The sequence below is a fragment of the Myxococcus llanfairpwllgwyngyllgogerychwyrndrobwllllantysiliogogogochensis genome, from assembly GCF_006636215.1.
Classification (GTDB): domain Bacteria; phylum Myxococcota; class Myxococcia; order Myxococcales; family Myxococcaceae; genus Myxococcus; species Myxococcus llanfairpwllgwyngyllgogerychwyrndrobwllllantysiliogogogochensis.
On sequence record NZ_VIFM01000042.1, the window covers coordinates 1 to 57,671 of the forward strand.

43 protein-coding genes and 3 pseudogenes (1 of these 46 running past the window's edge) are annotated in these 57,671 nt (G+C 67.4%); 31 read left to right on the plus strand and 15 right to left on the minus strand.

Annotated features, from left to right (window positions below; translation table 11 throughout):
* Positions 1-421: 421 nt before the first annotated feature.
* The 8 genes from FJV41_RS13160 (at position 422) to FJV41_RS53615 (ending at position 12,062) form a co-directional block, all read left to right on the plus strand.
* Positions 422-1,840: a TolC family protein gene (locus FJV41_RS13160; RefSeq protein WP_246137185.1), complete on the plus strand. Its 1,419-nt coding sequence runs from the start codon at positions 422-424 to the stop codon at positions 1,838-1,840.
* A gap of 13 nt (positions 1,841-1,853) precedes the next feature.
* Positions 1,854-3,269, plus strand: a complete 1,416-nt coding sequence (locus FJV41_RS13165; protein ID WP_141642813.1) for an efflux RND transporter periplasmic adaptor subunit — start codon at positions 1,854-1,856, stop codon at positions 3,267-3,269.
* A gap of 3 nt (positions 3,270-3,272) precedes the next feature.
* A complete protein-coding gene (locus tag FJV41_RS13170) occupies positions 3,273-6,575 on the plus strand; it encodes an efflux RND transporter permease subunit (RefSeq protein WP_141642814.1) in 3,303 nt (1,100 codons plus the stop codon).
* Positions 6,576-6,733: 158 nt separating this feature from the next.
* Complete coding sequence (locus FJV41_RS13175; protein ID WP_141642815.1) at positions 6,734-8,161, plus strand: sensor histidine kinase; 1,428 nt, start codon at positions 6,734-6,736, stop codon at positions 8,159-8,161.
* Positions 8,158-9,558, plus strand: a complete 1,401-nt coding sequence (locus tag FJV41_RS13180) for a sigma-54-dependent transcriptional regulator (RefSeq protein WP_141642816.1) — start codon at positions 8,158-8,160, stop codon at positions 9,556-9,558. The genes FJV41_RS13175 and FJV41_RS13180 overlap by 4 nt, the downstream gene beginning before the upstream one ends.
* A gap of 258 nt (positions 9,559-9,816) precedes the next feature.
* Positions 9,817-10,743 (plus strand): YncE family protein, encoded by a 927-nt coding sequence (locus FJV41_RS13185; protein WP_246137180.1) that lies wholly within the window; start codon positions 9,817-9,819, stop codon positions 10,741-10,743.
* Between the two features lie 206 nt (positions 10,744-10,949).
* Positions 10,950-11,546: a DUF305 domain-containing protein gene (locus FJV41_RS13190; protein ID WP_246137181.1), complete on the plus strand. Its 597-nt coding sequence runs from the start codon at positions 10,950-10,952 to the stop codon at positions 11,544-11,546.
* A 135-nt stretch (positions 11,547-11,681) separates the two neighbouring features.
* Complete coding sequence (locus tag FJV41_RS53615) at positions 11,682-12,062, plus strand: hypothetical protein (RefSeq protein WP_141642818.1); 381 nt, start codon at positions 11,682-11,684, stop codon at positions 12,060-12,062.
* Between the two features lie 58 nt (positions 12,063-12,120).
* Here FJV41_RS53615 and FJV41_RS13200 read toward each other — a convergent pair whose 3' ends face one another.
* Positions 12,121-13,395 (minus strand): type II restriction enzyme NmeDI-related protein, encoded by a 1,275-nt coding sequence (locus FJV41_RS13200; protein WP_141642819.1) that lies wholly within the window; start codon positions 13,393-13,395, stop codon positions 12,121-12,123.
* Positions 13,396-13,682: 287 nt separating this feature from the next.
* Between FJV41_RS13200 and FJV41_RS13205 the strand changes: the two genes are divergently transcribed.
* From FJV41_RS13205 to FJV41_RS13215, 3 genes are read left to right on the plus strand one after another with little or no spacing between them, the layout of a single operon-like run.
* Positions 13,683-16,151 carry a heavy metal translocating P-type ATPase gene (locus FJV41_RS13205; RefSeq protein WP_141642820.1) on the plus strand — a complete coding sequence of 823 codons (2,469 nt, stop codon included), beginning with the start codon at positions 13,683-13,685 and terminating at the stop codon, positions 16,149-16,151.
* Between the two features lie 42 nt (positions 16,152-16,193).
* A complete protein-coding gene (locus FJV41_RS13210) occupies positions 16,194-16,790 on the plus strand; it encodes a c-type cytochrome (protein WP_246137186.1) in 597 nt (198 codons plus the stop codon).
* A gap of 28 nt (positions 16,791-16,818) precedes the next feature.
* Positions 16,819-17,244, plus strand: a complete 426-nt coding sequence (locus tag FJV41_RS13215) for a DUF5666 domain-containing protein (protein WP_141642822.1) — start codon at positions 16,819-16,821, stop codon at positions 17,242-17,244.
* Between the two features lie 343 nt (positions 17,245-17,587).
* Here the strand turns inward: FJV41_RS13215 and FJV41_RS13220 are convergent, their stop codons facing one another.
* The 5 genes from FJV41_RS13220 to FJV41_RS13240 form a co-directional block, all read right to left on the minus strand.
* Positions 17,588-20,734, minus strand: coding sequence for an efflux RND transporter permease subunit (locus FJV41_RS13220; protein WP_220137852.1), 3,147 nt, complete (start codon positions 20,732-20,734; stop codon positions 17,588-17,590).
* 13 nt (positions 20,735-20,747) lie between these two features.
* Positions 20,748-22,358: an efflux RND transporter periplasmic adaptor subunit gene (locus FJV41_RS13225; protein WP_141642824.1), complete on the minus strand. Its 1,611-nt coding sequence runs from the start codon at positions 22,356-22,358 to the stop codon at positions 20,748-20,750.
* Positions 22,355-23,575: a TolC family protein gene (locus FJV41_RS13230; RefSeq protein WP_181790605.1), complete on the minus strand. Its 1,221-nt coding sequence runs from the start codon at positions 23,573-23,575 to the stop codon at positions 22,355-22,357. Before FJV41_RS13230 ends, FJV41_RS13225 begins: the two co-directional genes overlap by 4 nt.
* 78 nt (positions 23,576-23,653) lie before the next feature.
* Positions 23,654-24,601 carry a M56 family metallopeptidase gene (locus FJV41_RS13235; protein ID WP_181790607.1) on the minus strand — a complete coding sequence of 316 codons (948 nt, stop codon included), beginning with the start codon at positions 24,599-24,601 and terminating at the stop codon, positions 23,654-23,656.
* 35 nt (positions 24,602-24,636) lie between these two features.
* Complete coding sequence (locus FJV41_RS13240) at positions 24,637-25,053, minus strand: BlaI/MecI/CopY family transcriptional regulator (protein ID WP_141642827.1); 417 nt, start codon at positions 25,051-25,053, stop codon at positions 24,637-24,639.
* Positions 25,054-25,115: 62 nt separating this feature from the next.
* Between FJV41_RS13240 and FJV41_RS13245 the strand changes: the two genes are divergently transcribed.
* A complete protein-coding gene (locus tag FJV41_RS13245; RefSeq protein ID WP_246137182.1) occupies positions 25,116-26,183 on the plus strand; it encodes a DMT family transporter in 1,068 nt (355 codons plus the stop codon).
* Positions 26,184-26,341: 158 nt separating this feature from the next.
* Here FJV41_RS13245 and arsN2 read toward each other — a convergent pair whose 3' ends face one another.
* From arsN2 to FJV41_RS13270, 5 genes are read right to left on the minus strand one after another with little or no spacing between them, the layout of a single operon-like run.
* Entirely contained in the window at positions 26,342-26,788 is a 447-nt protein-coding gene (arsN2, locus tag FJV41_RS13250) for an arsenic resistance N-acetyltransferase ArsN2 (protein WP_141642828.1), read from the minus strand.
* On the minus strand, positions 26,785-27,186 hold the full coding sequence (locus FJV41_RS13255) for an arsenate reductase ArsC (protein WP_141642829.1): 402 nt from the start codon (positions 27,184-27,186) through the stop codon (positions 26,785-26,787). Before FJV41_RS13255 ends, arsN2 begins: the two co-directional genes overlap by 4 nt.
* A gap of 24 nt (positions 27,187-27,210) precedes the next feature.
* The gene (locus FJV41_RS13260; RefSeq protein WP_141642830.1) at positions 27,211-27,699 is read right to left on the minus strand and encodes an arsenate reductase ArsC; all 489 of its coding nucleotides are present in this window, start codon (positions 27,697-27,699) and stop codon (positions 27,211-27,213) included.
* A gap of 47 nt (positions 27,700-27,746) precedes the next feature.
* Positions 27,747-28,880, minus strand: a complete 1,134-nt coding sequence (gene arsB / locus FJV41_RS13265) for an ACR3 family arsenite efflux transporter (RefSeq protein WP_141642831.1) — start codon at positions 28,878-28,880, stop codon at positions 27,747-27,749.
* Between the two features lie 16 nt (positions 28,881-28,896).
* Positions 28,897-29,262, minus strand: a complete 366-nt coding sequence (locus tag FJV41_RS13270) for an ArsR/SmtB family transcription factor (RefSeq protein ID WP_141642832.1) — start codon at positions 29,260-29,262, stop codon at positions 28,897-28,899.
* A 944-nt stretch (positions 29,263-30,206) separates the two neighbouring features.
* On the opposite strand from FJV41_RS13270, the gene FJV41_RS13275 reads away from it, so the two are divergent.
* From FJV41_RS13275 to FJV41_RS13355, 17 genes are all read left to right on the plus strand, one after another.
* Positions 30,207-31,433, plus strand: a complete 1,227-nt coding sequence (locus FJV41_RS13275; protein WP_181790609.1) for a TolC family protein — start codon at positions 30,207-30,209, stop codon at positions 31,431-31,433.
* Complete coding sequence (locus tag FJV41_RS13280; RefSeq protein ID WP_141642834.1) at positions 31,430-32,965, plus strand: efflux RND transporter periplasmic adaptor subunit; 1,536 nt, start codon at positions 31,430-31,432, stop codon at positions 32,963-32,965. The genes FJV41_RS13275 and FJV41_RS13280 overlap by 4 nt, the downstream gene beginning before the upstream one ends.
* Complete coding sequence (locus FJV41_RS13285) at positions 32,962-36,540, plus strand: efflux RND transporter permease subunit (protein WP_141642835.1); 3,579 nt, start codon at positions 32,962-32,964, stop codon at positions 36,538-36,540. The genes FJV41_RS13280 and FJV41_RS13285 overlap by 4 nt, the downstream gene beginning before the upstream one ends.
* Positions 36,541-36,871: 331 nt before the next feature.
* The gene (locus FJV41_RS13290; RefSeq protein WP_246137183.1) at positions 36,872-37,270 is read left to right on the plus strand and encodes a TlpA family protein disulfide reductase; all 399 of its coding nucleotides are present in this window, start codon (positions 36,872-36,874) and stop codon (positions 37,268-37,270) included.
* 55 nt (positions 37,271-37,325) lie between these two features.
* Entirely contained in the window at positions 37,326-37,607 is a 282-nt protein-coding gene (locus FJV41_RS13295) for a hypothetical protein (RefSeq protein WP_306440878.1), read from the plus strand.
* 157 nt (positions 37,608-37,764) lie between these two features.
* Complete coding sequence (locus FJV41_RS13300) at positions 37,765-38,043, plus strand: hypothetical protein (RefSeq protein ID WP_141642838.1); 279 nt, start codon at positions 37,765-37,767, stop codon at positions 38,041-38,043.
* A gap of 3 nt (positions 38,044-38,046) precedes the next feature.
* A complete protein-coding gene (locus FJV41_RS13305) occupies positions 38,047-39,612 on the plus strand; it encodes an efflux RND transporter periplasmic adaptor subunit (protein WP_141642852.1) in 1,566 nt (521 codons plus the stop codon).
* Positions 39,613-39,616: 4 nt separating this feature from the next.
* A complete protein-coding gene (locus FJV41_RS13310) occupies positions 39,617-42,754 on the plus strand; it encodes an efflux RND transporter permease subunit (RefSeq protein WP_141642839.1) in 3,138 nt (1,045 codons plus the stop codon).
* Between the two features lie 12 nt (positions 42,755-42,766).
* Positions 42,767-43,309 carry an RNA polymerase sigma factor gene (locus tag FJV41_RS13315; protein WP_141642840.1) on the plus strand — a complete coding sequence of 181 codons (543 nt, stop codon included), beginning with the start codon at positions 42,767-42,769 and terminating at the stop codon, positions 43,307-43,309.
* Between the two features lie 1,087 nt (positions 43,310-44,396).
* The gene (locus FJV41_RS13320; RefSeq protein ID WP_141642841.1) at positions 44,397-45,332 is read left to right on the plus strand and encodes a cation diffusion facilitator family transporter; all 936 of its coding nucleotides are present in this window, start codon (positions 44,397-44,399) and stop codon (positions 45,330-45,332) included.
* Positions 45,325-45,975, plus strand: a complete 651-nt coding sequence (locus tag FJV41_RS13325; RefSeq protein ID WP_141642842.1) for a cation diffusion facilitator family transporter — start codon at positions 45,325-45,327, stop codon at positions 45,973-45,975. The genes FJV41_RS13320 and FJV41_RS13325 overlap by 8 nt, the downstream gene beginning before the upstream one ends.
* A gap of 22 nt (positions 45,976-45,997) precedes the next feature.
* A complete protein-coding gene (locus FJV41_RS13330; protein WP_141642843.1) occupies positions 45,998-46,381 on the plus strand; it encodes a DUF3703 domain-containing protein in 384 nt (127 codons plus the stop codon).
* A 79-nt stretch (positions 46,382-46,460) separates the two neighbouring features.
* Positions 46,461-46,790: a hypothetical protein gene (locus FJV41_RS13335; RefSeq protein WP_223738401.1), complete on the plus strand. Its 330-nt coding sequence runs from the start codon at positions 46,461-46,463 to the stop codon at positions 46,788-46,790.
* 444 nt (positions 46,791-47,234) lie between these two features.
* On the plus strand, positions 47,235-48,371 hold the full coding sequence (locus tag FJV41_RS13340) for a TolC family protein (protein ID WP_246137184.1): 1,137 nt from the start codon (positions 47,235-47,237) through the stop codon (positions 48,369-48,371).
* The gene (locus FJV41_RS13345; RefSeq protein WP_141642844.1) at positions 48,368-49,666 is read left to right on the plus strand and encodes an efflux RND transporter periplasmic adaptor subunit; all 1,299 of its coding nucleotides are present in this window, start codon (positions 48,368-48,370) and stop codon (positions 49,664-49,666) included. Before FJV41_RS13340 ends, FJV41_RS13345 begins: the two co-directional genes overlap by 4 nt.
* Before the next feature lie 9 nt (positions 49,667-49,675).
* Complete coding sequence (locus FJV41_RS13350; RefSeq protein WP_141642845.1) at positions 49,676-52,837, plus strand: efflux RND transporter permease subunit; 3,162 nt, start codon at positions 49,676-49,678, stop codon at positions 52,835-52,837.
* A complete protein-coding gene (locus FJV41_RS13355) occupies positions 52,834-53,175 on the plus strand; it encodes a P-II family nitrogen regulator (RefSeq protein WP_141642846.1) in 342 nt (113 codons plus the stop codon). Before FJV41_RS13350 ends, FJV41_RS13355 begins: the two co-directional genes overlap by 4 nt.
* Before the next feature lie 583 nt (positions 53,176-53,758).
* On the opposite strand, the pseudogene tnpC reads toward FJV41_RS13355, so the two are convergent.
* The 4 genes and pseudogenes from tnpC to FJV41_RS13375 form a co-directional block, all read right to left on the minus strand.
* Positions 53,759-55,231 (minus strand): annotated as a pseudogene (gene tnpC, locus FJV41_RS13360) (IS66 family transposase).
* 83 nt (positions 55,232-55,314) lie between these two features.
* Positions 55,315-55,629 (minus strand): annotated as a pseudogene (tnpB, locus tag FJV41_RS53620) (IS66 family insertion sequence element accessory protein TnpB); the annotation flags it as partial.
* Positions 55,629-55,985 (minus strand): IS66 family insertion sequence element accessory protein TnpA, encoded by a 357-nt coding sequence (gene tnpA / locus FJV41_RS13370; protein ID WP_141642847.1) that lies wholly within the window; start codon positions 55,983-55,985, stop codon positions 55,629-55,631. The pseudogene tnpB and the gene tnpA, both read right to left, overlap by 1 nt.
* Before the next feature lie 91 nt (positions 55,986-56,076).
* The gene (locus FJV41_RS13375; RefSeq protein WP_141642848.1) at positions 56,077-56,466 is read right to left on the minus strand and encodes a hypothetical protein; all 390 of its coding nucleotides are present in this window, start codon (positions 56,464-56,466) and stop codon (positions 56,077-56,079) included.
* Between the two features lie 333 nt (positions 56,467-56,799).
* On the opposite strand from FJV41_RS13375, the pseudogene FJV41_RS13380 reads away from it, so the two are divergent.
* Both FJV41_RS13380 and FJV41_RS13385 read left to right on the plus strand, forming a co-directional pair.
* Positions 56,800-57,216: pseudogene (locus tag FJV41_RS13380) on the plus strand (transposase); the annotation flags it as partial.
* Positions 57,217-57,345: 129 nt separating this feature from the next.
* Positions 57,346-57,671, plus strand: a protein-coding gene (locus tag FJV41_RS13385) for an ISNCY family transposase (RefSeq protein ID WP_246137187.1) (it continues 1,281 nt past the right edge of the window). Within the gene, positions 57,346-57,671 belong to an annotated coding region that runs on past the window's edge; the region does not span the whole gene.

Consider the following 57,671-nt stretch of genomic DNA (forward strand, 5'->3'; position numbering starts at 1 on the left):
GTTCATGAAGGAGTCCATACCCCATTCATGAGTGGGGCCGATGGCGGCCAATGCAATGAGGGCCTGCCCGCCCAGCCCTCCGTCGCCCATTCCCTCTTCGGCCTACCCCTGATGCAGTAGTGCTAGGCATCCAGCCGTTCCGGGACGACGTTGCGCCGGGAGAACATGGTCTCCAGACAGCGTCCCCGCGCCGGTTCAGCACGCAGCTCGCGGTGTGATTCCCGGAGTTACACCGTGACTCCACGGGCTCCGACTTCCTCGGGCCCGCGCGCGAATCTCCCCTGGCGCTCCGTCTCACCCACGAGGGCCTACCCATGGCACAGGCCCTGCAGCCCTCTCTATCGTGCAATCAACTCTCGACATGTCCCAGCCAGCCCTCTCCCCTGTGTGGCGATGCGGCTCGATGAGGCACGTGGCTCTCATGCTGGCGCTGCTCTCTCCGGTGGCGGCGCTGGCCCAGGAGGACGCCCGCGCGCCAGCCATGCAGGCCACCTCCATGCCGGCGCTGTTGACTGACCCAACGCTTGCGCAGCTCCTCACGGAAGCCCTTGAGGCGCGCCCTGAGCTGCGTCAGGCCAAGGCACAGGTCCAGGCGGCACAGGAGCGCGTTCCCCAGGCGGGTGCCCTTCCGGACCCGGTCCTGCAACTGGGCATCCAGAACGACGGCTTTGGCGAGCTGATGATCGGCGAGATGGAGGGCAGCTACTACAGCATCATGGCCTCACAGGCCGTGCCCTTCCCTGGCAAGCGTTCGCTGCGTACCGAGGTCGCACGCCTGGGGGCCAAGGCCGCGTCAACGCAAGTCCTGCGAGCGCGGCTGTCTATCGAGGCTGAGGTGCGCCGTGGCTACCTCGACCTGGTGCTGACGCGCGAGCGGCTCAGGCTGTTGGACCGGCTTGAGGCGCTCTGGAAGCAATCCGCCGAGACAGTCCGCATCCGCTACGAAACCGGTAAGGGCGCCCAATCCGACCTGCTGCGCTCCCAACTCGAACTCAACCGGCTGCGTCAGCGCCGGGTGGCACTGAACGCCGACGAGCGCACCCGGGTGCAGACCCTGAACCGGCTGAGTGGCCGGCCTCTTGATGCGCCCCTGCCCACCACTCTGCGCGTGCGCGACCTGGGGGTGCCGGAGTTCGGTGACGCCGAATCAGCGACGAAGGACGCGCTCGCCCGCAGCCCCGAGCTAGCCCAGGCGCGCGCAACGGTGGAGCAGGCCAGCCAGCAGGTGGCGCTGGCGCGACGTGAGCGCCTGCCCGACTTCACCGTGAGCGCGGGAGTCATGCCCCGTGGCGGCGACTTCCCACCCATGTGGCAGGCCAATGTCGGCGTCACCCTGCCCATCTTCTCCGGGAGGAAGCAAAACCGCGCGGTAGCGGAGAGCCGCGCCAATGCCGAGGCCACCACTCAGGCCACGGAGGCAGTGGAGCAGGTGCTGCGGCTGCGGGTGCTGGAGCGCCTTACCGCCCTGGCCGCGCTGCGCGACACGGTGACCCTCTTCCGCAGTGGCATCTTGATGCAGTCGTCAGCGACCGCCGAGAGCACCCTGACGCAGTACCGCGTCGGACGCGCCTCGTTCGCCTCGGTGCTGGAGGCCAACACCGGCATCATCCGCGACGAGGAGGAGTACCTGCGGACGCTCGTGGATGCGCAGCGCCTCGCCATCGCCCAGGCCGAGGTGAGCCTGGAGCCCGTCGGCTCCATCGCTGCGGGCGGCCTCGGCTCGGGCGGCATGCCCGGAGCGGGCAGCACCCCGTCGGGCCCCGCCCCCGCCGCCTCGTCTGGTGGCACTGCCGGCGCCGCTCCCGCCGCCGCCTCCTCGTCTTCCATGTCCGGAATGTAGTTCTGGAGAACCCATGTCTCTTGAGAACCCTTCGCCGTCCCCCGCGCGCCGCCGCTTCGGAGCCGCCGCGCTCGCCGCCGCGGCGCTGGCCAGCGCCGTCCTGGGCGGAGGCGCCGTGCACCTGCTGTCCTACCAGGATGAGGCGCATGAAGCCCTCGCGCCGGCTCCCTCGGCCAGCTCCACCCCATCCGCCTCCGAGCCAGCCGCCACTCGCTACCAGTGCCCGATGCACCCGAGCATCGTGCAGGACCACCCGGGCAAGTGCCCCATCTGCGGCATGGATCTGGTGGCGCTTTCGCCGGCTGCTCCCGGAGGCGAGGGAGCCGCAATGGTGCAGGGGCTGGCCCCCGTCACCATCGACGCCTCGCGCCAGCAGCTCATTGGCCTGCGCACCGCTCCGGTGACGGAGGGCAAGGTCGGGGGCACCTGGCGGACCAACGGCCGCGTGGCCGTGGACGAAACCCGCGTGCGCCGCGTCAACATGAAGGTCGCCGGCTTCGTCGAGCGCGTGCACGCGGACTTCACCGGCAAGCCCGTGCGCCAGGGTGAGCCGCTCCTCTCCCTCTACAGTCCCGAGTTGCTCGCCGCGCAGGAGGAGTACCTGCTGGCCCTGCGCACCCGCCAGGCCCTGGGCGAAGCCGAGGGAATGGCCACGGACGGCGACACGCTGGTCGCGGCGGCCCGACGCAAGCTGCTGCTGTGGGACGTGCCGCCGGCCGCCCTGGAGCGGCTCGCCCGCGCGGGCGAGGCCACCCGCACCCTCACCCTGGTGTCGCCCATCTCGGGCGTCATCACCAAGAAGGATGTCGTGGAGGGAGCGCGCCTGGAGATGGGTGCCACGCCCTATGAGGTCGTCGACCTGTCGCGCGTGTGGGTCCTCGCGGACGTGTACGAGAGCGAGCTGCGCCACGTGAAGGTGGGCATGCCCGCCAATCTCCAGCTCAAGGCCTTCCCCAACCGGGTATTCGCCGGGAAGGTGGCCTTCCTGGACCCTGTGCTGGAGCCGGCCACGCGCACCGTCAAGGTGCGCCTGGAGTTCCCCAACCCTGACGGCGACCTGCGCCCCGAGATGTTCGGTGAAGTGGTGCTCCGCGGCATGACGCGGGACGCGCTGAAGATTCCGTCCGACGCCGTCGTTCCCACCGGCACCACCCAGGTCGTCTTCCTGGCGCTCGGCGACGGGCGCTTTCAGCCCCGCGAGGTCCGCCTGGGCGAGTCGGATGGAAAGAGCGTGGAGGTGACGTCGGGCCTGAAGGCCGGCGACCAGGTCGTCACCGGCGCCAACTTCCTCGTCGACTCCGAGTCGCGCCTGCGCGCGTCGCTGGCCGTGCTGGCCTCCTCTTCATCCGGCAGCGCCACGGCAGAGCCACCCCCCTCCTCGCCTCCGGCGAATGCTCCCCCGGCCCCCTCCGGCCACGAAGGTCACTGAGCCATGATTCGCGCCATCATCCGCTTCTCGGCGGAGAACAAGTACCTGGTCATCGCAGCCACCGTGGTGGCGCTCATCGGCGCTTGGTGGACCATGCGGAACATGCCGCTGGACGCGCTGCCCGACCTGTCCGACACCCAGGTCATCGTCTACGGCCGGTGGGACCGCAGCCCCGACATCATCGAGGACCAAGTCACCTACCCCATCACCACCGCGCTGCTGGGCGCCCCCAAGGTGAAGGCGGTGCGCGGCTTCAGCGACTTCGGCTTCAGCTACGTGTACGTCATCTTCGAGGACGGCACGGACATGTACTGGGCACGCACGCGGGTGCTTGAGTACCTGTCGAAGATAACGCCGCAGCTTCCGCAGGACGTGAAGGTGGAGCTGGGCCCGGACGCCACCAGCGTGGGCTGGGTGTTCCAGTACGCGCTCGTGGACAAGAGCGGCAAGCACCGGCTGGACGAGCTGCGCTCCTACCAGGACTGGTTCCTCCGGTATCAGATTCAAAGCGTACCCGGCGTCTCCGAGGTGGCCACCGTGGGCGGCCAGGTGCGCCAGTACCAGGTGACGGTCAACCCCAACACCCTTGCCAGTTACGGGCTGTCGCTAGACGCGGTGGTGCGCGCCGTCCGTCAGGGCAACAACGACGTGGGTGGACGGCTCGTGGAGGTGGCCGGGCGCGAGTACATGGTCCGGGGCCGTGGCTATGTGAAGAACGTGGAGGACATCGAGAAGCTCGTCCTCAAGGCCCAGGGCGGCACCACCGTCACCATCAAGGACGTGGCCAGCGTGGCGTTGGGCCCCGAACTGCGCCGTGGCGTGGCCGACCTGGACGGTGAGGGGGATGCGGTGGGCGGCATCGTGGTGATGCGCCAGGGAGAGAACGCCCTCAACGTCATCGAGCGCATCAAGGCGAAGCTCGAGGAGCTCAAGCCTTCGCTGCCCGAGGGCGTGGAGGTCGTCACCACCTATGACCGCTCGGACCTCATCGAGCGCGCCATCGACACGGTGACGCACAAGATGGTGGAGGAGATCATCATCGTCTCCATCATCATCCTCATCTTCCTGTGGCACGCGCCTTCGGCCCTCGTACCCATCGTCACGATTCCCGTGTCGGTAGCGCTGGCGTTCATCCCCATGTACGCGATGGGGCAGAACGCCAACCTCATGTCGCTGGCCGGCATCGCCATCTCCATCGGCGTGCTCGTGGACGGCGCCATCGTCGAGGTGGAGAACGCGTACAACAAAATCCACCACTGGATTAAGGACGGGAAAAAGGGCGACTTTCACCAGGTGCGCCTGGAAGCGCTGATGGAGGTGGGGCCGGGCGTCTTCTTCAGCCTGCTCGTCATCGCCGTGGCCTTCATGCCCATCTTCACGCTGGTGGACCAGGAGGGCCGCCTCTTCCGCCCGCTGGCGTACTCGAAGAACCTGGCCATGGCCATCGCCGCGCTGCTGGCGATTACGCTCGACCCCGCGATGCGGATGCTCTTCGCCCGCGTGGAGCCCTTCCGCTTCCGCCCGAGGCTCCTGGCGTCGGTGGCCACCACGGCCCTGGTGGGCAAGTACTACTCCGAGGAGCGGCACCCCATCAGCCGGCTGATGCACCGGCTCTACGAGGGCCCCTGCCGCTTCGTGGTGCGCCACGCCAAGGCCACCATCGCCGTGAGCGTGCTGCTGGTCGCCACCACCATCCCCGTGTACCTGCACCTGGGCAGCGAGTTCATGCCGCCGCTCAACGAGGGCACCATCCTCTACATGCCTTCGGCGGTGGAGCCCGGCATGTCCGTCGCCGAGGCGCAGCGCGTGCTGCAAGTCCAGGACAAGCTGCTCATGCGCTTCCCCGAGGTCGAGCGCGTCTTCGGTAAGGCTGGCCGCGCCAACACCTCCACCGACCCCGCGCCCTTCACCATGATGGAGACCACGGTGCTGCTGCGCCCGGAGTCCGAGTGGCGCGAGGTGCCACGCTGGTACAGCACTTGGGCTCCCGAGTGGCTGAAGAGCGTCCTGCGTCCCTTCTGGCGTGACCGCATCACCCAGGCGCAGTTGGAGTCGGAGATGAACGCCGCGCTCCAACTACCGGGCATCTCCAACGCGTGGACCATGCCCATCAAGGGCCGGCTGGACATGCTGACCACCGGCATCCGCACCCCCGTGGGCATCAAAATCATGGGCGCGGACCTGGCCACCGTGGAGCGGATTGCTCGCGAGACGGAGGCTGCGGTGGCCCGGGTGGAGGGCACCCGCAGCGCATTCGCCGAGCGCGTGGCGGGCGGCTACTTCCTGGACTTCGTCCTCAAGCGCGACGAACTCGCCCGCTACGGCCTGAGCGTGGACGACGCAAACATGATGGTGATGACCGCGGTGGGCGGTGACAACCAGTCCACCACGGTGGAAGGTCGCGAGCGCTACGGCATCAACGTGCGCTATGCCCGCGACTACCGCGAGGACCTCCAGGCGCTCAAGCGCGTGCTGCTGCCCCTTCCCGGCGGCCAGGGCCAGATTCCCATGGAGGCCATCGCGGACGTGGTGCTCGCTCACGGCCCCTCGATGATTCGTAACGAGAACGGGATGCTCACTGGCTACGTCTACGTGGACTTCGACACCTCGAAGTACGACGTGGGCGGCTTCGTGGAGCGCGCCAAGGAAGCGGTGGCTGCGGGCGTGAAGGTGCCCGCCGGCTACTCCATGACCTGGAGCGGGCAGTACGAGAACATGCTGCGCGTCCGGGAGCGGCTTCAGCTCGTCATCCCGCTCACGCTCGTGCTCATCTTCGGGCTGCTGTACATGAACACGAAGTCAGCCTTCAAGGCGGGCCTGGTGATGCTGGCGGTGCCCTTCTCGGCCATCGGCGCGGTGTGGCTGCTCTGGGCGCTCGACTACAACGTCTCCATCGCGGTGTGGGTGGGCATGATTGCCCTGATGGGACTGGACGCGGAGACCGGCGCCTTCATGCTCCTCTTCCTCGACCTCTCACATGACGAGGCGAAGAAGCGGGGCCTGCTGCGCACTGAGGGCGACCTGGTGGAGGCCATCATTCACGGGGCCGTGAAGCGCGTGCGGCCCAAGGCGATGACGGTCATGGCGGCGATGCTCGGCCTGCTGCCCATCATGTGGTCCACTGGCACGGGCGCGGACGTGATGAAGCGCATCGCAGCGCCCATGGTGGGCGGCCTCGTCACCAGCTTCCTGCTGGAGCTGCTCGTCTACCCGGCTGTCTACTTCCTCTGGAAGCGCCGCGAGGTGGTGCCGGGGCCGGCAACCCCCGAGGCCGAAGTCGCTGGCGCCGCTGCCATCCCCGCCTGACACTGTCGCCGTCACAGTGTGACGCTCTTGGTCACGCTTCACACATCCCTGCCCACAAGACCGGAGCCTGTGTCAGGAACGAATTCAGGCACTTGCTGCGGGCAGGGTGTTGGCCTGCGCATTGCTAAACTGCCACCTTCGTTCGCTGGGGGGACGCTGTGTCCGGAACCGCCCGCAGGCTCCTATACGCCTTCTCGCTCCTCGTCCTGGCCTTCGGCGCGGCGGCCTATGCCGCGCTCGAAGGCATGGCGGAGATCCACGAAGCCCTGCACAGCGTGCGGAGGCAGGAGACCGCTGTGCGCACCACGTTGTCGCTCGCGACCGCGGTGCGAGACCTCTACGCGCACCTGGCCCATACCCTCATCCTCGGCAATGCCAGCCACCTGCCGCTCTACGACGGCGCCCACCGCCGCGCGCTGGCGCTCCTTGAGCAGGTCCAGGCGCAGGCAATTACCCCCGAGGAGCGAGCCCAGGTGGACACGATGCGCCGCACCACGGCGGAACTGGACTTGCTCTTCCGGGAGGCACTCGTCCCGGCCGTTCTGAAAGGGGACCGCACCACAGCGGTCCGCGAGCACTCCCGGGCACTGGAGCTGGTCGGCGTCATCCAGGAGAGCGCGGACACCCTGGCTTCGCACTACGAGCGCGCCATTGGGAATTATGAGGAGCACGCGAGCACAGTCCAGCATGGCAGCTTCCGATGGACCGTCGTAATCCTGGCCGCCGCGGCCCTCCTCGCAGCGGGTGTGGGCCTCTATATCGGCCGTTCGGTAGCCCGTCCTGTCTCCCTATTGGAGGCCGGTGCAGCCCGTATCGCTGCGGGCGACCTCACCACCCGCATCGCGCTGAACCGCCCGGACGAGTTCGGAAGATTGGCACAGCAATTCAACCGGATGACCGCCGCGCTTCGTGAGCACCAGGAGCGTCTGGTGCAGAGCGAGCGGTTGGCGGGCATTGGCCGCTTGGCAGCGGGCGTGGCGCATGAAATCAACAACCCCCTGGGTGTCATCCTGGGCTACGTGCGCCTGCTTCAGCGCAAGGCGGAAGGCGCGCTGGCCGATGACCTGCGCATCATCGAAGAGGAGACGCTGCGCTGCCGTGACATCGTGGAGGGGCTGCTCGACCTGTCGCGACCGCTCCAGATTCCGGGTGAAACGCTGGAGCTGCGAGAGCTGGTGGAGGAGGTCGTCTCCCGGCTGCGAGAGTCCGCCCAACTCTCCGACGTCTCCTTGACGGTGGAAGGCGAAGCCCGGGTGGCCGGGCACCCGCAGCGGCTTCGCCAGGTGGTCACCAACCTGCTCAAGAACGCCGTGGAGGCCGCGGGGCCTTCGGGACAGGTGATGGTGGCCATTCACGCGCGCGAAGGTGAGGTGGCGCTCACGGTCCGCGACACCGGACCAGGCCTTGCTCCCGAAGCGCACGAGCGGCTCTTCGAGCCCTTCTTCACAACCAAGCCTCAAGGCACCGGGCTGGGGCTGGCCGTGTCACAGGCCATCGCCCAGGCCCATGGAGGCCACATCCAGCCACGCAATCTCCCCGGACATGGCGCGGAGTTCACCTTGCATCTCCCCCGGAGTACGCCGTGACGAACAGACCGAGCGTTCTCATCGTCGACGACAAAGAGAACATGCGGCACCTCTTCACCCGGATTCTGGGTGACGCCTACCAGGTGAGGACGGCTGAAGACGGCGGCCGTGCGCTCACCCTCATCCAGACCCAGGAGTTCGACCTCGTCGTGACGGACATCCGCATGCCGGGGGCAGACGGCTTCGAGGTGCTCAAGGCCGTCAAGCAGCACTCGCCGGCCACCGAGGTCATCATGATGACGGCGTATGCCTCCGTCCCCAAGGCAGTGGAGGCCATCAAGGAGGGGGCCTACGACTACCTGCCGAAGCCCTTCGACCCGGACGAGGCATCCCTGGTCGTGGCTCGCGCTCTTGAGCGCAAGCGGCTCAAGGAGCAGGCGGCCACATTGCGGCGCGAATTGGAGGGCATCTACAGCTTCCAGAACATCATTGGCAGGAGCCCACCCATGCGCACGCTCTACGGCCTGCTGGAGCGCGCCGCCGAGTTGGACATCACGGTGCTCATCACCGGAGAGACGGGAACGGGCAAGGAGTTGGTGGCCCGGGCCATCCACCACCACGGCCCGCGGAAAGACCGGCCCTTCGTCGCCGTCAACTGCGGCGCGCTGCCCTCGGAGCTCATCGAGAGCGAGCTGTTCGGTCACGCCCGGGGGGCATTCACCGGCGCGGTGGAGACCAAGCCCGGCCTTTTCGAATCCGCGTCGGGGGGGACCATTTTCCTGGACGAGATTGGCGAGCTGCCCCTGGCAGTCCAAGTGAAGCTCAACCGAACTCTCCAGGATAAAGAGGTCCGACGTGTCGGTGACTCGGTGACACGCCGCATCGACGCACGCGTCATCACCGCCACCCACCGCGACCTCAAGGCCGACGCCGCCGCAGGCCGATTCCGCGAGGACCTGTACTACCGGCTCAACGTCTTCCCAGTACATCTGCCGCCCCTGCGCGAGCGGCGCGAGGACATCCCGTTGCTGGCGATACACTTTGTGCAGAAGGCGGCGAAGACCTACCACCAGTCGGTGGACGGCTTGGAGCCGGACGCGCTACGCGCGCTGACCGGGTACAGCTGGCCCGGCAACGTGCGCCAGTTGGAGAATGCCATCGAACGCGCGGTTGCCATCGCCACGGGCTCCCGCGTGGGCCAGGGCGACCTTCCACCGGAAGTCGCGGGGGCGCCCCAGGGGGCACTGCCCGCGGGCCAGCTGGTAAAGCTGCCCTTCCGTGAGGCGGTGGACTTGGCGCGGGACCACGCGTCCCGGGACTATCTCATCGCCCTGCTGAGGGAGTTCGGGGGCAACGTGACTCGAGCCGCGGAACGGGCGGGCATGGAGCGCGAGAGCCTCCATCGACTCCTCAAGCGCTATGGACTGCGTTCCGATGACTTCAAGGAGCCAGATTGAACGTCCAGCTCACGCACGCCAAGGAACGCTTCGCCTCCAGCAACGCCACAGCAGAAATTAAATGCAACCGAGCTGCACAAACACACAAGCACGTCTATTAGGTCCCCCCTGGTCTGACTCTTCACGCGGACATTCCGAAAGGCTCGACTGATGGAACCCCTCAAGCGGTCGCTGTGGGCACTCCCTTCCCTGACGTTACTGACCATAATCGGCTGTGACGACGACTCGGACACCTTCCCCTCCGCCGAGAAGGACGTCGTGTTCGTTGTGAATGGCGGGAGCCACTCTCTCAGCGTCATCGACGTGGAGCGGTTGGAGGTGGCGAGCACCCTCCAACTGGAAGATGTGAGTTATCCGCACCACGTCAACCTGAGCCCGGATGGAACCTCGCTCGTGGTGGCCGTCCCTGGCATGGACCTGAGTGGAGGGCACGGCGGCGGCCACGCGGGCCACACCATGCCGGGCAAAGTCTTCCTCCTGGACGCGAAGACGGGCGAGACCCGGGCCATACGGCAGTTCGACGCGATGCCCCACAACGGCGCCTTCTCGCCAGATGGCACCGAAGTCTGGACGGCGTTGATGTCGGAGCCGGGCACGGTCCTCGTACTCGACAGCCGGACGCTGGAACCAAGGCAGACGGTCACCGTGGGGGACATGCCCGCGGAGGTGACGTTCTCACAGGATGGCCGATATGCCTTCGTTGCCAACGGTGACTCCAACAGCGTCACTGTCATCAACGTTGTGACCAAAGCGGTGGAGAAGACAGTGCCCGTCGGTGCCAACCCCGTGGGGGCCTGGCCGGGGAACGACGGCCTCATGTACGTGGACAACGAGGACGGGAAGAGCCTGACCGCTATCAACTCCGGGACGCTGGAGGTCGCGCGCACCTACGGATTGGGCTTCACGCCGGCCATGGCCGCCACGGCCCCCAACGGCGACCTCTGGGTGACGGACACTGACAATGGCAAGCTCATCTTCTTCGCGGCGGGAACCACGACGCGCCAGGGGGAACTCGCCACAGGTGCCGGCGCTCATGGCATCACCTTCTCCGCCGACGGTGCCACCGCCTTCGTCACCAACCAGGCAGCGGGGACGCTGAGCGTCGTGGAGGTTGCCACCCGTACCATTCGGAAGACGCTCACTGTGGGCACCAAGCCCAACGGTCTCGTCTTCCGCAAGAACTGATTTCTTCCAACAGCAGCCCTGGCCTGAAGTCGCAGTGCGCGGTGGCTCGCCAAACCGCACAAGTAAGCCTCGCGGGCCAAGCCTGTAACCTCGCCGCGCACAGCTGACAAGGAACTGCTCCGTGCTCAGTTTCTGGTCCTGCGAGCGTTCCTAGTGCCTCGGCTCGGCGAGGCGTACAGGGCGTCGAGCGTGGAGGTTGCGAACATATGAGTTCCCCTATGCTGTGCCGCGCACTGACGGTCGTATTGCTCCTGGTGGTGGCAGGCTGCGGAGACGACGAGTCGAGCTCCCATGGCATGTCCATGGGCGATGACGTCGCCCCCGAACAGCTCGTCGTGGACGGCAACTACTCCGACGAGCGGTTCATCGACATGATGGCCGCGCACCGCCAGATGGCCACCGAGATGGCCATGGTCGAGGAGCAGCGCGGGACGCGCCAGGAGCTTCGGGCACTGGCGACGAAGATGATCCAGGATCAGCGGCAGGAGATTGACGAACTGAAGGCCCTCAAGCAGGCCCATTTCGGCTCCTCGGACGTGCCGACCATGATGAGCGAGTCCGAGATGCAGAACAGCGGCATGCTGATGCCCGACGAGCTTGCGCAGAAGCCGGACGTCGACAAGGCGTTCATCGACTCGATGATGCCTCACCACGCGGGCGCCATTCAGATGGCGACTGTCGCGCTCCAGCGGAGCAGCATCGCGGAGATCCGCGCCATGTCCCGGAGAATCATCGACGCGCAGGCGGAGGAGGTCGGCCAGCTGATTGAGTGGCGTAAGGCGTGGTACGGCAGTCAGCCATAGGAGAGCCGGGCGTGCTCAGGGTTGTAGGCGGCAAGCCACCGCTTACACCGCCATCCCACTTTGGCTCGGCCAAGCCATCCTCCAGCTCCGGCAGCAGCTTTTCTTTGGGGAAGCTCGTGTCAGGGAGGAAATGCCATGAGGAATTTTGGGTACGGCCTGCTCATCACCACAGGAATGCTCTTCGGACCGCTCGCTGGAGCCCAAGGCACCAGTCAGGCGCCGAAGACGGACGCATCCGCGCAGCAGCAATCCGGCTGTCCCTGCGAAATGATGGGCGGCGGAATGATGGGTGGCGGCATGATGGGCCAGGGCATGGGCGGCGCGGGAATGAACTGCTCGATGCGCGGAAGGGCGGACGTGAAGGTGGAGCAGACGCCGACAGGGGCCATTCTGCGGCTCACCGCAAAGAACGCCGGCCAAGTCGAGGAAGTTCAGCGCATGGCGCAGGGGATGCAGCGCTGCATGAGCGGAAGCGGCACCCAGCAGCAGGGCCAACCGGCCTCGCCCGGTCAGTAGCAGCGCTGACGACAGCGTGCTGTCTCGGTCTGGAATGTAGTGTTCCTGAGAGGCACGCTCACGGATGGAGGCGGCGAGCCACCGCCTGCACGGCCTTGAGCCCCTGCCCGAAGCGGCCCATCGCCTCGCGGTGGCGCTCCAGCTCACCGTAGGGAAGATAGCGCACGTCGAGGTCCGCGACTCGGCGGAAGGCAGGGCGCGCGAGCTGCTGCCAGACATCCTCCTCGCGGCGGTCTGGCGCGACGAGGAACAGGCCCCTCGTGGCGGAGCCCGGGGCCCCCAGCGCCAAGTCTAGCAGCCGCACGATGCCGGAGTAGATGGACGTCGTGTGCTCCACCTCGAACGCCGCGGCCACCGCGGCGCGTCCCTTCTCCAGCCAGAGCACGTCGATGAGACGGACCGCTTCGCCCCCTGGTGCCGTCGCCACGACTGACGGCAGCTCCGCGAGGCACCCATCTCCGAGCAGGCCCGTGCCGCAGCGGCGTCCGCGGTCATTGGCGGCCACCCACACGTCGTAACCGAGTGCGGCGCCCAGGTCTCTCAGCCAGCCCTGGACCTCGGTGTGGGTGAGGTCCTCGGCCTCGGCAGCCTCGCGGGCCTTGCGTGCCCCCGCTGCCTCGGTCCGCACCTTGGCCAGGTCCGCCTCCCAGGCAGCTCGCGCCTCGACGTCCTCCTCCCCGGGCGGTGGCGCATACCGGCCACTGCCGATGTCGAAGAGCAGCCCGCCCACGGCGCCCAGGTCATTGGAGAGCAACTCGCGGTGGGTCGCATTGAGCCGGAGGACGCCCTCGCGCATGGCGAGGTACTCCTCCCACTTGCCCAGCTTCACCTTCGCACCGGTGAGCGCGTTGTAGCCGTTCACGATGGCCGTGTTGAACGGCGGCATCAGCGTGGGATGCAGGAAGTAGAGCAGGTTCGCCGCGGCGGGCCCGAGCCCCTTGATTTTCCGCTCATCGAGGGCGCGGATGGCCGCCACGAGCCCCTCACCGTCACCGCAGCAGGCACACGCGGACAGGAAGCGACCGAAGGCGCGCTGGTTCTCGGGGGACTCGTAGATGTCCGGGATGCGCAGCTTGGGCTTCCACAGGAAGGCGTGGTCCGCGCCCTTGAAGATCTGCCGCTGCTCGGACACCGAGCCCACCACGGTCTCCAGGGACGAGCCCTTGTACACGTTGCCGAAGGTGCCCTTCTCGATCTCCTCCACCACCGTGGCCAGGCCGCGGCGGATGGAGCGGAAGTTCTTCAGGCGCTCCTCCCAGAGGAACCAGGAGCGATAGGTTCCGCCCGGGTCTTCGCGCCACCGGGAGATGAGGGAACGGAGCGGTTCGGACATGCCCTCATGTTCCAGCGCGCCCGCGGGGTTCGCAAACCGGGTGTGACCGACCTCATCAGGGTGTAACAGCACCGGCTACGCCGCGAAAGCATACGCCTGAGCAGAATTGCGGACTTACCTCTCAGGCATGGCTGGCCTCCGGGTTGCTTGTTACCGGGATGGGGAGGCCTCCTCATCGAGAGCATCCCTCCGAAGCGGGCGGGCAGCCGTGGGCCGCCTCCAGATTCACCCGGAACTGTAAGAGGGGATGGGGTGCTTCGTGAGCACCGGTGAAAGGAAGCGCGACGATGACGACGCATCACCCCCCAGATGTCCACGCCGGGCACCACCCTCCGCACCTGCCGGAGGACAAAGTGAAGGACCCCGTCTGCGGGATGTTCGTGGACCCCCATGCCGCGAAGGGCGGTAGCCACGTGCACGAGGGGCACACCTACTTCTTCTGCAACCCGAAGTGCCGCGAGAAGTTCAAGGCGGAGCCGCAGAAGTACCTCTCCCCCGAGACCCAGCCGCCACCGGCACCTGCCCCTGCTGGCACCGCGTACATCTGCCCGATGGACCCGGAGGTGCGGCAGGACCATCCCGGCGCCTGCCCGAAGTGTGGAATGGCCTTGGAGCCAGAGCAGCCGGCCGTCCAGACGCGCACCGAGTACGTCTGCCCGATGCACCCGGAGATTGTTCGGCCCGAGCCGGGGACGTGCCCCATTTGCGGCATGGCACTTGAGCCACGGACTGTCACCCTTGAGGAAGCGCCGGACCCGGAGTACCTCGATATGCGGCGGCGTTTCTGGGTGAGCCTTGCCCTCTCGCTCCCCCTGTTCGTGCTGGGTATGTCCGAGATGATTCCCGGGCAGCCCGTGCAGCGCCTCGTTCCAGGGCCGCTCATGACCTGGGTGCAGCTCGCCCTGGCGACGCCCGTTGTGCTGTGGGGCGGCTTCCCCTTCTTTCAGCGGGGTTGGGCGTCGGTACGCAACCGGCACCTCAACATGTTCACGCTGATTGCACTGGGAACGGGCGCGGCCTACGGCTTCAGCGTCTTCGCCACCCTCTTCCCCGGCCTCCTGCCCCATTCCTTCATCGGCCACGGGGGCCACGTGCCCGTGTACTTCGAAGCCGCAGCGGTCATCACCACGCTGGTGCTGCTGGGCCAAGTGCTGGAACTCCGGGCCCGTCATGCCACCTCGGGAGCCTTGAAGGCGCTCCTCGGGCTGGCTCCGAAGACGGCACGACTGCTGCGCGAGGACGGGCGCGAAGAGGACGTGCCGTTGGAGCGGGTCCACGTGGGTGACCGCCTCCGGGTCCGCCCTGGAGAGAAGGTACCCGTGGATGGCATCGTCCTGGAGGGCGAGAGCGCCGTGGACGAGTCCATGGTGACGGGTGAGCCCATTCCCTCCGAGAAGACGCCCAATAGCCGGGTGACGGGCTCGACTGTCAATGGCACGGGCAGCTTCGTGATGCGGGCGGAGCGCGTCGGCCGCGACACCCTCCTCTCACAAATCGTGCAGCGGGTGGCCGAAGCCCAGCGCAGCCGGGCCCCTATCCAGCGCCTTGCGGACACCGTCTCCGGCTGGTTCGTGCCCGCAGTGGTGGGAATCGCCGTCCTGACGGCATTCGTCTGGGGGCTGTGGGGGCCGGAGCCCCGCCTCGCCCACGCGCTGGTCAACGCGGTGGCCGTCCTCATCATCGCGTGCCCGTGCGCCCTGGGCCTGGCCACGCCCATCTCCATTGTGGTGGGCATGGGTCGCGGCGCGCAGGTCGGCGTCCTCATCCGAGACGCGTCGGCACTCGAGGAGTTGGCGAAGGTGGACACTCTCATCGTCGACAAGACGGGCACGCTCACGGAGGGCAGGCCAAGCCTCGCCACGGTGGTGCCGGCCCCCGGCTTCGACGAGGCGCGGCTGCTTCACGTGGCCGGCAGCATCGAGCGCGGGAGCGAGCACCCGCTCGCGTCCGCCATCGTGAAGGGCGCACAGGAGCGCGGTGCCGTCCTCACGGAGGCCACCGGCTTCAAGTCCGTGACGGGCCAAGGAGTGACAGGCCACGTGGGCGGTGCACAGGTGGCGCTGGGGAATGCCAGGCTCCTCGCGGGGCTCGGCATCGACGCCGAGCGACTCGTGCAGAAGGCGGAGTCCATGCGGCGGGAGGGCCAGACGGTGATGTTCGTCGCCGTGGATGGCAAGCCTGCGGGGCTATTGGGCGTGACCGACCCGGTGAAGGCCACCACGGCCGAGGCCGTACAGCAGCTGCGGGCCGACGGGCTGCGCCTCGTGATGCTTACCGGCGACAGCCGGACGACGGCGGAAGCGGTGGCCCACCGCCTGGGCATTGACGAAGTTCATGCCGAGGTGCGCCCCGAGGAAAAGAACGCGTTGGTGAAGCGCCTGCAGGCCGAGGGGCAGGTGGTGGCCATGGCCGGAGACGGCGTAAATGACGCGCCCGCGCTCGCCCAGGCCAACGTGGGCATCGCGATGGGCACGGGCACCGATATCGCGATGGAGAGCGCTGCTGTCACGCTGGTGAAGGGTGACCTCCGCGGCATCGTCCGCGCCCGGCACCTCAGCCGCGGTACCGTGCACAACATCCGCCAGAACCTCTTCTTCGCGTTCATCTACAACGTGCTCGGCGTCCCCATCGCCGCTGGGGTCCTCTACCCGTTCTTCGGTCTGCTGCTGAGCCCCATGATTGCCAGCGCGGCGATGAGCATCTCGTCCGTCTCCGTCATCACCAATGCCCTGCGGCTCAGGCGGCTCGACCTCTGACCACCGCCCCCGCCAGCTTCAGGAGGAGAAGCTACCGTGAGCATGCGCCGCAACGTGGTGGGAGGACTGGCCGTGATAGGCGCTCTGGCGCTCGCCCTGGGCGTGGGTGGCGGGGTGTATGGGCTGGCCATGGCGCGACGCGGCTTCTCGGCCCGAGACGAACCCTCGGCGCTCGAAACAAAGGTGGCACGTGCGGCACGGAGCCTCAGCATGCCTGCCGGCGCACGGGAGGTGAACAATCCACTCGTTCCCGTCCCGTCGCAGGCGCTCGCCGACGCACGTGCTCATTGGGGTGACCACTGCGCCATCTGCCACGCGGCGGACGGCAGCGGACAGACCCCCATCGGGCAGGGGCTCTATCCACGCGCCCCCGACATGCGCGCGGCCCCGACCCAAGACCTGAGCGATGGCGAGTTGTACTGGATCATCCAAAACGGCATCCGCCTGACGGGTATGCCCGCCTGGGGGCAAGCCCACGACGAAGTGGGCAACAACGACAGCTGGGCTCTCGTCGGGCTCATCCGCACGTTGCCGCGCCTCAGCCCGGAAGAGTTCGACGAAATAAAGGCCGCCATGCCCCAGTCCCAGCACGAGTTCAACGAGAAGCGCATGGAGGACGAGTTCCTCGACGCGCAGTAGCGCCCAACCACGCAAGGAGAACAATGCCATGAGAACTAAACTCCATCGTCCTCCCCTCACCGTCCTCACCGTACTGAGCCTCGCCCTGCTGATGCCGGCCATAGCACTCGCCCACGGCAAGGACGGGGCGCACGTCATGGGAACAGTGAAGGAGGTGAAGCAGAACACTCTCGTAGTGGAAACGAGCGACGGGAAGCAGCAGGAGGTGATGACGGACCCCAACACTCGTTACGAGAAGAGCGGCGTGGCAGTCACCGCTGCCGACCTCAAGGCAGGTGAGCGCGTCGTCGTCCACGGCATGAAGATGAACAACGGACAGGTGCATGCGCAGTTGGTGAAGTTCGGCAAGCCGCACGCCAATGGCCCTGAAAAGCAGAAGGGCGATACCAAGGGAGCCGAGCCAGCCCCCACTCCGCCGGCGCAAGGTGAAAGCCACGAGCACTCAGGACACTGAGGCCTGCGTCTATCTGGCGCTCGCGACTTCGAAACCTGGGCCGAACCTCGCAACAGACCATGAGGGGGCCGACCGCCCCTCCCCCCATTCAATCGCTGCGTCAAGAGCGCGGCATAGCCACCTTCGGCACCGCGTCAATGCGAGTGAGCGAGGCGCGCAAGGGGCCAGCGAGTTCCTCTGCAAGCGCGGTGGCGCCGGAATCACCAAGCGCACTGCAAACAGCCTTGAGGGTGGGGCACCGGCCCTCACCCCGCCCGAGCGAATTCGAAGCAGCGTTGAAGTCCGCGTCCTCGCCCATGGGACCAGGCCACAGCCCCAAGCCTGCCAACCGAACCGCACCCGCTCACCCCCCCACGGGCTCTGAGGCGGCAGGGAGCGCGGGCGGCCGGCCGAAGCGCCGGAAGAGGACTGGCACCACCAGCATGTTGAGGAAGGTGGAGGACAGCAGTCCCCCGAGGATGACCACGCCCATGGGCGCCTGAATCTCATTGCCCGGCTCGTTACCCGCGATGACGAGCGGCACCAGGGCCAGCCCCGCGCACAGTGCCGTCATCACCACGGGCGCCAGCCGCTCCAGCGAGCCCTGCACCACGGCCTCGGCGAGCGTCTTCCCTTCCTCCTTCATCAGGTGCTCGTAGTGACTCACCATGAGGATGCCGTTGCGCGTGGCGATGCCAAATAAGGTGATGAATCCCACCAGCGACGCCACGCTCACCACGCCGGAGGTAAGCGCCACCGCCACCACACCACCGATGAGCGCCAGCGGCAGGTTGATGAGCGTGAGCAGCGAGTTGCGCACTGAGCCGAAGGCCACCACCAGCAGCAGGAATATGCCAACCACCACCCCTACGCTCAGCCAGCCAATGGTTCGCGAGGCCTCCTCGGCGCTCTCGAACTGGCCGCCGTAGTCCACGTAGTAGCCCGTCGGCATGGGCACTTCGCGGGTGAGGCGGGACCGCAATTCGTCCACCACCGAGGTCAAGTCTCTGCCCGCCACGTTGGCCTGCACCACCATCTTCCGCTGCACGGCTTCACGGCTGATGGTGTTGGGACCTGACTCGCGCGTGAGGCTCGCCAGCATCTTCAACGGGATGCGTTGGCCGCTGGGTGTGTCAATGAGCGTGGAGGATATAGCATCCAGGTCCGCACGCGAGGCGTCATCCAAACGCACGGCGATTTCCACCACCCGCTGTCCCTCCAGCACGGTGCCCACCGTCTCCCCGGCAAAGGCCCGCTCCACCGACTCGGCCACCTCTCCCGCGGTGAGCCCGTAGCGAGCGACCGCATCCCGGTCCATGCGAATCTCCAGCTCGGGGATGTCCACCTGCTGCTCAATCGCCACGTCCACCGCGCCAGGGGTGCCCTCGGCCACCTTCTTCACCTGCTCCGCCAGCGTGCGCAATCGGTCCAAGTCATCGCCATAGATTTTCAATGCGATGTTGGCCCGCGTGCCCGACAGCATGTGGTCGATGCGGTGGCTGAGTGGCTGGCCGATGGTGACGATGACACCGGGCACCTGGGCCAGAGCCTTGCGCATCGCCTCCAGCACCGCTTCCTTGCTCCGCTCTCCCTTCGAGAGGTCCAGCCCTGCGTCCAGTTCAGCGGCGTTGACGTCCTGCGCGTGCTCATCCAGCTCAGCGCGGCCGGTGCGCCGGGAGGTAGACGCCACCTCGGGAAAGGACAGCAGCACTTCCTCCACCCGTCGGCCCAGCTTGTCCGACTCCTCCAGCGACGTACCCGGCAGCGTGACGACATTCAGCGTGAGGGTGCCCTCGTTGAACTCGGGGAGGAAGGAGCGTCCGAGGAACGGGACAACGGCCAGCGTGGCAAGCAGCGCCAGCGCGGCCCCGGCGAGGATGGCGCGAGGCCGTGAGAGTGCCCACAGCAGCACCGGCCTATAGCGCTCCTTCAGCCAGCGCAGAACCGGCCCCTCATCCGCGCCCAGTGCCTTGGCCTTGGGCAGCAGGTACGCACACAGCGCGGGCGTCAGCGTTACCGCCACCACCAGCGAGGCGGCGATGGCCACGATGTACGCCAGGCCCAGCGGCGCCAGCATCCGCCCCTCGAGTCCCGACAGGAAGAAGAGAGGCAGGAAGACGAGGATGATGATGAGGGTGGCGAAGACGATGGCCTGGCGCACTTCCACCGAGGCCCGATAGATGACCTCCAAGGCGGGGCGGTGCTGACCTTCGGGCAGGTGAGCATTCTCCCGCAGGCGCCGGAAGACGTTTTCCACGTCGATGATGGCGTCGTCCACCAGAGCGCCGATGGCGATAGTGAGGCCGCCAATCGTCATGGTGTTGAGCGTCACACCCATGGCCTTGAGCGCCAGCACCGCGGCAACCAGCGACAGGGGGATGGCGGTGAGGGAGATGAACGTCGCCCGCGCGTTCATCAGGAAGACGAGCAGGATGAGCGCGACGAGAATGGCCCCGTCTCGCAGCGCCACGGACACATTGCGCACCGCAACGGAGATGAAGTCCGACTGGCGGAAGATGTTGCGGCCCACCACCATGCCCTGCGGCAACGTGGCCTGCACCTCGTCCAACGCCGCGTCCAGCCGCTTCGTCAGCTCCAGCGTATTGGCATCCGGCTGCTTCATCACCGCGAGGATGACGGCAGGCTCTGCGTTGGCACTGCCCTCCCCGCGCTTGAGGCGAGGCCCTACTTGAACGTTGGCAACCTGCCCCACGGTGATAGGCACGCCCCCACGGACGGTGACAACCGTGCCCGCCAGGTCCTCGACGCCCTTGGCGCGCCCCACGGCTCGCAGCAGGTATTCCTGCCCGCCTTGCACGTAGAAGCCGCCGGAGGCGTTGTGGTTCGTCGTGCGCAGGGCGGTGGCCACCTGCTCGAAGGAGACATTGAGCGATTGCAATGCCTCCGGGCGCAGCAGGACCTGGTACTGCTTCACCACCCCACCAATCGGCACCACCTGGGAGACGCCCGGTACGGACAGCAGGCGCTTGCGCAGCACCCAATCCGCCGCTCCTCGCGCTTCCATCATCTGCGCCTCGCGGCCCGCCGCGTCCGCCGCCAGCGCGTCCTTCTGCCAGGAGACGGAGAGGAAGAGGATTTCCCCCATGACGGAGGAGATGGGCGCCATGGAGGGCGGGGGCACGTCCGGCGGGAGCTGTGCGGCGACGAGTTGGAGCTTCTCGTTCACCACCTGCCGGGCCGTGTAGATGTCCGTCCCCCACTCGAACTCCACCCAGACGATGGAGATGCCCACGCCCGAGGCCGAGCGCACCCGGCGCACACCCGTGGCGCCGTTGACGGCCGTCTCGATGGGGAACGTGACGAGCGTCTCCACCTCCTCGGGCGCCAAGCCATGGGCCTCGGTGAGGACAGTCACGGTAGGAGCAGTGAGGTCTGGGAAAACGTCCACTGGCATGCTCCGGGCCACCTGAAAGCCCAGCACCAGCAGCAGTACGGAAGCGGAAACCACCAGCAATCGGTTGTCGATGGCCCAGCGAATGAGGCGATTCATCGTCGTCGTGCCTTTAGTGCTGGTGGCCATGCTCCGGGATGGCCCCGGTGGCGGTAGACAGCTTGAGCTCGTAGGCGCCACGCGAGACGACGCGCTCGCCCTCTTTGACTCCGTCCAGCGCCTGCACCCAACCGCCGGAGCGCACTCCAGGGCGGATGACGCGCTTGAAGAAGGACTCACCACCCTCCATGACGAAGACAGTGGGACGCCCGTTGTCGTCCACCACCGCTGCCTCCGGCACGGCCAGCGCGCGCACCGTCTCGCCCGTGAAGAGCGTCACCTTGGCGAACATGCCCGGCTTGAGGGCGCCATCCGGGTTGGGCAGCTCGAAGAGCACGGGCACTGTGCGCGTGGCCGAGTCCACGACGCTACCCACTGCCACGCGGCGGCCCGACTTCTCATCCACGGTGAACTCGCGCGTGAAGCCCGCCACCGTGAAGGCCGCGCCGGGCGAGCGCTCCACCTTCGGCGCGTCCGCCTCGTACACCTTCGCCTCCAGCCACAGTCGCGAGGGGTTGATGACGGACACGAGCCGCGTCCCCGCGACCACCACCGCGCCCGGCATCACCTCCGCGAAGGACACCACTCCGTCCAACGGAGAGCGCAACTCGAAGGCAGCTCCGCCCACCCCACCGCCCGACCCGCTCTGCGTGCTGCGGTACAGGGTGAGCTGGCGCTCTGTCGCGGACACCCGCGCAATCGCCATCTCCCGAGCCACCCGGGCCGCATCGAGCTGCTTCTCGGGGATTGCCTTCGCCGAGAACATCTCCTCGGCCCGAGCCACCTCGCGCTCCGCCAACCCCTGCTCGGCCCGGGCCCGCGCGGCCTCCATCTCCACGGTAGCCAGGTCCATCGCTCCTGCCACCGTGGTGGGGACCACCCGCACCAGCACCTCGCCCTTCTTCACCACCTGCCCCAGGTGCGGCACCGGCCCGCCCACGGGGATGCGCCCGGCTACGGGCGCGGACAGCTCCGCGGCCTGGCCCGCCACCGGCTTCAACTCGCCGTTTGCGCGCACGCCTCCCTGGAGGACGCGCACCTCAGCGGGCGCCGTGGCGTATTGCGTCTTCCACTGCTGCTCTTTGAGGAATGGAACCGAAGACTCACCAACCGCTTCGGGAGGAGCGGCAGACACGGCTGCAGCCACGGTGGGGTACACCGTCACCTTGCCTGCCTCCACCGTCCCGGCGACTTGCTCTCCCTCCAGCCGTAGGGTGAGCGTGGCTTGGCCTGATTTCGTGGGACGCACCTCTGGCTTGAAGATGCCGTCACGCAACAGCTTCTCGGCAACGAAGCGCTCCTCGGTGCCATCGGCGTAGCGGAGGGCGGCCGTCACCTTCCCCTTCGTCACCACCTTGAAGCCGTCAGGGGCGCGTGCGTCTGTGAAGTGAGCCACCAGCGGGGAAGGCTGCCCCACCACCAGCGCCGGGTACTCCATAAACAGCTCCAGGCCGTCCTGATAGGCAGTCACGGAGAGGTCCGGGCGCTCCGCCTCCGCGGCACCATGCGCGCCACCCTCGTCGTGGCCATGGGCGGCCTCCCCCTCGTGGTCATGACCGTGCTCCTTGCAGGACACCGCGAGGACAGACGCGAGGACCAGGGAGAGAAGATGCAGGCGACTCATGGCTGGACACTCCGAAGTTCGGCGCCGTCCCAGGCACCCGAGAGAAGGAAGAGGTCTGCTTCGCCCTCAGCGACGCCGAGGGACAGGTCCACTGCCGTCAGCTGCGCCTCGCGGGCAGTCCGCTCGGCATCCACCAGGACAAGGAGGTCCGCGCTTCCACCCCGGTAGGCCACCTGGGCGATGCGGCGCAGTTCCTCCGCGCGGGTGAGCACGCCCTGGCGCTGCCTCACGCGCCGCTCCCGCCGGCCCGCCACCTCCTCCAACACCGTGGTGAGGCGGGAATGCGCGGTGTGCAGCAGCGCGGCGCGGCGGGCCTCGGAGAGCCGCTGTCGTGCTTCTGCTTGGGCCTCCTGCCCCTGTCTCCGCTCGAAGAAGGGCAGCGGGATGGCGAGCCCCACCACGTACCCTCCTCCTGCCCCGGGCAGGCCCACGTCGAGGAGTTGAATGCCAGCGTTCACCGTAGGATCCGGAATCCACCCACGCGATGCCGCCTGGCGGGCCAACTTCGCGCCTTGCGCCTCCAGCTCCAGCGCACGCGCATCTGCACGGCGGGCCTCCAATTCAGCCTGCAGTTGGCCCGCAGCAGGAAGCGAGCGTTCCTGAGCCAGGGGTCCCTCGAGCGGAGGCAGCACACTCACCCCGGGCCCCAACAAGCGCAGCACCTCGGCCCGCGCCCGACGCTCTTCGAGAACAGCGCCACTCAACCCGTCCTCCACGGCGGCAGTCTCCGTGTCGATGCGCAGTCGGTCATAGCCCGCGGCGTCGCCCGCGCGCTCTCTCGTGGCGATGGCTTCCGCCAGGCGCCGCAACGCGGACAAGGACTCCTCGAAGATGGCCCGTCGCTCCTGTGCGGCCAGGGCCGTGGCGAAGGCACGGGCTGCCTCGTGGCGCAGCTCTCCCCGAGCCCGCGCAAGGTTTGCCCCCGCGGCTTGGGCACTGCGCCCAGCGGCCTCGGCCTCCAGTGCCAGACGGCCGGAGAGCACCAGGGGAATGGAAACACCCACGATGTCCTGGCTCGCCCCGTCCGCCACGCCAGAGGTGGCCTTCTCACGCTGCCACTCCAGTGTCGGATTGGGCCAACGTCCGGCCCCTACAGCCGCAGCCCGTCCTACCGCTGCCTCCGCTTCGGCGACACGCGCCTCCAGGCTGGCGGCGATCACCTGCTCCACGTACCGCGACTCAGTGAGTGGCGACTGGGCCGCTGCACCACCAGCCATCAGCACCAACAAGATACTACTTGCGATAGTAGGCGAGGACGAAGAACAGCGACGCGCGCGCATGAGCATGGCCATCGTTCAGGAGAGGATGTGAAGGGCGGTCTCCACCGCATGGTGGAGGAAGGCCGCATGGAGCAACGCGAGGGTCAGCACCCCAGCCGCAGCGCCCATCGCGAACAGGAGCGCGCGCGAGGGGAGCGCGGGCGGTGCTTCCTCATCCAAGAGGCGTCTCACCCGCTGCTCGAGCGCCAGTTTGCCGAAAGCAGGCACGCCAGCCACATCGCGCGCCCTCCGCTGAAGAGCCGCCATCTTCACCAGCGCCCCCGCCACCACCGTACCGTCCCCGACAACGCGCACCGCTTCCGCGTCGCAGGCCTCCTCGGCCGCCGTCTGGTAGACAGAGAAGAAGACGCGCGCCAAGGGCGGGGGCACGAAGAGGCCTGAGACAGCGAGCAGCAATGCCGCCAGCGGGTCTCTACGTCGCAGGTGGGCCTCTTCATGGGCCAGCGCTCCGCGCAGTTCCTGCGGGGCCAGGGCACCTTCCAAGCTGGCGGACAGGAAGATGCGCCGGTGGAGCACCCCAGCGGCATGGCAAAGCCGCGGTGCGCCCGGAACGGCCACCACGGGGAACACACCCGGGCGAGCGGAGCCCAACGCTTCCAACGCGGCCAGCCGGGCCCGCGTATGCCGCACGCGCCACAGAAGCCCACCCGCTCGGAAGACGAACGTGGCGAGCGCCACCGCCCCCACCACCGCGAGCACCGGCCTCAACCCCGACGAGTGCAGGATGCACAGATGGAGATGGTGTCCATGACTGCCACAATGGTCATGGCTCCAGCCCAGCATTGCGGACAGGGACGGCGCGGCAGCGGCGGACACCACCGCCAGCGCCACCACGGCGGGCAGGGTGCCCACGACAAAGGCCGCATCAGCACGGAGCGCCGGGCGCACCTGTGACGCAGGCCACGGCAATAGGGTGGCGACTCCTACCAGGAGCGAGGTCAGCACGCCGGTGGTCGCGGCCACGGCTGCACACTCCAGGAGGAACGCCAGCGCCGCCATCACTTGCGCCCTCTGCGCCGCTCGGCAATGAGCAGAGAGAGCCTGTCGAGCAGCGATTCGTCCACCTCGGCGGCGGCGTCCACGAACGCGGCCAGTGCCGCCTCGCCATGCGACTGGAGAATGTCGGCCGCGAGCCCGTCCGCCAGCGCCTTCTCAAACTCAGGCTGGGAGAGGGCCGAATTGTAGCGCCAGGCCAGGCCGTCCTTCTCGCGCACCAGCAGGCCCTTGCGGTGCAGTCGGTCCATCGTCGTCATGATGGTCGTGTATGCCCGCTCCTCGCGGCCAGTCATCCGGTCGCAAACCTCTCGGGCTGTAACGGGCGCCTGCGTCCAGACGACCTTCATCACGGCCGCTTCCAACGTGCCCAGCGGCTCCCAGGTGCGCTTCTTCACGAAGACGGTTCTATCCTCAGCCATCTACTATCGTCAATAGTACATACCAACAGTCCAGGCGCAGGCATGATTCGAGAGGAGGAAGCGTGACGGTGTCTCCACGTGTGAAGGGCGCGGTACTCGGACTGTCCGCAGCGGCCCTCTTCGGGGTCAGCGCGCCCGTGGCGAAGCTGCTGCTGCCCTCCAGCACTCCTCTGGTGTTGGCCTCACTCCTCTACTTGGGAGGCGGGCTGGGGATGGCCTGTCTGGAAGCGCTGCGCCGACTGCGCCCGGTTGGAGTCCCCAACCGCGAGGCACGCCTGGGGCGCAAGGACGTTGCCCCACTGCTGGGGGTCATTCTCTGCGGCGGAGTGCTTGGCCCGGTGCTGATGCTGATGGGCCTGCAGCGGCTCTCCGGAGTGGCGGCCTCACTGCTCCTCAACTTGGAGGGCCCCTTCACCATCCTCCTGGCGCTGCTCGTGTTCGGCGAACACCTGGGCCGGGCTGGCGCCCTCGCCGCTGGTTTCATCATGGCGGGCGCCGCGGTGCTGGGCTTCCAACAGGGCGAGTTGCACGGGGACGTGCTCGGCGTGCTGGCCCTGGCCGGCGCATGCCTGGCGTGGGCCGTGGACAACAACCTCACGCAGCGACTCTCCCTCAAGGACCCGCTCGCACTCGTGCGCATCAAAGCGCTCGGCTCCGGCACGTGCACCCTCGTACTGGCCTGGCTCACCGGGCAGCCCTTCCCCTCCTTGCACATCTTGAGCGCAGCCCTGGTGCTCGGCTTCGCCAGCTACGGGCTTTCCATCGTCCTGGATGCCTATGCCCTCCGCCTGCTGGGCGCGGCCCGCGAAGCCGCCTACTTCGCTACGGCTCCGTTCGTGGGAGCCCTCGTAGCGGTGCCCCTGCTTGGCGAGCGGATGCGGCCACTGGACCTGCTGGCGGGCGTACTGATGGGCGCGGGCGTCTTCCTTCTGCTGCGCGAGCGGCACGGCCATGTGCACACGCACGCTGCGCTGGAGCACGAGCACCTGCACATCCACGACACGCACCATCAACACTCGCATCCCCCTGGCGCAGATGTGACCGAGCCACACAGCCATCCCCACCGACATGTGCCACTCACGCACGACCATCCACACGTGTCGGACCAGCACCACCGCCACAAGCACTGACCGCCTCTGCTCGTTGTGCCCACCCGAAATTCGGCCGCTGCATCATCGGTGCCTCAAGGCCACCATCGACAGTGCGTCAAGACGAGTGAGCGAGGCGCGCGCGAGGGCATCGGCAGCTCAGTGCATCCGCCGAGGCGACAACCTCCCTGACATAGGGGCTAAGGCTGGCGCGCCATCAGGCGGCGCATCACGACCGCGCTCGCTGGGCATGCTCCACGGAGTTCCTCGGAGGCATGCAACTCTGGGGGGAGGGCAGCGCGGTCGATGCGGACAAAGCCGAAGCGCGGGAAGTAGTCCGCAGCAGTGGTGGTGAGGAGGAACAAGGCCTCGAGCCCATCTGCGCCGGCTCGCTCAACAAGCCGTTGGACCAACTCTGCCCCCACGCCCTTCCCCTTCTGGTTCTCGTTCACGACAACGGAGCGAAGGAGGGCGCTCGTCCCGTACAGCTCCAACCCTGCTGCAGCCACGAGCGCGCCTTCGCGCTCTGCCACGAGGAAGTAAGGCAGGTGGTCGGCCACTCCTTGTCGAGGCAGGTCTGCGGCAGCGAGGAGTGCTTCAACTGCGCCGAGGTCGGCGGGGCGGGCGGGCCGAAGGGTGAGCATCATCGCGCCCACCCTTCGCTGGCCAGGAGTTCAACCACCCGGGCGCGCACATCGTCGCGAATCTCGCGCACGCGCTCCACCGACTTGCCCTTCGGGTCTTCCAGAGGCCAGTCGCCGCGCTTCAGCCCCGGCACGTATGGGCAGGCATCGCCGCAGCCCATGGTGATGAGCCACTGAGCGCCCTGGGCCAGCTCATCCGTGAGGCGCTGAGGCTTGGCGCCCGACAGGTCGATGGCCACCTCCGCCATTGCGGCCTTCACTTCGGGGTGAACACGCTCTCCCGGCTGGGTACCAGCAGACACGGCGCGCGCCTTGGCTGGGTCCGACAGAGCGTTGAAGAAGGCCGCCGCCATCTGCGAGCGGCCGGCGTTGTGTACGCAAGCGAAGATGACCGTCTTCATCGTGATGACTCCTATGAAAGGCGGCTACTGCTCACCGATGCCGCGGGTGAGCGCCGTCAGGCGTAGCCGGTCCAGCTTCTCGATGGGTAGCGCGAGGAACAACTCCAGCCTGCGGGAGATCTCCATGGACACCTTGAGGAAGGCAGACTCCTTCTCCGCCTCGCTGCCTTCTACTGCCGCCGGGTCCGCACTTCCCCAGTGAGCGATGACGGGCTGATACGGCCACACCGGGCAGGACTCGCGCGCCTTGTCGCAAAGGGTGATGACGAAGTCGAAGCGCACGTCCCGGAACTCCTCCCAGGATTTGCTGCGCGCGTCGGCAGCGGGAATGCGGAAGCGCTCTCGAAGCAGCCGGAGGGCGAGGGGATGGACCTCACCTTTCGGCGCCGCACCCGCGCTGTGCACCTCGAAGCGCTCACCCCCCAAGCGCTTGAGCAGGAACTCAGCCAGGATGCTGCGGGCAGAGTTTCCCGTGCAGAGGAAGAGCACTTTAAAGGGCGTTGGAGGAGTCACGGGGCCTCGAGAAGGAGCACCTAGGGGACGACGTCGGCAGCCGGGTCCTACGGGTGCGCTCCGCCAGGCCCGGACGCAGGCGTCTTCCCCTCGAAGCGACGAGGCAGCACGGCTTCACCGGCTCCGGGGAAGAGCCGACGCCTGAGCCAGAGCGACAGGTAGACCAAGGCGATGAGAGCGGGAACCTCGATGAGCGGCCCCACTACGCCCGCCAGCGCCTCTCCTGAGGCCATACCGAACACGCCCACCGCCACTGCGATGGCCAACTCGAAGTTGTTGCCCGCGGCCGTGAACGACAACGACGCTGTCTCCTCATAGGAGAAGCCCAGCTTCCTGGAGAGGAAGAAGGCACTGGTGAACATGATCGCGAAGTAGACAACGAGCGGGAGGGAGATGCGCACCACGTCCAGCGGGAGGCGGGTAATCTTCTCCCCCTGCATCGCGAACATGAGGACGATGGTGTACAGCAGACCAATGAGCGCGGTAGGCCCCAAGCGCGGCAGGAAGCGCTGCTCGTACCATGCCTCTCCCTTGAGCCGAGTGAGGCCGATGCGCGTCAGCGCGCCAGCCACCAGGGGCACGCCCAGGAAGATGAGCACGCTCTTGGCGATGCTCCACATGGACACATCGAACGCCGCCACATCCGCGCCGAGCCAGCCCGGGATGACGGTCAGGAAGAGCCAGCCAAGCACCGAGTAGAAGAGAATCTGGAAGACCGAGTTGAGCGCCACCAGCACGGCGGCCACCTCATTGCTCCCGCACGCGAGCATGTTCCAGATGAGGACCATGGCGATGCAGCGGGCCAGGCCGATGAGCACCAGACCGTTGCGGTAGTGCGGAAGGTCCGGAAGGAAGAGCCAGGCCAGGGCGAACATCAACACCGGCCCCACAACCCAGTTGAGCACCAGGGACGTGGTGAAGAGCTTGCCCCGCGCGCGCAACCGGCCCAGCTCGCCGTAGCGCACCTTCGCGAGCACCGGGTACATCATCCACAAGAGGCCGATGGCGATGGGCAAGGACACGGTGTCCAGCCTCACCGTGTCCAGCCTCGCGCCCAGGTCCGGGAAAGCCCTGCCCAGGCCGATGCCCAGGCCCATGGCGGCGAAGATCCACACCGGCAGGAACCGGTCGATGACGGAGAGCTTCTTGACGATGCTGTCTGGAGCAGTGGTTGCGGTCATGAGAAGGCTCTTGGGTCTACTTGCAGGCGTTGGGGCCGCGGGACTTGAGGAGGCGCGCGACGTCTTCCCGGAGGACATCCCTCTTGGTGAAGGCGGACACGAGCGCCTTGAGCTGGGCCTTGCACACCTCGTCCAGTTGCGGAGCCAGTCGGTAGTACACCCAGCTCCCGTCCCTGCGGGCCTCGACGATGCCAGCGTTCTTCAGCACGCCGAGTTGGCGGGAGGTGTTGGACTGGGTCAGGTCCAGGGCTGACTCGAAGTGGCAGACGCACAGCTCCCCGTGGCTGAGGAGTGCGACGATGCGTAGCCGAGTCTCATCCCCCAACGCCTTGAAGAGGCGGGAGGCGGAGCGAACATCTAGAGAGGCGGCGGCAGGTGCCATGAAGACATTACGATATTCGAATATCATGTGGCCCGCCACAACATCGGCCTCTGCAAGCTTCCTGTGACACCACCAGACGCTGTGACCACGGAGGAGGCAGCGACAGAGCGCACGGCTGGTGGGCATGGCCACGACGGGCATTAGGAGCCTTGGTTCGTCACCTCCGTCGTGAAGACCGGCGACTACGTTCCGAAGCGGCGACGCCATTTGGCGTCCCCAAGTGCCGTCGTACCGTGAACAGGTGTGGCCCGGGGGATCCGCGCCAAGAAGTACCAGCTCCTTCTTGTAGACATTCACTTCCAATCTGCCCTTCCAGTGTTGAAGCACCCGTGGGCGGTCGGTACAGTCCCATCGACAATGCGGGCCCGCGCCATCAGCACGCTGCTGTTGCTCGTCGTGACGAGTTGGGCAGCCACACCCGCGCGGGCAACTGTCGAGTGCCGGGCTGTGTCCACCCAGGCCCGCGTGGGGTGCCCACCTCCCTGCCCCCACTGCAAGAAGGCCGAAGGCCCGAAAGGTCCTGGGCTGAGCAAGGAATGCTGCGTCGTCCGTGCTGCGCCCGCCTCGCAGCCGGCTGAACCCTCTGCCCGCAAGGCCCATGTTCCCTCAGCCGCGGTGGTGGCGCTGCCGGACTTCTTCCAGCCCGTGGCGACGCATGTGAGTCCGGAGGCACCGCGCCGAGGGGCACTCGTTCCGCTGCCTCTTCAGATCAATCGACCACTCCTGAGGTGAGCGTCTCCAGAGCACCGGGTCTTCCGTGTGCTGCACCCAGGAGCGTGTTGCCCAGAAGCGCGCGCATCCAGGCCCCGGCACTACTCGCGGCGCGCTGACTACTGTCTCGTGGGACGGCCCTGCAAGGGCTGCGCTCACAGAGCATGAGGTGCGCCTCCCTCACATCCTTCCAGGCGGTGCCCCTCGAACGGGCTCCCGCTAGGCGAAATGTCATGACCTTGTCTGCCGCGGTCGGCGGGCTCGCGCTGCTGGTGTCCACGCAGGGCCCCTCCGGAGAAGTGCTGGACTTGCCCAGCGCCGTGAAAACGGCGCTGCAACACAACCCTGAAGTCGCCCAGGCCCGCGCGGCCCGCGACGCGGAGCGGGCCGGAGCCGCAGGTGCTCGGGCATGGCCGGAACCGAGCCTCTCGTACCAGGCGTGGCAGCAGCCACTGGCCACCCCCTTCGACCCGACCGCCACCAACATGCACATGCTGGGCATCCGCCAGACGCTGCCCTTCCCCGGCCAGCTCGGACGCGCCGGAAGAGCTGCCGAGGCCGGAGCCGCGGCCCGGGGGGCCGACTTCCTCGCGGCACGCCTTCGGCTGGAGGCGCAGGTAGCGCACGCCCTCAACGGCTACTGGCTCATCCAGCATGAGTTGGAGGCCCACGCGCGCCACCTGGAGCTAGGACAACAGACCGTTGCCGCCGTGCGCGCGCGCTACGTCTCGGGGCAGGCCCGGCAGGCGGACCTTCTTCGCGCCGAGACGGAACTGCACCGACAGCACGCGAGCATCGCAGGGCTCCGCGAGAACCTCCGGGGCACCATGGCCCTGCTCAACGCACTCCTTGGCCGTCCCCCAGACTCAGCATTGCCCGCCGCCAGCGAGCCCGAAGCCGAGCTGCCCTCGGGAGCCTTGGAGCGCCCGGAAGTCGCCGCAGCGAGACTTCGCACGGTAGAGGCACAAGAGAGCGCGGCGCTCGCGGACAAGGCCCGACGCCTCCCGGAAGTCATGGTGGGCTTCGACTACATGCTGATGCCCGGCATGCCGGACGCGTACTCGGTCATGCTCCAAGTACCCATGCCCTGGCTGTCCGGCAGGCGCACTGCCGACGCAGAGCGAGCGCGGCGCCAGGTGGAGGAGCTGCACTTCGCGAAGGCGTCGGCCGAGAACGCGGCGCGCTACGAAGTGGCCGAGGCCCAGGCGGGTGTAGCGGCTGCGAGAGCCCAGCTCGTGGTGACGGAGGAGAAGCTCGTGCCAGGTGCGGAGCGGGCACTGGAGGCGACCCGGGCCAGCTACGTCGCGGGGCAGGCGGACCTCTTGGCCCTCCTCGACGCCGAAAGCGCGCTCCTCGACGCCAGACTCTCCCAAGTAAGACAGCGCGCGGCGCAGGGTGACGCCATAGCGGACCTGCGCCGGGCGTTGGGACTGTCCCTCATCTCGGAGAAGCAGCCATGAGCGAGCACCCTCACCACGCCCCCCTTCCGGAAGGGGAGGAGTCACCGCCCCCAGGGACGCGCGCCATGTCCATCGTGCGCTGGGTCATCCTCGGCCTCATGGCCCTCGCGGCACTCTACACCGTGGCGCTGGCAGCCTTCGGAGCCGTGCGGCCCGTGTCGTCACCCAAGGAGGGAGGCGCTGCCGACTCCAGTCACGCGGAGCCCGCGCAGGCAACCACCCGCTACACCTGCCCGATGCACCCGCAGGTGGTGTCCGACAATCCTGGCCAGTGCCCCGTCTGCAACATGAATCTCGTTCCCGGGAAGCCCGGCGCCGCGAGCACCACGGGGCAGGAGGGCCAATCCGACGCGGGAGATGCCGGCGATGCAAGACGTGCCGTTCCCGGGCTCGTCCCTGTCGATGTCGACCCAACCCGCACACAAACCATCGGCGTGCGCGTCGAAGCAGTGCGCCGAGAGACGCTCTCCGGCGGGCTCTCTCTCTTCGGTCGCGTGACGGCGGACGAGTCGAAACTCGCGCACGTCTCCGTGCGTGTCTCTGGGTACGTCGAGAAGCTCTTCGTTGCCGAGCAGGGCGCGCGCGTGAGCCGGGGTCAACCGCTGGCGGCCATCTACAGCGACGAGTTGCTTGTCCTCCAGAGTGAGTTGCTCCAGGCCCGCCGCTGGGGTGGAGACACCGCAGCGCCCGTGCGCGAGCGCCTGCGGCTGCTCGGCATCTCTCCTGCTGACGTCGCGGCCATTGAAACGTCCGGTGAAGTCCAGCGCGCGCTCACCCTCCACAGCCCAGTCAGCGGGTATGTCATCGCCCTGAACGTGGCCCAGGGTGACAGGGTAGAGCCTGCTCGCGAGCTGTTCGCGGTGGCCGACCTCTCCCGGGTATGGGTGATGGCGGAGGCGTACGAGCGCGACGTCGCCCACATCCGCCAGGGCCTCTCCGTCCAGCTTCGTCTGGACGCCTACCCTGGCGAAGTGTTCCGCGGGCGCATCGACTACGTCTACCCCACGCTCAACCCTCAGACTCGCACGCTGCCCGTCCGCGTCGTCTTCGCCAACCCGGACGGCCGGCTCAAGCCCGGCCTCTTCGGGACGGTGGAAGTGGCGCTCCCCTCCACCGAGGCGCTCACCCTGCCGGCGGAGGCCGTCATTGACACCGGCGAGCACCGCTACGTCTTCGTGGAGGTGAAGTCTGGCCGCTTCGAGCCCCGCGCCGTCGAAGTGGGCGCTCGCACGGGCGACCGGGTGCAGGTAGTGGCCGGCCTCGCCGATGGTGAGCGCGTCGCCACGAGCGGCAACTTCTTCATCGACTCGGAGAGCCGCCTGCGCGCCTCCGTGGCCGCAAGCCCTTCTCCCGCGGCCAGCAAGGCGCCGCCCCCGCCTGGCGCGGCCCCTGACTGTAACGTGGACTTCGACGCGAAGGGCGCCCCGGACAAGTACGCCCAGTGCAAGGCGTGCGAGCGCGTCCACCGTGGCATGGGGACGATGGAAGCCGACTGCAAGAACGCCATCCCGAAGCCCTGGAGGCAGCCATGAATCGCCTCCTCGGGGCACTCATCGAGTGGTGCGCCCGCCACCGCTACACCGTCATCGCCGCCTCCCTGGTGGCTGCGGCCGTGGGGTACCTCTCCCTGAGGGCCGTGCCGGTAGATGCCATCCCGGACCTGTCGGACCCGCAGGTGGTGGTCTTCACCGAGTGGATGGGCCGCAGCCCCACGCTGGTGGAAGACCAGGTGACGTACCCCATCACCTCCGGACTGCTCGCGGCCCCAAAGGTGACGGACGTGCGCGGGGTGTCCATGTTCGGGATGAGCTTCGTTTACGTCCTCTTCGAAGAGGGCACGGACGTCTACTGGGCACGCAGCCGCGTCCTCGAGTACCTCCAGACGCTTCAGCGGCGACTCCCCCCAGGCGTCAGTCCCACGCTGGGCCCTGACGCCACCGGCGTGGGCTGGGTGTACCAATACGTGCTGGTGGACACGAGCGGCCGGCACGACGTCGCCGACCTGCGCACCTTCCAGGACTTCTCCTTGCGCTATGCGCTGGAGAGCGTCCCGGGGGTTGCCGAGGTCGCGAGCGTGGGCGGCTTCGAGAAGCAGTACCAGGTGACGGTGGACCCTCGCCGCCTCCAGGCGCTGGAGCTCAGCCTCGGCGACGTGGCGCAGGCCATCCGGCGCTCCAACGCGGAAGTGGGCGGACGGGTGCTGGAGATGAGCGGGCGCGAGTACTACATCCGCGGGCGTGGCTACCTTCAGGACCTGGGGGCACTGGGAAAGGTCGTAGTGAAGGCGAGCAGCATTGGCGCCCCAGTGCGTCTCTCCGACATTGCCACGCTCTCCTTCGGCGGGAACATCCGGCGCGGCGCAGCGGACCTGGACGGGGAGGGCGAAGTAGTGGGCGGCACAGTCGTGGCCCGCTACGGTGAGAATGCCCGCGCGCTCATCACCCGCATCGAGCAGAAGCTCCAGGAGGTGAAGCCCTCACTCCCGGAGGGAGTGGAGGTGCGGCCCGTCTATGACCGCTCGGTACTCATCGACCACGCGGTTGGCACGCTCCACCGCACGCTCTTCGAGGAGGCCTTGGTGGTTTCGCTCATCATCTTCGCCTTCCTCCTGCACGTGCGCAGCGCGCTGGTAGCCATCCTCACGCTGCCCGTGGCGATACTGCTCGCCTTCGTGCCCATGCACGCGCTGGGGCTCTCCACCAACATCATGTCGCTCGGCGGCATCGCCATCGCCATTGGCGCGATGGTGGACGCGGCCATCGTGCTGGTGGAGAACGCGCACAAGCACCTGGAGGTGCTGCCGGAAGACGCGGGCGAGGCGGAGCGGTTGAAGGCCATCACCGCCGCGTGTCGCGAGGTGGGCCCTCCCATCTTCTTCTCGTTGCTCATCATCACTGCGGCCTTCGTGCCCATCTTCGCGCTCAACGGGCAGGCGGGACGGCTCTTCCACCCGCTCGCGTACACCAAGACGTTCAGTATGGGCTTCGCCGCGCTCCTATCCGTGACGCTCGCCCCCGCGCTGATGGCGCTCCTCATCCGAGGGCGTATCGTCCCAGAGCACCGCCACCCGGTGAGTCGTGGACTCATCGCTCTCTACAAGCCGTTCGTCTACGTGGCGCTCCGCAAGCCGAAGACAACGCTCGCCATCGGAGTCCTCGCGGTCATCTCCGCGCTGCCGCTCATTCCTCGCCTGGGCAGCGAGTTCATGCCCGCGCTCGACGAGGGCGACCTGCTCTTCATGCCGGTGACGATGCCCAACATCTCCATCGAGGAGGCACGGCGCGCGCTCCAGGTGCAGGACCGACTCCTGCGCGGCTTCCCCGAGGTCCTCTCCGTCTTCGGCAAGGTGGGCCGGGCCGAGACGGCCACCGACCCCGCACCCCTCTCCATGGTTGAGACTGTGGTACGCCTGAAGCCCCACGCCGACTGGCGAAAGGTGAAGGTGGCGCGCTTCTACAGCCACTGGCCGGGCTGGCTGAAGGCGCCCGTTCGCCCGCTATTCCCCGAGGAGCGGCAAAAGACGACCGAGGAGTTGATTGCCGAGATGAACGCGGCCCTGCAACTGCCCGGGTGGACCAACGCCTTCACCATGCCCATCAAGAACCGGCTCGACATGCTCACCACGGGCATCCGGACGCCGGTGGGCGTGAAAGTCTTCGGCACGGACCTCGCGGAGATTGAGCGCGCGGGAGAGGAACTGGAGCGGGTGCTCGCCTCCGTGCCCGGCACGCGCAGCGCCTTCTACGAGCGCTCTCAGGGCGGGCTGTACGTGGACATCATTCCGGACCGCGACGCACTCGCCCGCTACGGAATGACTGTGGGCGACCTCAACGACGTCATTGAAGGGGCCATCGGCGGTGAGCCCGTGACGATGACGGTGGAAGGCCGCAGCCGCTTCAGCGTCAGCGTCCGCTACCCCCGCGACGTGCGCAGCGACGTGGAGAGACTGCGCCAGGTCCTCGTCCCTGTCCGCGACACCTCCGGGGACATGGGTACTTCCGGCATGGGGAAGACGGGCCTCGACATCCGCCGCCTGCTCTCGGGCCCATATGCGCTGGCGCAGGCGGACATGGGTGGAATGGGCCGAGCCACAGGTGCATCCCCTGGGATGGGAGGCGGCCTGGAGTTGCGACTGCCGGAGCGCCCCAAGGCGATGGCCTCTGACACCGGCCTGGGGATGCGCCTGATGCCTCCGGGCGGCGCCATGGTGCCTCCGGGCGAAGGCATGGCACCCGCCTCCCCAGCGTCGGTCGGTGCGGCCCCAGCGGCGCGCACATTCATTCCTCTCTCGGCGCTGGCGGAGGTGAAAGTAGTGCAGGGGCCCCCAATGCTGCGCGACGAAGCGGGGTTGCTCGTGGGCTACGTCTACGTGGACGTGGACACTGGCGCGCGTGACGTGGGCGGGTACGTGCACAGCGCCAAGGCGGCCGTCGAGTCCGCGGTGCAGGACGGGCGACTGCGCCTGCCCCGGGGCGGCTATCTGAAGTGGACCGGGCAGTACGAAATGCTGGAGAAGATGATGGCCCGGATGCAGTGGGTGGTGCCCCTGACACTGCTGCTCGTGGTGCTCTTGCTCGTGGCCAACTTCAAGCACCTCACCGAGGCGCTCATCGTCCTCTTGTCCGTGCCGTTCGCGCTCGTGGGCAGCGTGTGGCTGATGTGGCTGCTCGACTACCGACTCTCCACGGCGAGCTACGTGGGCCTCATCGCCATGGTGGGCCTCGCGGCCGAGACGGGCATCGTGATGATTGTCTACCTGGATGCGGCCTTCGAGCGGCGCCTGCGCGCGGGCAAGGTGCGCGACCTCAACGACATCATCTGGGCTCACATGGAGGGCACCGTCCAGCGTGTCCGCCCCAAGCTGATGACGGTGTCCACGATGCTCTTCGGCCTGGTGCCCCTCCTCTGGAGCCATGGCACGGGTGCGGACGTGATGAAGCGCATCGCGGCGCCAATGGTGGGTGGCCTGCTGTCGTCGGCGTTCCTGACGCTCGAAATCATCCCCGTCGTCTACACCTACTGGCGCCTCTGGCAGCTCCGCCATGGCCGACTGCAGCTCATCAGTCTGGGAGGTGCGCCAGACGCTACGAGCGACCAGCGGCCCTGAGGGTCCGCGAGGGATGTACGCCGTGCCAGCTCGGGCCTATGCGGTCGGTGTGTGACTTCGGCCCCCAGCATCGCCTCGCGGTGAATACCTGCGGACATTCGGCCAGGGGGCTTGGCATCTCACGTTCGCGCCACCCACGACCCGCTCGCCCTGTCGCTGATAGGTGAGACGTATGCCTTGTGGCGCCCTTGCGCCGCACCGTGAGATACCGTCTGGCGTGAGGCGCATCCATCGCACGTGGCGCACGCTGACGCTCTGCCTACTGGCGGTGAGCTGGGCCTGCCGGAGCGAGCCTCCGCCCGGCTACATCCGCCTTGATGGACTTGCACCGATGCTCGCAGACGCACCGGGCTCACACGCACTGCTGGTAGTCTTCTGGGCTTCCTGGTGCCCTCCATGCAGGGAGGAGACGCCCCAACTCCTCTCCCTGGCCGAGTCGCCTCCCGAGGGACTTCGGGTCGTCGTCTTCAGCCACGATGCGGACCTCAAGGCAGTGGAATCATTTTTCGAAGGCCCTCCCCCGTCGGAACTCCGCCTGCGCCTGGATGTGGGCGAGAAGGTCGCCCGCGAGTACGGGGTGGAGCAGCTCCCGACGAGCATCCTCGTCGTCGAAGGGCAGTTGGTCGCCCGCTTCCCTGGCCCACGGGACTGGGACTCCAGAGCCATGCGACGCCTCCTGGAAAGGTTGACCCGCGAGCGTGCCATCCGGGCGACCGGCTCGGCGGATTGACACTTGCCCTGGGCCTTTGTAAGCCACCTACTGGATGCAGCTCCTCTTGCGACTCATGGTCGTGCTCCTCGTCCTGACGACGGGCGGCGTCTTCCAGACGCTGGCCTTCGCTTCGGACACGCACGCCGACTGCATGGAGGATGAAGGCGATGACTGCACGGACTGCGCCCCCAGCTGCGTCCTGTGCCCATGCTGCCCGCTGAGAGCAGCCCCCGCTCCGGTTCCCGTCATGGGGGACCTCGCGGCCGCGCCCACACCGCCGCTGGTGCCCAGCCGCGTGGACGAGCCGGTCCTCTCCGGGACCGCTACCGACATCTTCCAACCGCCTAGAGCCTGACGCCTCCCTTCACGGGAGACGTGTGCCGTGCGCGAGCCCTACCGGGTCCGTGCGTGCGCATGCGCGTCCTCTTCGCCTGAAGCCCTGTCCATCCTCTCCGCGCACTCTCGCGCGGGCATTCACCGCCGTGGGCGACTGCCCCGGCTGGAGTTTCCTCATGCGTTCGTTGCGCACCCTGTCCATCGTCGTCTCGCTTCTCACCCTTCCCGTCCTCCCCGCGCTGGCCGAGGAGCCCAAGCCCACCGAGAAGTCCCAGACCGCTGAGGCTGAGAGGCCCAAGTGTGAGCACGGCGTCCAAAAGTCCCTGTGCACTCGCTGCAACCCGAAGCTCGCGGCCGTCTTCAAGGCCAAGGGCGACTGGTGCGCGGAGCACGAGCGACCTGAGTCCCAGTGCTCTATCTGCAACCCAGCGCTCTCCAAGAAGGGCGTGAAGTAGATGATGCCAGCCTCCCGCGTCGGTCCGGTGATGCTGTTGGCCCTGCTCGCGCTGGGCGCAGCCAACTGCTCGAAGGAGTCGAAGCCCGCCGTGGCTGAGAAGTCCTCCGCGCCTCCGGCCGCCGCGGGAGGCGCTTCCGGACCCTCGCAGTCCCTACATCTGTGCGAACACAAGGTGCCGGCGGAGCTGTGCACCCGGTGCAACCCGGACCTCATCGACGTCTTCAAGGCGCAAGACGACTGGTGCGAGGAGCACGGAGTGCCAGAGTCCCAGTGCCTCCAGTGCAACCCGAACCTCACCTTCACCACACAGCCCACCGCGCCAAAGGACTGGTGCAAGGAGCACTCCGTCCCCGAGTCGAAGTGCACCAAGTGCAACCCGGCGCTGGTCGCGAAGTTCATCGAGGCGGGCGACTACTGCCGGGAGCACGGCTTTCCGGAATCCGTCTGTCCGTACTGTCACCCTGAGCTGGTGAAGGCGGCGGGCGCGGAGCCGCCCACCTTCCCCGAGCCAGGAACGCGCGTTCGGCTCGCCTCCGCCGAAACCGCTCGAGAGGCCGGCATCCAGACACGTCGCGTGGAGAAGCGGCCCTTTGCCCGCACTCTGGACGTTGTTGGCCAGCTCGCCTTCAACAACAACCGGCTGGCTCAGATGTCGGCCCGAAGCGAGGCGCTGGTTCTGGAAGTCCGTGTGGACGTCGGCGACGAGGTGAAGGCCGGGCAACCCCTCGTGGTGATGACCTCCGGCGCCGTAGGCACAGACCAGGGGCGCCTCTCATCGGCCCAGGCACGGCTTGGAGTCGCGCGCGCCGCGCTCACACGCGAGCAGTCGCTCGTCGAGCGGGGCATCAGCGCACGCAAGGACCTGGAGCAAGCCCAGGCGGAGGTGGCCGAGGCCGAGGCCGAGCGCGACGCGGCCCGCGCATCCCTGACCGCCGCAGGGGCCTCCGTCCGCAGCCAGCAGGGGACCTACGTGATGACGGCGCCTTTCTCCGGCACCGTGGTGGCACGTGACGCCGTCCCCGGCAGGCAGGTGGGTGCGGGGCAGACGCTCCTCCAAATCGCTGACCTGGACACCATGTGGGCCCTCCTAGAGGTGCCCGAAGCAGACGCGGGAATGGTGCGCGCGGGCCAGCGCGTCACGCTCTCATTCGAGAGCATGCCCGGCGAGACGCGTGAGGCAACCCTCACCCGCGTGGGCGCCTCCGTGGACCCGGCCACCCGCACCGTGCGCGCCCGCGTGGAGCTGCCCAACCCGGACGGCGCCCTCAAGGCGGGGCTCTTCCTCCGCGCCAGGGTGCAGGTGACCGCCGAGCAGGAGTCCGTGCTGGTCCCCCGCGAGGCCATCCAACGCGCCGAGGGCCGCGCGCTCGTCTTCGTGAAGAAGGGCGCGGGCCTCTATGAGCCCGTCGTGGTGGAGCTGGGTGCCGGCACCCGTGAAGAAGTCGCCGTGGTGAAGGGACTCTCCGCTGGTGCGGAAGTCGTCACCACTGGCGCCTTCCTCCTCAAGACGGAAATCCTCAAGGAGTCCATCGGTGCGGGCTGCTGCGAGACAGAGGGAGGCGAATAGTCCCATGCTGACCCGAGTCATCGACTGGTCCCTAGCACACCGCTGGGCCGTCCTCCTTGGCACCCTGGCCCTCGTCATTTCGGGCCTGCTGGCCTTCCGGGCACTGCCCATCGACGCCATCCCTGACACCACGCCCACGCAGGTGCAGGTGAACACCATGGCCCCGGCCCTCACCCCTATCGAGGTGGAGCGGCAGCTCACCATCCCCATCGAGCAGGCGCTGGCGGGCCTGCCCCGCGTCAGCGAGCTGCGTTCCATCTCCAAGTTCGGCCTGTCCCAGGTGACGCTCCAATTCAGCGACGGCACGGACCTGTGGTTCGCGAGGCAACAGGTTGCCGAGCGGCTCGGCCGGGTCGCCGTCCCCGCGGGCATCGAGCGCCCGACGATGGGGCCGGTGGCCACAGGCCTGGGCGAGGTCTTCCACTACCTCGTCAAGAGCCGGACGAAGAGCCTCGAGGAGCTGCGCACGCTGCATGACTGGGTCATCGCTCCACAGTTGCGCAGCGTGTCCGGCGTGGCAGAGGTGAATGCCTGGGGCGGCCAGGAGAAGCAGTGGCACGTCGTCGTGGAGCCGCGCCGCTTACAGCAATTCAATCTCTCGCTGCAGGACGTCTACCGCGCGCTGGAGGAGAACAACGCGAACGTGGGGGGCGGCATGGTGGAGCGCGGGGGCGCGGCGAGCCTCGTCCTCGGCGTGGGTGTCCTGGAGGACGGCAAGGCCGTCGAGGACGTCGTCGTCGCGGCGCACAACGGCGTGCCCGTGCGCATCCGGGATGTGGCCCGCGTGGAGGTGGGCCATGAAATCCGCCGGGGCGCCACCACGGCCGACGGTGAAGGCGAAGCCGTCCTGGGCCTGGGCTTCATGCTGGTGGGCGAGAACTCCCACACAGTGACGAAGGCATTGGCGCAACGGCTCGAGGAGGTGAAGCGCACCCTGCCCCAAGACGTCTCCGTGGAGCCCGTCTACGAGCGCACCGAGTTGGTGGACCACGTGCTGCGCACAGTGCGAACCAACCTCCTTGAGGGTGCGCTCCTCGTCATCGCCGTCCTCTTCCTCTTCCTGGGCAACTGGCGCGCGGGGCTCATCGTCGCGGCGGCCATTCCCCTGTCCCTGCTGTTCGCCTTCAACGCGATGCTGCGCTTCGGCATCGCCGGCACCCTCATGTCGTTGGGGGCCATCGACTTCGGGCTCGTCGTCGACTCCTCCGTCATCCTCGTGGAGAACGCGGAGCGGCGGCTCGCCGAGGCCAGGGGGAGTCGGTCCATCCTCGAGGTGGTGCGCGACGCAGCCGTCGAGGTGCGCGGGCCCACCCTCTTCGGTGAGCTCATCATCATGGTGGTGTACCTGCCCATCCTCGCGTTGGAGGGCGTGGAGGGAAAGCTGTTCCGCCCCATGGCGCTCACCGTCATCTTCGCCCTGCTGGGCAGCGCGCTGCTCTCCCTGACGTTGATGCCGGTGCTGGCGTCCTTCGCCTTGAAGCGCGGCGGAGGGAACCACCGCGAGCCGCGCCTCGTCACCGTCCTCAAGCGCTGCTATCAGCCGGTCCTCGACTGGGCCCTCACCCACACTCGGGCCGTCCTCGCCGGCGCGGGGCTCCTCGTCGTGGGTGCACTCATCGCCGCCACGCAGCTCGGCAGCGAGTTTGTTCCGCGCCTCTCCGAAGGCACGCTCGTCATCAACACCGTGCGCCTGGCCGAGGTGTCCCTCACCGAGTCCGTCCGCTATGGCACCGAGATTGAGAAGGTGCTGCTCGCCCGGTTTCCTGACGAGGTTCAGCGCGTGTGGACGCGCACCGGCACGGCGGAGGTGGCCACGGACCCCATGGGCATTGAGCTCTCCGACGTCTTCATCACCCTCAAGCCGCGCGAGGCCTGGAAGCGGGCTACCACTCAGGACGAACTCGTGGCGGAGATGAAGGCGGAGCTGGCGGACCTCCCCGGGATGCGCATGGCATTCCTCCAGCCCATTGAAATGCGCGTCAACGAGATGATTGCGGGCGTGCGCAGCGACGTGGGCATCAAGCTCTTCGGGGACGACCTGGACGTGCTGAAGGCCAAGGCCCGTGAGATTGAGGGCGTGGTCAAGGCCATCCCAGGCGCCGCCGACGTCACCGTGGAGCAGCTGACGGGCCAGCCCGTGCTCGAGGTGACAGTGGACCGAGAGGCCGTGGCCCGTCACGGCATTTCCGCCCGTGCGGTGCTCGACATCGTCGAGGCGGTGGGCACCCGGAGCGTGGGCGAGGTGCGCGAGGGCGAGCGGCGCTTCGACCTGGCCGTGCGTCTGTCCGAGGAGTACCGGGATGACCCGGCGAAGCTGGCCACGATACCGGTGACGGGGCCCGGCGATGCACGCGTGCCGCTGGGGCGGCTTGCCCGCATCCGCGAGGTGTCCGGGCCCACCACGCTCCAGCGAGAGTGGGGCAAGCGCCGCATCGTCGTGCAGGCCAACGTGCGCGACCGAGACCTCGGCGGCTTTGTCGAGGCGGTGCGCCACGCGCTGGACGAGAAGCTGGAGCTGCCCGCGGGCTACTACCTCCGCTTCGGCGGACAGTTCGAGCACCTGGAGCGTGCCCAGGCGCGCCTGCTCATCGTGGTGCCGCTAGCCCTGGCCCTCATTTTCCTCCTGCTCTACCTCACCTACCGGCGCGTCCTCGACTCCGTGCGTATCTTCGCGGGCGTGCCCTTCGCACTGGTGGGCGGAGTGCTCGCGCTCCTGCTGCGGGGACTGCCCTTCTCCATCTCCGCCGCAGTGGGCTTCATCGCCCTCTCCGGGGTGTCGGTGCTGGGAGACATGGTGCTCGTCTCACGCGTGCGCTCCCTCCTCGATGCAGGCCACGCATTGAGCGAAGCCATCCGCGAAGCAGCCCTCTCACGCCTGCGGCCCGTGCTGATGACGGCTGCCGTAGCCGCCATCGGATTTCTGCCCATGGCTCTCAACACAGGCGTGGGAGCGGAAGTCCAGCGCCCCCTCGCCACGGTGGTCATCGGCGGCATCCTCTCCTCCACCCTGCTCACCCTGGTGGTGCTGCCGGTCCTCTACTCCGTGTTCGGAGGTGGGCGGCAAGAGCCACTCCAGCGTCCCCCTGTTCAGGCCAGCGGCACGGAGGCACCCGAGGAGCAGTCCACCCGTGCGGCGAGTTGAGAGGCCCAGCCCATGAGCCCAGAGACACTCACGCTCCTGCTCCAAAACCGGCAGCGATTCCTCGCCTTTCTGACGCCACGCATCGGCAGTGCCGAGGGGGCCGAAGAGGTCCTCCAGTCCGCGCTCCTTAAGGGAGTAGAGAGTGGGGCCGCCCTGCGCCATGAGGAGAGCGCGGTGGCCTGGTTCTATCGACTGCTGCGCAATGCACTCATTGACCGCCACCGGCGCCAAAAGCGCGAGGAGCACGCCCTGCGCGAATGGGTCGGTGACAGCCTGCTGTCCACTGAGGATGCAAACGAGCTGGAGAGGACCGTCTGCACCTGCATCTCTGCCCTCGCCACCACTTTGAAGCCGGAGTACGCGGAGGCCCTGCGCAGGGTGGACCTGGAAGGTCAGAGCCTCGCAGCGCTTGCCGAAGCGGCTGGCATCACCTCCACCAACGCCAAGGTCCGCCTGCACCGGGCCCGGCAGGCACTGGGCAGGCGGCTGGAGCAGTCGTGTGGCCCCTCCTGCTGCCGGCGAGGCTGCGTGGACTGTCCATGTGAGCCAGCCTGAGGAGAGCGCCCCGCATCGCATCCGGGGCCAGTCCAGCACATGCCCACCCTTATGATGGAACCCTTTGCGGATGGCGACGCTGCGGCCGCCTTCATCGCCATTGCGGCACTGGGCCTCTGCGGCGCCATGCTGCACGAAGGCTGGCGAGGCACGAAAGCGCGCTGGGCGCGCACCGCGTCCATCTTCGTGATGGTCCTCGTGCTCGTGCTGGCTGCCCTACCCGCCCTCGAAACAGTTTTGCCTGGGCAGCCACTTGCCGCCGTCGAGGTCACGGAGAAGGGACAGAGCATCCCCCTCCCTCCTTCTGTGAATGGAAGAGTCCTCGTCGTGGTGAGGGGCAGGCTCGCCCGAACAGGCGACACAGAAATCCTGTTTTCGATAGCGGGAATGGAGGAGATGATACGCGGGACACTGGAGCGGACGCGTACTTCCATCCGGGCGAAGCACGGGCGCACCCATGTCTGGCGCGACCGATTGAGCTTCCATCAGCGAGGCTCCATCCCGCGAGGCGTACACACGCTGAGGGTGGAGCAGTTGGAGGGGGGCCTTGAGGGCCCTTTGCGTGTGGAGTTCTACCGCAACCGGTGCCCCCCCCTTCTTGTATCCTGGGCTGCGGGCCTCGTGCTGCTCACAGCCTCAGTGCTTCACGCCCGCCTCCAGCTCCGCCGATACGCGCTCTGGGCTGGTACCGCGCTCGGAACGAGCCTGTTCATCTACAACTGGGGCGAACCCCGCGCCGACATCACGTTCGCTGCGGCCTGCCTCTTCTTGGGATTCACAGTGGGCGCTCCCATAGGGTGGTTGGCGTCCCGCGCACTGCGAGCGCGGTCCCCCTCGCCTACTCGACGGCGCAGAAGCCAGAGCTGAGGTCCAGGCGGTTATGAGAATTCGGAGGTCGGGGAAGGCGTGCACTCCCACCGGGGGCTGGCGGGGCCGCTTCGTCAGCTTCCGCGCGCACCAGAAACGTGGAGGTGTAACCCTGGGCAGAACCGTTCGTCAGCCCAGGCAAAGCTCAGGAAGTCCCTGCTGACACGCCGGAAAAGGAGTGTGCAGCGGAACTGTTTTCGCTCTGGAGGCACCCACGCCCATGTCAGGTTCCCACAGTCACGCACCCGCCTCACCCGGACGGGCATTTGCCATCGGTGTAACCCTCAATTTGGGCTTCGTTGCAGTCGAGGCCACCTTCGGCGTCATCTCCAACTCCCTGGCGCTAGTGGCGGATGCGGGCCACAACCTGAGCGACGTCCTCGGATTGATGCTCGCCTGGGGGGCGAGCATCCTGGCCAGGCGAAAGCCGACAGCCCGCCACACCTATGGTCTGCGCAGCTCGTCCATCCTGGCAGCCCTCCTCAATGCCCTCCTCTTGCTCGTCGCCGTGGGCGGTATCGGATGGGAGGCAGTGCAGCGCGTGGGAAAGCCCGCTCCTGTCTCCAGCGTCACCATCATGGTGGTAGCTGGGCTGGGCATCATCATCAACACCGCCACGGCCATGCTCTTCTGGAAGGGCCGCAAGGACGACCTCAACATCCGGGGTGCATTCCTCCACATGGCTGCGGACGCAGGAGTGTCGCTTGGTGTCGTCCTGGCCGGCGCCCTCATCCATTTCACCGGATGGGCATGGCTCGACCCCGTGGTGACGCTCCTCATCGCGGTCCTCATTTTCTGGGGGACGTGGGGACTACTCAAAGACTCCGTCAACCTCGCCTTGCATGCGGTGCCGCAGAACATCGACATGACCTTGGTACGGGAGCAGCTGAACCGGGTACCTGGCGTCATCGACGTGCATGACCTGCACGTCTGGGCCATAAGCACTAGCGAGGCGGCCCTCACCGCGCATCTCGTCGTTCGAGGGATACAACTGGACGACCCGCTCCTCGACCGCATGAAGCGGCAACTCCACGATGAGTTCGGCATCGAGCACGTCACGCTCCAGGTGGAAGCAGGGCAGCTTTCCAACTGCTGCAACATCGCGCCCGCTGAGGAGCCCGTCGTGCCGCACAATGGAGAGGAAAGGCATGTCTGAGACGGCTACCTTGCCCGACGGAAGACTGCCGCTCCTCAAGCGGGCCAAGGCATTGACGCTGGTCACCGTGGGATGGAACGTCGTCGAGGGCACCATCGCCGTGGCCGCAGCCCTCGCTGCCAGCAGCGTGGCGCTACTCGGCTTCGGAGTGGACAGCTTCGTGGAGAGCGCTTCCGCCGCCGTCATGCTGTGGCGCCTCTCGGCGGAGCGGCGAGCTCGGCGCACTCCCGGGGAACTGGAGCAACTGGACCGCCGCGCGCATCGGCTCATCGGACTGTCACTCTTCGCGCTGGCCGCATTCGTGGCATGGGAGGCGTCGACATCGCTTCTGAACAGCGAGCGGCCCAAGACGAGTCTCGTCGGCCTCATTCTCGCGACCGTCTCACTGGCGGTGATGCTGTGGCTCGCGCGCGCGAAAAAGCGGACCGCCGTGGCCCTGGGCAGCCGCGCCATGGAAGCCGATGCCTTCCAGACCACTGCGTGCTGGTGGCTCTCCCTCATCACTTTGGGTGGCATCGGCCTCAACGCGGCTTTCGGTTGGTGGTGGGCGGACCCAGTGGCCGCCCTTGGGATGACGTTCTTCCTTGTGAAGGAAGGCCGGGAAGCGTGGCGGGGCGAGGACACCTGCGCTTCGTGTCACTGACGCATTAGAAGGAGGCACCTTGATGGAACCGAAGCTGCGAATTCGTTTCGAGAAGGAACTGCGACAAGCCTCCGAGGCCGAGGCCCGAGGCCACTTCCAGTTGGCGTGGCATTCGCTGGAACGCGCTCACATTCTGAGCCAAGCCCACGCGCGGCCTCATCTTCAGGTCCACGGAGCAATGTTCTGCTTCGCATGGAGGAGAGGAAACCTGAGCGAGTTGGCCGGACAGTTGCCCCGATTGCTGCTGGCCGCCCCTGGCTCCTGGCTCGGGCGCGCTCCCCTGGGCAATACCGGAGGCGCCAACGTGGGCATCTTCACGCCCATGCCCATCCCAGATGACCTCCAGGCCATCTTCCAAGAAGCTGCCCGGCAGGAAGGGCAAGAGCCCCACAGGCAGGCCCCTTGAACGAGGTGAATCCGTGCGCCAGCAAACCGTGACCCCCAGCCGTATTGCCTTCCTCCGCTAAAGTCACTACGAAGACACCGTGCTGCGCCTTCTGATGTTCATCGTGCTGGTCAACGGCCTCGTGCCTTCCTTCGGGGAGGCCGTCGAGATGGCCGTTCACTACGCGGCGTCCGGGCATCTCGCGCACTCCATTGCGGACGAGTCGGACCTGGGAGAGTCCAGCCGGGAGCACGGCTGTGGCCCAACCGAGCACCATTGCGGGTGCTGCCCCAGCCAGTCCGTCATTCCTGAATCCCTGCCCTCACCGGGTTGGGCCATTACGGTCAAACCGCCGAAGATTGTCGGGCAGAACCAGGAGGCGGCCGAGGAAGTGCGTCCCCGCCTCCTGCGTCCGCCCATATCGGCCTAACGGCCGGTTCGTGCGCCCCTTCACCTCCAGCCGTGCTGTGGCCGTGACGTCCTGCGGCCATGCGCGTGCGGCGATTTTCGCACGCTTGCGGGGACTCTCGCTTCGAGAGACCAGGAGCTAGGCCACGCCTTCGCGCCGATGACGCGCGAACGGACCGGACGCATGTGCCTGCTCAGGCGTGCCCGGTACCGCCGTGCGCGGCGCCGGCCTTGGGCCATCTCTCATCCACTCATCAGCTGCGGCTGACGCTGCAGGTGTGCTCGCGTCCTGACGGTCTGACTCCGTCGGTTCCGCACATCCTCCAGCCCGGGCGCGGCTCTACCTCTTTTCATCTTGGTGAGCTTCGTGTCTCCATCAATCCGTCTCACAAGTCTGCTCCTGCTCCTGCTCCTGCTCGTCGCGGTGCCGGCCTTCGCGGCCCGCCCTCTCACGATGGAGCAAGCCGTGGCACTCGCACTCGAGCGCAGCCCCCGACTCATTTCCACCCAGGCCGATGCCGCCGCAGCTCGAGCTCAGCTTTCGGGAGCATCCCTCCTGTTCCAGACCAATCCAGACCTACAAGTCGCCATCGGCCCACGCTTCCGCGCGAGTGGGAACAACGTCGACGTGGGCGCCGGGGTGAGCCAACAACTGGAACTCTTCGGCCAGCGCGGAGCGCGCAGGGACGCCGCAGCGGCGACACTTTCCGCGAGCGAGTCCCGCCTCGCGGTCTCTCAGGTAGAGCTCGCGGCCGAAGTGCGCCAAGCCTTCGGCAGGGCCCTAGCGGCCGAGCAGGAACTGCAGTTGGCCAATGATGCACTCGTACTCGCAGAGCAGGGCCGGGATGCCGCTGAGCAGCGACTGCAGGCTGGAGCCGCCTCTCGCATCGAAGTGAACACCGCGCGGGTGGCGCTGGGCCAGACCCAGCGTGCCCGTGTTCGCGCCGTCCAGCGCCGGACGCAGGCCCTCGGAGAGCTGCGACTGCTGCTGGGCATCGAACCAACTGATGACATCGCACCCGAAGGGAACCTGCGCGCGGAGGCGGCCGCGCCCCCAATCCTTTCCGTCCTCCTGGAGCGAGCGGCGGCGCAACGCGCGGACCTGAAGGCAGCCAAGGCCGAGTTGGAGGCAGCCCAGGCAGAGGTCCGGCTCGCCAGCCGGGGGGCGCTACCCCGCCCTCGATTGGGGGTGAGCTACAGCCAGGAGGAGGACGCCCAAATCGTCCAGGGCACACTCGGCATCGACCTGCCCCTCTTCAACCGCAACCAAGCGGCGCGAGGGATTAGCACGGCACGGGCGGTCCAGGCGGAGCGGGCGCTCGCCGCCACCGAACGCTTCGTGCGTTCCGAGGTGGTGCTCGCCCTGGAGCGCTACCGCACTGCCCTGTCAGCCGCAGAGGTGTTCGGCGGCGATGTGATGGCGGCCGTGCAAGAGAACTTGAAGCTGGTCAATGAGGCCTATCGAGCCGGGAAGGTGGACTTCCTGGAGCTGCTCATCATCCGGCGCGAGGCCCTCGATACGAGCCGCAGCTACATCGAGGCCCTTGAGGAACTCAACGCCGCGGAGGCCCAACTCAAGAAAGTGGTGGGGAACATCCAATGAACGTTCACACGAATCTGTCCATCGTCCTCGCGACGGCCCTTCTTCTGACCAGTTGCTCCGACAAGAAGGTCGCCCCCCCCTCCGGTGAAGCGACGACGGCCCCGTCCGGCAAGGAGACGAAGGGCAAGCCCCACGCCGAAGAAGAGGGCCACGACCACGAGAAGGAAGAAGGCGAACCCCATGGTGAGGGGGAAGAAAAACATGACGAGGTCATCACCCTCACGCCAGAGGCGCTGCGCTCGGCGCAGCTCCAGTTGGCCCAGGCGGAGGCAAAGCCCCTCGTAACCGGCCTCATCGTGCCAGCGCGTATCACCTTCACCCAGCAAGGCGTAGCCAGAGTGGCCTCCCGCGTTCCGGGACGACTCGCCACCATCCAGGTAGCTCTCGGCCAGAAGGTGAAAAAGGGGGAAGTGCTGGGCCATCTCGAGAGCCCTGAGCTTGGCCAGGCACGAGCGGACTACCTCTCCGCCGCGACCAAGGCGCGCGTGGCGGAGCAGAACTTCCGCCGGGAGAAGGAGCTGCTCGCCAAGGGAATCACCAGCGAGCGGGACATGCGTGAGGCGGAGAGCACCTTCGTCACCGCCGAGGCGGAGCGCAACGCCGCCGACGGCCGGCTTCATGCGCTCGGCCTCTCCGACGGGGAAATCTCCACGCTGCGTGGCAACGAGCACTACAGCTCGCGCTTTCCAGCCATCAGCCCCCTGACAGGCACGGTGGTGGAGATTTCGGGCACGGTGGGCCAGGCGGTGGAGGCGGCCACGTCCCTCTTCACGGTGGCGGACCTCACGGAACTCTGGGTGCAGTTGGACCTGACGGAGTCTCAGCTCCCGCAGGTCCATGCCGGTCAGCCGGTGGAAATCACCGTCCAAGCACGCGCGGGCCAGCGCTTCACGGGCCGCGTGGACTACATCGGAGACGTCGTCGATGAGAAGACTCGCACCATTCCGGTACGAGTCGTGGTGTCCAACACCGAAGGTGCGCTCAAGCCGGGCATGTTCGCCCAGGCGGAAATCGCCACCACCTCGGGAGCGACACGAGACTCGGGCTCCGCCTCGCCCACACGCATCGTTGTCCCACGAGAGGCCGTGCAAAAGGTCGGCGAAGAGCAGGTGGTCTTCGTTCCAGCCGGCGAGAACCGCTTCCGCCCCGTCGAGGTCCAGACTGGCGCCAGCTCCGCCCAGGACGTGGAAATCCTCTCAGGTCTTCAGCCCGGTACCTCCTTCGTCACGCAAGGAGCCTTCATCCTCAAGTCCGAGCTCTCGAAGGAGAGCATGGGCGAGGGCCACTCCCACTAGGCGGGCGCCATGTTCGACAGGCTCATCCATTTTTCCATCAAGAACCGCATCCTCATCTTCATCCTGACGGCGGTGCTCATCGGCTTCGGCCTCAACGCGCTGCGCTCACTGCCCATAGACGCGGTACCGGACGTCACCAACGTGCAGGTCCAAATCCTCACATCCTCACCGGGCCTTGGGCCCGTAGAGGTGGAGAGGTTCATCACCGTGCCCGTCGAGACCGCGATGAGCGGCTTGCCGGACACCGAGGAAATTCGCTCCGTCTCCAAGTTCGGGCTGTCCGTCGTCACCGTCGTCTTCAAGGACGAAGTGAACATCTACTTCGCGCGGCAGCTCATCCAGGAGCGGCTGACAGCGGCGCGCGAAAGCATCCCCGAAGGCTACGGCTCTCCGGAGATGGGCCCCATCTCCTCGGGCCTGGGAGAAATCTACCAGTTCGAGGTACGGGGCGAGGGCCAGGGCCCCATGGAGCTGCGCAGCATCCTGGAGTGGCAGGTTTCCCCGCGGCTACGTGCCGTGCCCGGCGTCGTCGAGGTCAACGCCTTCGGCGGAGAGCTCAAGACTTATGAGGTGCAGGTGGACCCCTCCAGGCTCACGGCCTACGGCCTGTCTCTGGGCCAGGTGTTCCAATCCCTGGAGGAGAACAACGCCAACGCCGGAGGCGCGTACATCGCACGCGGTCCGGAGCAGGTGCTCATCCGTGGCGAGGGCCTTGTGGAGACACTGGATGATATCCGCAGCATCGTCCTCTCCACGTCTCCACAAGGAGTCCCGGTCTATGTCCGAGACGTTGCCAACGTGGCGTTCGCTCCACAGGTCCGCCAGGGCGCTGTGACGCGTGACGGCCGGGGCGAGGCCGTCACGGGCATCGTGATGATGCTCATCGGGCAGAACTCGCGCGAGGTGGTCAACGACGTGAAGGCCGAGGTGGAGAAGATCCGCCCCACCCTGCCTCCTGGCGTCACCATCGACACCTTCTACGACCGCACGGACCTCGTCCGGAAAACCATCCAAACGGTGGCGAAGAACCTCGTCGAGGGCGGTCTGCTCGTCATCGTCGTGCTCTTCGTCATGCTGAGAAACCTGCGCGCGGGACTCCTGGCCGCCGCGGCCATTCCCCTGTCCATGCTCTGCGCCTTCATCGGGATGCGGGCGCTGGGCGTCTCCGGAAACCTGATGTCCCTGGGAGCCATCGACTTCGGCCTCATCGTCGACGGCGCGCTCATCATCGTGGAGAACGCGGTGCGGCACATTTCGGAGCAGAGCCACACGCTGGGCCGGGCCCTCACGCGTGAGGAGCGCGACGAAGTCGTCTATCGCAGCGCGGTGGAGGTGAGACAGGCGGCCGCGTTCGGTGAAGTCATCATCGGCGTGGTCTATCTGCCCATCCTCGCCCTGAGCGGCATCGAGGGGAAGATGTTCAAGCCCATGGCCATCACGGTCATCTGTGCCTTGGCGGGAGCCTTCGTCCTGTCACTCACCTTCATCCCGGCCCTCGCCTCCGTCCTGCTTCCCCGAAAGGCGAAGGAGCAGGAGAGCTTCATCGTCCGCGGGGCGCGCCGTGTCTACGAGCCCGCCCTGTCCTGGTGCCTCCGGCGACGCGGAGTGGTGGTGGGCATCGCCGGTGGGCTGCTCGCGGTGAGCCTGGCCACGGTGCCCTTCCTGGGTGCGGAGTTCATTCCCCGGCTGGATGAGGGAGCCCTCGCGTTGCAGGCCTGGCGTGTGCCCTCGGTCTCGCTGGAGGAGTCGGTGCGACAGACGGGCCTCATCGAACGGGTGCTCAAGCGCTTTCCCGAGGTCACCACCGTAGTCTCCCGTACGGGGCGCGCGGAGATCGCAACAGACCCCATGGGCGTGGAAATCAGCGACATCTTCGTCATGCTCAAACCGCATGAGGAGTGGACAACGGCGGAGGACCGGGAGGGGCTCATCGTCCGCTTCAACGAAGCGCTGACGAAGGAGGTGCCCGGCACCCTCTTCAGCTACTCGCAACCCATCGAGCTTCGGGTCAGCGAGCTCATCTCCGGCGTGCGCTCGGATGTGGCGCTCAAGCTCTATGGCGAGGACCTGGACGTGCTGAAACAGACGGGAGACAAACTCGCCGCCGCGCTGGCCAAAGTCCCGGGCGCAGCGGACGTCAAGGCCGAGCAGGTGGCGGGCCTGCCCGTCGCGCGCATCCAGATAGACCGGCAGGCCATCGCCCGCTATGGCATCAACGCCCGGCAGGTGCTGGACACCATCGAGGCCGTGGGTGGCAAGGAGGTGGGAACGGTGCTGGAGGGCCAGCGGCGATTCGCGCTCCAGGTGCGCTTCGCACCGGGCGCTCGGCAGAGCGTGGAGCAGCTCGAGGGAATCCGGGTGGCCAGCCCTTCCGGGCAACTCATCCCGCTCTCACAGCTCGCGCGCATCGTCGTAGAGGAAGGCCCCGCCCAGGTGAGCCGGGAGAACATCCAGCGACGACTCACCATCGAGACCAACGTGCGCGGGCGAGACCTCCAGAGCTTCGTCACGGAGGCACAGGCTGTCATCGCCCGCGAGGTCAAGCTGCCGACGGGCTACTGGGTGAGCTGGGGCGGGCAGTTCGAGAACCTCCAGTCCGCGTCGAGCCGGCTCGCAATCGTAGTGCCCCTCACCCTCTTCCTCATCTTCGTGTTGCTCTACACCACGTTCAACGCGGTGCGGCCGGCCCTTCTCATCTACCTCAACATCCCCTTCGCGGTGACAGGTGGGCTGCTGGCGCTCCTGGCGCGGGGGATGCCGCTGTCCATCTCCGCGGCGGTGGGCTTCATCGCCCTCTTCGGAGTCGCGGTGCTCAACGGCTTGGTCCTGGTGGCCTACATCCTCAAGCTGCGTCAGGACGGCCTGTCTCCTGCCCAAGCAGCCCATGACGCAGCCCACGTACGCCTGCGGCCGGTCCTCACCACGGCGCTGGTGGCCTCCCTGGGCTTCCTTCCCATGGCGTTCTCCACCGGAGCGGGTGCCGAGGTGCAGAAGCCGCTGGCCACCGTCGTCATCGGCGGGCTCTTCAGCTCCACGCTGCTCACGCTGTTGGTACTGCCCACCGTCTACACCTGGTTCGACCGCGGCCGCCCCAAGGTCGTCCCCGTCCCTCCAGAGCCATCCCCCGGGCCCACAGGACACTCCCCCGCCGTCGAAGGAGGTGCAGCGTGAAGGAAATCAAAGCCATCATCCAGCCCTTCAAGGTCAGTGAAGTCACCGACGCGCTTGAAGCCATCCCCGGCGTGGGTGGCATCACCGCACTGGACGTACGCGGCTTCGGCCACCAGCGCGGGCACAACGGCATGGAGGCCCGCGCACACGGGTCACTCAATTATCTGCCCAAGGTCATGCTGCTCTTCGTCATCCCGGACTTGCTCGTTGATACCGCGCTCGCCACCATCCAGCGGCATGCGCATACGGGCAACATCGGAGATGGAAAGGTGTTCGTCTCCCCTGTTGAGGACGCGCTCAGGGTGAGAACCGGGGAGAGGGGCGAATCGGCGCTCTGAGCCCTCTTCTCTGCGGCCGAACTGCGAGCCAGGGTCCTCACGGGAAGGGGCAGACGCGCCGAAGCCCGTGGTGCGGCCCATGGGGGGGTGGCATGGGGTCCCACATGCCTCCCTACCCCGTACGACACGTCCCCACACTCTCCCCTTCTGAAGGATTCTGGACGCCATCCCCAACCCGCGATATTCGGGCAAACGGCCGCAGGGAAGTTTGCGGACACTCAATCGGACCCCGAATTTTCCCGACTTCGCCTAACCCCAGGATTTTTCTCGTGTTTTCCGTCGCAGTCTCTGGAGAGGGCGCAGAGAACGAGTTCGCGCAGGGCTTCGTTCGGGGAGCTACTTGAAAGGCCCTACCAACCGGTAGGGCCTTTTTTGTTTAACACGGGCCTCGCGATGACATCGTGGGGTCTTCGTGTTTAAGCCCCTGAACTCCAAGGGATTTTGCCCAGCAGTGCTGAGAACGGCACTAACCGACCGACGGCGGGCGTTCTGGGGGCACACCACCGCCCCTCGCGGTGGCCCATGGCCCTGGTCGCCGCGCCGACTTGAGCGATGTCTGCGAGCACCAGACGCAGGCGGCCATTCAGGATGAGTCGGCTGGCGCCGGTGACCAGCGGTGCGGAAGCAGTTCGTCCAGGCGGGAGGCTGGATGCGAGCCGAACCGCGGCAGCACATCAGCCAGGTACGCCTCGGGGTTGACGCCGTTGGCCTCGCACGTGGCGACGAGAGACGCGAGCCCCGCGAGGTGCTGGCCAGCCTCGTCGCTGCCGACGAAGAGGTAGTTCTTGCGGCCCAAGGCCATCGCCCGCAGGGCCCGCGCGGAGGCGTTGTTGTCGAGCGGCAGCGAGGCGTCCTCGAGGAAGCGTGAGAGGGCCGCCCACTGGCCTTGGGTGTAGCGCAGTGCGAGCCCCATTGGCCCCCGCGGCGGGTGCCGCGGCAGTTGCTCCGCGAGCCACGCGGCGAAGGCTTCGAGTACCAGCGCACTGCGCTCACGACGCAGCGCCAGGTGCTCGGGCCCTCCCAGCACGCCGCGCTACATGGCCTCGTGCTCGACGCGGTAGAGGGCCAGGATGAAGTCGAGCGCGTGCCTGGCCTCGGGCGCGGTGGCTTGCGCGTCGAAGAATTTGCGGCGCACGTGCGCCCAGCACACCACGCGCGTGCGGCCCTCGGGCAGGGTGACGCGGTTGTAACCCGTGTAGCCGTCGACGAGCAGGTAGCCGCGCGTGCCGCCCAGGACGGCCTGGGGCGTCGCACCGCTGCGACTGGGACTGTGCACGTAGGCGATGAGGCGCTCGGTCCGGAAGGTCCAGACGTAAGCCCGGCGCGTCTTGCCCTCATCGAGCACGCGCTGCGGCGTCTCGTCCGCGCGCACCAAGGGGGCCTGGCGCACCAGGGCGAGCAGTCGCGCCGACAGCGGCGCGGTGGCAGCTGCAACGGCATGAAAGAGGTCACACAGCGTCGTGCGCGCAATAGGGGCACCCGCGCGTGCGAGCGCCTTCGCCTGGCGGTAGAGGGGAATCGCGTCGCACACCTTCGCAGTCACCAGGTGGGCCAGCAGCCCGGGGCCGTAGTGGCCCTGCTCGAGGGCCTTGGGCGCCATGGCCGTGACAATGCCCTGCCCACACCGGCATACGAGCGTCTCCTGCACGTGCACCTGTCGCTCGAGGCGCGCCGGGACGTACTCGAGGACGCCCGTCCGCTTGCCGGGGCCCAGGCGCCTGAAGTCCGTGCCGCCACACGCCGGGCAGCGACGCTCGGCGGCAGGGACTCGATGGTGGACGATGCGCTCGGGAAGGGAGGCGCGCGCCTGGCGCCGCTGCTCGCGCAGCTTCAGCGTCGCGGCCCGCGCCCCGGCGCAGTCACCTGACGCGAGCCGGAGCTCGTCCTGGATGCTCGCCATCTTCTCGCTCCGCTTGCCGAAAAGGGCACGCTGGAGCTGAGCAAGCTGGGCTTCGAGTCGGGCGACACGCTCCCGGAGGTGGGCGTTCTGAGCCTCGAGCCGCTCGGCTCTCTCTCGCCAGTCGCACCGGTGCGCCTCCTGGGGCTCTTCTGCCATCGCTCCGGGGAAACAAGCTGCCCGGTGGAGACCTTCTCGACGCTCTCTGGAGGCGCCCACCTGGCTGGCCTGCGGACGTGCGTGACGTCCAGGCCGTCCAGCAGCATCGACAGCTGGGTGGCATCGAGCTGGGCGCCGAGCAACTCCTCGCCGATGGTTGGCACCTTGAAGCGGCCCTTCTCCAGTCGCTTGTACGTCAGCACGAAGCCGCCCGCGTCCCAGCTGAGGACTTTCACCCTGTCTCCTCGGCGCGACACGAAGACGAAGAGGTGGCCCGCATAGAGGTCCTCCTGCCACGCCATGCGCACGACGGCCGCCAAGCCATCGATGCTCTTGCGCATGTCGACGGGCTCTCGCGCCAGCAGGATGCGCACCGTCCGAGGAAGCCGTAGCAACATCAGGTGCTCGCCGCCGTGCCCGCACTCGCGAGGGTTGCGAGGAGCCGCGCGACGTAGGCCGTGTCCGCGCCCACCGGGAAGCGCAGCACGAGGCCGCCCACGGTGGCGACTTCAAAGAAGCTCTTCAGCGCCTGCGGCGCGGGCGACGCTACAACCTCCAGAGGGAGAAAGGCGGCGACCGATTCGGCAGCCAATTCTGACGCCCGGAGGCCCCGCTTCTTGCGCTTCTTGTAGAGCCAGTACTGCAGCGTGCCCAAGGGCAGGTCGTGCTTGGCCACGAATTCCTTCTGCTGTAGCCCACTCGTCTCGAATTCCTCCACCAACTTCGGCCACTCATCCGGATTGGGTCGTCGCATGCCCCAAGAACCCGCAAGGCGCGCTCAACTCAGGACGCCCGCCGTCGGTCGGTTACAAGGCGTCTCATTTCAGCGCCAATCTCAGGCGAAATCATCGCTGCGGCCCCGTCGCCGCGCGGGTGAGCAACCGCCGGGCCGACGCAAAGCCTTCCCACTCGAGAAACCTGTCACGGGGCGGGGGTGGGCACTGCAGAGACGTCCACTCGACGGCGATGTTGGGGTTGAAGGCCAGGTCTCCCAACAGCTTCGCCCACAACCCAGGCTGGAGGCGGGCCTCCTGCGCGTCCGCATCGACGACAGCGTAGAGGGGCATGCCGTACCAGGCACTGAGAGACTCCACCAGCAGGGACACGGCTGGAGTCATCGCTGGTACGGGTGGCAGGCGGGCCTTGAGGACGGTGCCCCGCTTGGGCACGGGGAGAAGGATTTGGATGTATGGGGTATGCGCCTCGAGCGTCAGCCACAGCGGCGGTGAAGACATAGAGAGCCACCTCCAGACGGCGCCTGGCGGCCGGCGCATCCGGCTCGCGGGGCACACGTGCGGCTTTTGTTACGCCCGCCTCCGTTTGGCTTGAACCTGGATGTGTGATTTTCCGCGCTCGCTGCCGTGCGCGTTGTGCTGCTTTGCGGGCCGCCGCATCACGGCGCGCCTCAGAAGGGTTGAGGCTCGCCCGATAGGCACGGCTCGCATTGCGCCACTGCGCTCTGCGGGCCAGCGTGCGGCACCTGTCGTGACCCCCTGTGTCAGGGAAGATGTCGCCTCGGCTGACGTGCCGAGCTGACGACGCCCTGGGGGCGAGCGCAGGCGGTTGAAGTGCCGTACACAGACGCATTCAAGGCGCAGATGGTGAAGCGGATGATGGGCCCGAGCGCGGTGACTGCCTCGACACTGGCCCGGCAGATAGGAGTGTCCCAACCGACGTTGTCGCAGTGGTTGCGCGCGGCGAATAGGGTAGTGGGCATGACGCCCCCGTCCGACGAGAAGAAGCCCGCCCCGCCCGCTGGGCCCAAGAAGTGGACGCCCGAGGAGAAGCTGCGCGTGCTGGCGGCGGCCCAGGAGCTCAAAGGCGAGGAGTTGGGGGCGTTGCTGCGTGGAGAGGGACTGCATGAAGCGCAGCTGAGGGAGTGGCAGCAGGCGGCCGCGGGGGCGCTCTCCGGCACGGCGAGCGAGCCGCTGCCGGCCAAGGAGCGCAAGCGGCTGGCCGCCGCCGAGAAGCGGGTGAAGGAGCTCGAGCGGGAGCTGCACCGCAAGGAGAAGGCGCTAGCAGAGACGGCGGCGCTGCTGGTGCTCGAAAAAAACTACGCTGGCAAATATGGCCTGAGCCCGGGGTGTTGCCCCTCTGAGAATGGGAGGAACGCCATGGCACGAACGACAGCCCGCCCCCTCGCCACCCGCGAGGTGAGAATCGACAGCGAGCGCCGGCCTTGCGAGGCGTGTGGCGCGAGGACACGGGCGGACTGGCGCTCGCGGCGCTGTGTGACGACGCTCGCCGGGTGCGTGGGGCTGTCCGTGCAGGTGCGGGTATGCCACCGGAAGGGATGCCTTCTGGAGGGCATGTCGTTGAGGGCCGAGGAAGAGGGGCGCTGGGTGCTGCCCGAGCACGAGTTTGGCTTGGACGTATTGGCCTTCATCGGGGCGCAGCGCTACCGGGAGCACCGCAGTGTGCCGGAAATCCACGCCTTGCT

What these genes read in the sequence shown, in the direction of transcription:
- FJV41_RS13305 (WP_141642852.1), top strand. Translation starts at nt 38,047, where the DNA reads ATGCCAGCCTCCCGCGTCGGTCCGGTGATGCTGTTGGCCCTGCTCGCG.
- FJV41_RS13190 (WP_246137181.1), top strand. Translation starts at nt 10,950, where the DNA reads ATGAGTTCCCCTATGCTGTGCCGCGCACTGACGGTCGTATTGCTCCTG.
- FJV41_RS13315 (WP_141642840.1), top strand. Translation starts at nt 42,767, where the DNA reads ATGAGCCCAGAGACACTCACGCTCCTGCTCCAAAACCGGCAGCGATTC.
- FJV41_RS13375 (WP_141642848.1), bottom strand. Translation starts at nt 56,466, where the DNA reads ATGTCTTCACCGCCGCTGTGGCTGACGCTCGAGGCGCATACCCCATAC.
- FJV41_RS13220 (WP_220137852.1), bottom strand. Translation starts at nt 20,734, where the DNA reads ATGAATCGCCTCATTCGCTGGGCCATCGACAACCGATTGCTGGTGGTT.
- FJV41_RS13345 (WP_141642844.1), top strand. Translation starts at nt 48,368, where the DNA reads ATGAACGTTCACACGAATCTGTCCATCGTCCTCGCGACGGCCCTTCTT.
- FJV41_RS13210 (WP_246137186.1), top strand. Translation starts at nt 16,194, where the DNA reads ATGCGCCGCAACGTGGTGGGAGGACTGGCCGTGATAGGCGCTCTGGCG.
- FJV41_RS13255 (WP_141642829.1), bottom strand. Translation starts at nt 27,186, where the DNA reads ATGAAGACGGTCATCTTCGCTTGCGTACACAACGCCGGCCGCTCGCAG.
- FJV41_RS13225 (WP_141642824.1), bottom strand. Translation starts at nt 22,358, where the DNA reads ATGAGTCGCCTGCATCTTCTCTCCCTGGTCCTCGCGTCTGTCCTCGCG.
- FJV41_RS13300 (WP_141642838.1), top strand. Translation starts at nt 37,765, where the DNA reads ATGCGTTCGTTGCGCACCCTGTCCATCGTCGTCTCGCTTCTCACCCTT.
- FJV41_RS13275 (WP_181790609.1), top strand. Translation starts at nt 30,207, where the DNA reads ATGACCTTGTCTGCCGCGGTCGGCGGGCTCGCGCTGCTGGTGTCCACG.
- FJV41_RS13165 (WP_141642813.1), top strand. Translation starts at nt 1,854, where the DNA reads ATGTCTCTTGAGAACCCTTCGCCGTCCCCCGCGCGCCGCCGCTTCGGA.
- FJV41_RS13280 (WP_141642834.1), top strand. Translation starts at nt 31,430, where the DNA reads ATGAGCGAGCACCCTCACCACGCCCCCCTTCCGGAAGGGGAGGAGTCA.
- FJV41_RS13230 (WP_181790605.1), bottom strand. Translation starts at nt 23,575, where the DNA reads ATGGCTGGTGGTGCAGCGGCCCAGTCGCCACTCACTGAGTCGCGGTAC.
- FJV41_RS13325 (WP_141642842.1), top strand. Translation starts at nt 45,325, where the DNA reads ATGTCTGAGACGGCTACCTTGCCCGACGGAAGACTGCCGCTCCTCAAG.
- FJV41_RS13285 (WP_141642835.1), top strand. Translation starts at nt 32,962, where the DNA reads ATGAATCGCCTCCTCGGGGCACTCATCGAGTGGTGCGCCCGCCACCGC.
- FJV41_RS13205 (WP_141642820.1), top strand. Translation starts at nt 13,683, where the DNA reads ATGACGACGCATCACCCCCCAGATGTCCACGCCGGGCACCACCCTCCG.
- FJV41_RS53615 (WP_141642818.1), top strand. Translation starts at nt 11,682, where the DNA reads ATGAGGAATTTTGGGTACGGCCTGCTCATCACCACAGGAATGCTCTTC.
- FJV41_RS13170 (WP_141642814.1), top strand. Translation starts at nt 3,273, where the DNA reads ATGATTCGCGCCATCATCCGCTTCTCGGCGGAGAACAAGTACCTGGTC.
- FJV41_RS13270 (WP_141642832.1), bottom strand. Translation starts at nt 29,262, where the DNA reads ATGGCACCTGCCGCCGCCTCTCTAGATGTTCGCTCCGCCTCCCGCCTC.
- FJV41_RS13290 (WP_246137183.1), top strand. Translation starts at nt 36,872, where the DNA reads ATGCTCGCAGACGCACCGGGCTCACACGCACTGCTGGTAGTCTTCTGG.
- FJV41_RS13200 (WP_141642819.1), bottom strand. Translation starts at nt 13,395, where the DNA reads ATGTCCGAACCGCTCCGTTCCCTCATCTCCCGGTGGCGCGAAGACCCG.
- tnpA (WP_141642847.1), bottom strand. Translation starts at nt 55,985, where the DNA reads ATGCGACGACCCAATCCGGATGAGTGGCCGAAGTTGGTGGAGGAATTC.
- FJV41_RS13350 (WP_141642845.1), top strand. Translation starts at nt 49,676, where the DNA reads ATGTTCGACAGGCTCATCCATTTTTCCATCAAGAACCGCATCCTCATC.
- FJV41_RS13160 (WP_246137185.1), top strand. Translation starts at nt 422, where the DNA reads ATGCTGGCGCTGCTCTCTCCGGTGGCGGCGCTGGCCCAGGAGGACGCC.
- FJV41_RS13310 (WP_141642839.1), top strand. Translation starts at nt 39,617, where the DNA reads ATGCTGACCCGAGTCATCGACTGGTCCCTAGCACACCGCTGGGCCGTC.
- FJV41_RS13295 (WP_306440878.1), top strand. Translation starts at nt 37,326, where the DNA reads ATGGTCGTGCTCCTCGTCCTGACGACGGGCGGCGTCTTCCAGACGCTG.
- FJV41_RS13240 (WP_141642827.1), bottom strand. Translation starts at nt 25,053, where the DNA reads ATGGCTGAGGATAGAACCGTCTTCGTGAAGAAGCGCACCTGGGAGCCG.
- FJV41_RS13320 (WP_141642841.1), top strand. Translation starts at nt 44,397, where the DNA reads ATGTCAGGTTCCCACAGTCACGCACCCGCCTCACCCGGACGGGCATTT.
- FJV41_RS13215 (WP_141642822.1), top strand. Translation starts at nt 16,819, where the DNA reads ATGAGAACTAAACTCCATCGTCCTCCCCTCACCGTCCTCACCGTACTG.
- arsN2 (WP_141642828.1), bottom strand. Translation starts at nt 26,788, where the DNA reads ATGATGCTCACCCTTCGGCCCGCCCGCCCCGCCGACCTCGGCGCAGTT.
- FJV41_RS13330 (WP_141642843.1), top strand. Translation starts at nt 45,998, where the DNA reads ATGGAACCGAAGCTGCGAATTCGTTTCGAGAAGGAACTGCGACAAGCC.
- arsB (WP_141642831.1), bottom strand. Translation starts at nt 28,880, where the DNA reads ATGACCGCAACCACTGCTCCAGACAGCATCGTCAAGAAGCTCTCCGTC.